The organism is Photobacterium kagoshimensis (assembly GCF_050337045.1).
In the GTDB taxonomy this organism is placed as follows: Bacteria; Pseudomonadota; Gammaproteobacteria; order Enterobacterales; family Vibrionaceae; genus Photobacterium; species Photobacterium kagoshimensis.
The window spans coordinates 115,343-173,013 of record NZ_JAKJSO010000010.1; the positions used below are offsets into that span (position 1 = coordinate 115,343).

Sequence of the window (57,671 nt, forward strand, 5' to 3'; positions counted from 1 at the left end):
GATACCTTTGTTCATTTGGTTGAACCATGGGATACCAGACACCTTCACGACGTTCACAATTTCATAGTCTTTTGCCTGAACGCCTGCCGTAGCTAAAGCAAGTGTAAGGGCTGCAACATTGAACAAAACCTTTTTCATCGTTATCAATCCTTTCTTTTATTATGTGTGTAGAGCATTGGAGATTCGATGAGAGGAATATAGGGGATTAGGCAAGGACAAACTGGAAGAGACTTACAATGTGTGACGGGGGCACATTAAGGTAATGGCGCAGCTACCGTAGCGTTAACACAGTGTTAAAGTGAAAGTCTGACGTAATTTAAACAAACCAAAAACAGAAAAACAAAACAAAGACAGATCATTTAAAACACATAATAATAACAATTATCGACTTAATATTAAGTAAAAACACCTAAGAAGCTTACTCTCTGCTTTAGCATTAATAATAAAGTTCTCAATTATGATTTAGGTCTGATTTCTCCACCTGCGTTACATTTTATCTCAAATAAACGTGAAGCTCCCCCGATAAGTACCGAGGGAGCTTCATAACTTGTGCAAACAGAAATAATATTAACTGTACTTTTATTACATAGGTACAGGACAGAAAAGACGCTTGCGATTAAATTGCTGTTAGTTGCGGCTCATTCACTTGTGATTGCTGCATTTTACGCATCTGCGTTAAATACTTAATCCAGCTTTTTGACGCAGGGCTCGCTTTAATATTGTTGGCACGTTTAGCATGAATAAGCGCTTGTTCAAACGACTCCAGTTTGTAGTAAGCACGTACCCGTGCTAACTCGACATCTGATTTTCGTCCTGACACTTTATCAAGCTCTTTCAATGCCGTTTTATGCTTACCTTCTTGCAATAGCAGCTGTGCCAGCGCCCAACGGTGCTTATTGTTTTTGGCCGCCGCTAAACGCCAATAGCGAATAGATTGATCCCACTCTTTGGCCATTTGCCAATAAGAGGCTTGATCGGCTAACAGCTGAGCATCTGTCGTTGCATTATCGAGTTCAGCTAATAACTTAGCTGCTCGTTCAGGAATACCTTGCTGAGCATAAAGCTGCGCTAAAGTACGAAGATCTTGCTGACTCAGCTCGACACCTTGACGTTTAGCCAACGCTAAAGTAGCTAATGCATCTTTCGAACGGCTCAGACGTAATTGAATCCCTGCCGTTTGTTGCCACCAAACCAACTTATTCGGCTCTAAGATAATCAAGCGCTGTAAAGTTGGTAATGATGGCTTCCATTGTTGCAACTGGAGCTGTGCCCCCAACTTGATTGTTAACGGCTGAACTTCATCTTTACGATGTAGGCTTTCATAGCGCTTAATCGCAGATAATACCGGCTTCCAATCTTCAAGCTGATAGTGAGACTGCGCGATACGTAGCCACAGTTCATCGGCTTTTTGATTCTCAGGGATAGACTTGGTTAACGCGTAGTAATGCGGTAGCGCCTGTTTAAACTCTTCATTCGATAACAAGATATCCGCCAGCATACGTTGGGTGATCCATGCTTGTTCATCTTGTAATAAACCACTGGCGACAGCCTTTTTTAAATTACTAATGGCGAGCTTAGTATTCCCCTGCTGCCAATAAAACACCCCAAGCATGCGCTGAACAAAAGCTTTATCGTAAGCTTTTGACGGTGTTAAAGCCGCTAATAACTCAATCGCTTCTGCCGTTTTTTCGTCCTGCTGCAATTGATGCGCACGCTGAACTTTGCCCGCTGTGTATTGCGACAGTTGTTCACCTGCGACGGCGATATTGCTACTTAAAGCAAGGCCAAGTGCGACCCCTAAAGGTAGCACTAGGGTTTTGGTGAATGTCTTGATCATTTGCTTAATTTGAACTCCAGTCTTACCGTTTGTCCAACTTGCGCAATCGCCTTACCATCAACAACTTTAGGCTGGTACTTCCATTTACGCAGTGCTCGAATCGCTTCTTTTTCAAATAAGCGACGTGGTTTTGCATCTAATATAGCGACATCCGTTGGCCTACCCTGTGGATCTATGGTGAACGACATCACCACAAACCCCTCTGCACCTTGCTTCAAGGCGCGAGCAGGATAACGAGGCTCAACCCGATAGAGCGGCATCGCTTGTTGATTAGCACCAAAATCCGAAAATTCAGGCATACTAATCGCTACACCTGTCGCGGCTACATCTAACGCTAAGGTCGGTGTATTCGGCATAGAGGTCGCAACAGCTTGTGCTTTCGCCATAGGTTTTGCTTCTGGCGGTGGTTCGGGAGTATCAGGCTTTTCTGGTACGGCACGTTGACGACGCTGCGCATCACGTTCTTGCTCTACCATCACCATATCAAACGCCAATACTTCATCTGACTCTGGTTTACCACGGTGGCCGTTATCGACCATCCATGCCATAAAAGTAAATAAACCAAAAGTCACCACAATCGCTAGAGGCAAAGCGATCAATAATCGACGCATTAGCTCTTCTCCGCAGCCAATGCAATGCTCTTAACGCCCGCACCTTTTGCCGCATCCATCACTTTAACGACGGTGCCGTTATAAGCGTGTTCATCAGCTTGAATCACTAATGAGGCTTCCGGTTGTTCAAGCAACAAATGTTCTAACGTTGCTTGCACACGCTCTACATCAATAACACGCTTATCAATATAAATATCGTTGGCTGAAGTAATCGCAACGAAGATACCTGCATCTTTTTTGCTCACAACATTACTCGCTTGTGGGCGATTCACTTCAACACCTGATTCGCGCACAAAAGAACTCGTCACAATAAAGAAAATCAACATGATGAATACAATATCCAGCATCGAAGTCATATCGATTTGCGCTTCTTCACGTGCGGAAGATGGACGACTAAGTCTCATCATCGGCTCCTTAATAATTTTTCTAATTTTTGCTCACGCCATAAGCACGCTTTGGCTAAACGTGCGTGAACAAACATGCCCGCTAACGCAGCGACCATGCCCGCCATCGTCGGTAAGGTCGCTAAAGAAATACCTGATGCCATTAACCGTGGCTGGCTACTGCCTTGCGTTGCCATCACATCAAATACCGAGATCATACCTGTTACGGTGCCAAGTAAGCCCAACATAGGGCAGATAGCCACTAACACTTTTATCAAATTTAGATTCTGGTTAAGGGCAATACGCGCTTCGCTTAGCCAACCATCACGGATAGCATGCGCATACCAAGATGTTTGATCGTCGCGTTGATGCCATTGCGCTAACCACTGCTTTTTCTGAGCAGGATACGTCACAAATAAATACAAGACGCGTTCAATCACCAACAACCAGCACAGAACAACCACGGCGGCCAACCACCATAAAATAAGGCCGCCTTGGTCCATGAAATGTGATAGTGACAACCACCAGGCTTCGAAAACCGTTGAATGCAAGGCTTCTGAAAGACTGAATCCCATTAGGCTGCTTTTCCTACTTTCTCGGCTTGTTCAGCAACGAGGCTGATGCCTTGTTTTTCCAAGATATTACGGATGTTCTCAGCTTGTGTGCTTAACACGTTATGCGCTAACAATAGTGGCATTGCAGAGATCAAACCCAGAACCGTTGTTACCAAGGCCGTTGAAATACCACCAGCCATCACTTTCGGGTCACCGTTGCCAAACTGAGTAATCACTTGGAAGGTTTCGATCATGCCGGTTACTGTCCCCAACAAGCCAAGCATAGGTGCTAATGCCGCTAATAGTTTCAGCATGGATAAGCCTTTCTCTAGGCTTTGCTGCTCATCAACGATGGTCTCAAGTAAGCGTAATTCAAGCGCTTCAACACTTCGATTTTGCTCTTTATCGTAAACAGACAAGACACGACCAAGTGGGTTATTGCCCGGTTGTTCTGGATTTTTCAACTGCGCCCGGATCTGTTGACGAGTCATCATCAATTTACCGCCACGGAACAGAGCAATCACAGCACCAATCGCTAATAAGCCCAAAATAATCTTACCGACGACACCACCGTGTGCGAGACGATCTTTCAAATCAGGTTCATTGGCAAGCTGCGCCAGCATCATGCCGCGTGATGGATCAACCACAACCGACTGCACTTGATTTGCTTGAGTAAAATCAGCCAATACAGGCCCATTATCTGGCTGCTTTAGGTAGGGTTTTGCGGTGTTTTTAGCGCCATCCCAATCGATGTAACCGTGATCGGCAATCATCCCTAGGCTACCCAAACGGTACGCATGAACACTTGATTTGTGCCCTTCCCCGTTAATGTATGGCACGTTGACATCAGCAAGTTCACCACTTGCTTTAATCTGCTCTTCTATACTTAGCCACAAACCTGTTAACTGAGGTAATGATGGCAAAGCTTTCGCATCAACAATGTCGCTGATCACTTGATTATATTGGTGACGATCAGCGGCGGTAACAGAAGCCTCTAACTCACCTTTCAAGTCTTTTGCGGTTTGACGAACCACACCAAATAACTCACCTAAACTGCCTGTTTCTAAACGTAATTGTTCTTCAAGAATGGCAAGTTTATTTTCATTATCACTAAAGGTATCGCTCAGCTGTTCAGTTTCCTTTTGCAGCTGATCACGCTGTGCAATCAGGGCGTTTCGCTGTGCCTTGATGCTTTGTTCTGTGCGCTTAAATCCAGACTCTCGCGCTTGGTCATGTGAACGTTGTACTTTTTGTTCTTGTTGCGTGCTTTGTAATAACTCGGTATTCGCTGTTGCCGTAAGCGGTAAGCTAAATAGGCAAAGTGCTGCAACTAACGCTTTGATTTTCATGTTACTTTGTCTCCACGTTGTGTGATGCTGCACTCAAAGACACTGGCAGGTTAATCAGGCTTGGGGCGACTTGTTTATTGGCAATCGCAAAGGCTTTATCTACACCCGACGCAAACTGTGAATCAAGGGCTTGCCACCCTGCATCTTGATCGTTCCACGTCCAGTAGCGTTTACCGTCTAAACTACGAGCCACTAGCGAGATACGCCCCAGATAAAGCAGTTCAGCTTCAATCGTGTCGTTTGAGGTAAGTGCAAGTTCACCTTGGTACACACCCAGCTTAGTGCCGTAATCCATTTCAATTTGGTAGCTTTCCAAAATGCGACGATACTTTTCAGCATCGCTAATATCGGCTTGTGACATCATCAACTCAAGCTTGGCAATACGTGCTATGCGCTGATCACGCTTGATCGGTTTGTCTTGAGCTATAATAACTTTTAGCCCATCGATCATTTTGTACATTAAAGGAACCACACCTTGACGCGTTTCTTTAATACCCTGAATTTGGTCGGTTAAACTGGCACTTTCTTGCTCTTGGTTCGCCACTAAGCGTGCCATATGATCACGGTAAACCGTCAGGTTTTTCACTTCTTCCTGAAGCTGTTCAATTTCAGCCTGCATCGTCAAAGCTGCTTCTGCACTTTTATCAATTTTGGTCTGACTTACAGCAGAAGCTTTATTGATCTGATTTTCGACAGCACGAGCGCTATCCAAGCTATTGGCTTGTGCACCCATGGCAATACTCAGCGCTAGACATACTAGCGAAGGCTTAAATCCCTTCATTTTCTTACTCTTAAACATAAAATGACGTAATAGAAAAAATAATAAAAACTAAAAATAAAGAATCCCGAACCAAGTCGGGCTTATAAATCACATCGATTCTAATTGAAAACAAATCTCATTTAAACAAGTAAAGGGGAAAGCATTTGCTCTCCCCCCTCATATTCAATTAGTAACGGAATTGAATTGAAGCCATGAAGTTACGGCCTTCACCGATAACCACATTTGTCGCACCAGCGTAACTATTACTTGTTGAACCGCCACCCGCTAGGTAATCAGTATCAAATAAGTTTTCAACATTTAGACGAGCAACAATGTCTAACTTCTCATCATATTTGTAAGTGTGTGCCACACCTAGATCTACGCGTGTGTAGCTGTCTTTTTGGAAAGTATTTGCCGCATCACCAAAACGCTCACCAACGTAAATCACACCTAAGTTCATATCAGTGCCTGTTACGAAGCTATAACGTGACCAAACACTTGCAGAAAACTCAGGAACATCTACAGGACGGTTACCTTGGTAAGTTTCATGTTTCGTATACTCAGCATCTAAGTACATAGCACTTGCGCTTACAGAGAAGTCTTCAGTTACATAACCTTGCGCTGCTAACTCTGCACCACGGTGAACTCGTTCGCCGTCTTGTGTTTTTTTCCATTTATCACTGCTTAATTGCACATCTAACGGTGAGTTTACTTCCGTGATATCAAATACAGCACCGCTCACGAACAAGCTATTATCAAGTAGTTCCCACTTAGTACCTAGCTCGTACTGCTTACCTTTAACAGGCTTGAGTTGCTCACCATCGTTAACATATTGACGCTTGCTTGAATTAGAAACCTGACCTTTTGGCTCAAAGCTTTCAGAGTAGTTCACATAAATTGAACCATTCTCAACTGGCTGATAAATAATTGCCGCTTTAGGAGAAACCGCTGTTTCTTTAATGCCGTTACCACGTTGTTCGTCAAAACGAACACCAGCTAATGCTTTCCACTGATCGGTAATAGTTACCATATCTTGAACGTAGATACCGTAAGAATCAGTATGTGAATGTGATTTCTTAACTTTCTTACTCGTATTGATTTCTGGCGTTGGTACTGGATTACCCGGCTCAACATATACTTTCGTGAAACTAGCTTGATTACGCTTATAGTCGTAACCTAGCCAGTTAGCACCAAGAAGTAGCTGGTGATCCATACCCAGTACATTCGCTTCACCAGTGAAGTCTACGTAAGCTGTTTGGAATACCCAGTGATCTTTACGATCGCTACCACCATGGCCAATAGTGCCGTTAGTCGCGTACTTGGAGAAATCGGGGAAACTTTCTACATCGTTACGTTTAAAATCTTGGTAGTTATAGCCCGTTTTTAACGCCCAGTTTGTAGAAAGCTGTGCATTTACATCAAAGCCATAGTTTTCTACGTCATTTTCAATTTTCGACCATTGCGCATCCCAAATACGCTCATCGCCGCCAATAACTTTACCGTCAACAACATAAGCACCTGAATCAACGTTACCGTGATCTTTTGTCTTATCAGCATGCACAGAAACAGTAATATCGTTGTTAACGTCATAGTCAACAAACACACCACCAACGACACGCTCGGTCGAATGTGTAGAGCCATCACTGTATGAACGCCAAGATTCTTTCGTCTGCTTAGAAAGAACAGTACGTGCACGTAGCGTTTCGTCTTCGTTTAACGCCCCACTCACATCAAGTACGGTGCGAGAGTCATTATTCGAGCCAATATCTTGACTCAAGTTTACTTGCGTTTCATATGTCGGCTTCTTCGAAACCATGTTAATCAGGCCACCTGGTGCTGATTTACCGTAAAGCAAACCTGCAGGGCCTTTTAATACTTCTACGCGCTCAAGTAATTCTACAGGTTGGCGGTAATGAGACCAATGCTGCTTGCCATCACGTAAGAAGCCCGATGAGCTACCAACTTCAAAGCCACGCAGAGAAAAACGCTCACGGTTACGACTATCGCCACCTGCACTAACACTCGCATCGTTTTTAAGGACTTCACCTAGCGTACTGGCACGCTGTTCATCAATGATTTGCTCATCAATAATGGTAACTTGCCCTGCGGTTTCAAGCTGAGTTGCCTCAATTTTCATTGCGGTCGTATTGGTATCTGCTTTGTAGCCGTGGTCACGACCAGTAACAACCATGTGCTCATCGACTTGTGTTGTTTCTGCATAAGCGGTAGGCACTGTTAGAACAGCACCAATAAGTAAAGCCAGCTGACTTTTCGAAAACATAATCCGTTATCTCCAATAAATGTGTAAATGAGTTATTTTTGTTTTATAGGGTCTAGAACTCATTGTTGCCTTGCGGCCACTGCAAAATTTAGCGAAATATTAGTGATAACCATTATTATTTGCAGTTAAATTTACATTCTTTGCATTCGTAAGGTTTTGTAAACTGACAATACGTCTTACTGGCATTTTTATACTTGTAACGCATGCGTATTCTTTGAGGTGAACTTGCTGTATTTAGATGTATAATGTAGGGGATTCTATTGATAATTCGGTATAAAAAGTGACCCAACTGACTCTCGAAGCTGCTCATAAAGAGCTAGCAGCTTTAAACCTAAAGCCTGAAAATATGCGTTTTGTAACTGTAAACGCGATGGATGAAGAACTACTAGAAAGCTGTACGACTACAGAAGACGAAAGTTTTTATAACAGCTATATGAATGTAATCTTCACGAAAGGCGATCGTTACGTATTAGGTTACCGCTGCGAAAATGAAGGTGAGGTTGTTGATCACGCGATTATTAAGCGAGGTGATGAGTACTTTGATCCTACACTACAAATCAAAGGCGACTTTAAACCTTACCGCTATGCCATTCTGACTGAATTTAAAGTATTTGATGTTATGCGCCATGCTAAATCCAATAAAGATTTCCCGCCTGATGTCGATTACCTTCGTGCACGCGCAAAGCATTACAAAAATGTGATTATTGCAGATAAATAATTAAATCGTCGCAAGCAAATTGAAATAAATTAGAAACGGCCCTAATGGGCCGTTTTTATTTAAGTAACAAATACACTTGCTTGCTTTATTTATACCTAGCTAACTCAGTTGAAAATCATTATTAATACATAGATAAACAAGTAAACGCGTATTTCTTATTGCTGTCTGCCGCCACTAAATTTCCGTCTCTGACTACAAAGAAATCATTCAACTCTTTAGTTACAAATTCTTGTGCGACAAGCTCTTCGGGCCAGTTATAGCTATCATCCTTTCCATAACGCTCGTAGATATACGCGCTAGCAATACCGGGTTCACCAAATTTCAATCGACAATATTTATCCGCATCTTGAGGGGTCATTTTCAAGCCAATTAAGTCACTATTCGCTAAAGGTGACGCTTCTGCACTGCGAAATTTCTCTTTCATTTCTACAGGCAAGGTTCTAAATTCCGCCCAAGTTTCAGGACGATGAAGATGATATACACGATCTATGTTAACTGATTTATTGATATTCATTGTAGCGTGATAACCACTTTCGCCTTTCACTGTTATAGATCGGGTTAGTTTATTGTTTACTGGTAACTCACGACATACGTCATCACTGTTCAATATTTCATCATCAAAAGAGACACATAAACGTATCGCTCTTAAGTTAATAAAGCTAGGCAGCGTTGGGGCGATTACAAATCGAGAAATAGTATTCGGCTCTGTACTTATAGCAAGCGGAAATACGGCACTTTTATTGGTTGATAGCCAATATGACTGACGAAATTCAGGGTAACCGGTAAGAGTTGCCGTTATTTCACCACCTTCTTTGAACTCCCCTTCAGCATCTAACCACGCTATATGCTCAGTCCTACAACTAGCATGCCCTCGAGTATGGCTGTTTATTGGTGTCACACAAAAACGAACTTTATTACCCTTTCCTAGATCACTATCCTGTAATCTGTAGCTCTGCTCGTTACTTACCTGTTTTTCTTGATCATTATTAACAATGGTCCATGAATATTCACTTTGAGTTTCTGGATTATTGTTACTTTCAAAGTATCGGTAAGCACCCATTAGAGTATTGCCTTCAAAACGGTGACCCGATATAACAACATTAAGCGCGTGAGGGGTATCATTCGGTAACGGTTTAACCATCACTTCTTCTGTACACGTCACGTTTCCTGCTTTAGGCCACCCCGTTAATGAATAAGGGGTAACACAACCTTTCAACTGTTTATTGGCCATTGCGGTCTCAATATATAAGGACTGTGTTTTCGCTACAGGCTGACCATCTAAAAACCATGAAAATGACGTACTATCGAGATCTTCTTTATCATTATCAAAGTCGAGAAACTCATAATTTAAAAATACATTTTTCCCTAATTCAATCTGCTCTAGTAACGGATCGATTATCGCAACCGGCTCAGACCCTGCTGCGCCTTGTATCATATTTGTCTCTTCTGAACATGATATTAATATATTCGTTATTGAATCTATAATACAAACAGAAATATGCTTACCTTCATCATCCACTGTCAGCCAATAAGAAGCTTGATTTTCATTAGGGATAATTTGGCCGTCACGCAACCAACGATAGGTAAACTCTTCATTTGGCGCTTCACCATCTTTATCAACAACAAAAGTTAATAATTCAGAGCCAACAATTTCAGGGGAATAAGCATTTGATAAAATCCTTACTACATGGTTTGTCTCATCAAAATATACAGGTGATATTAATACATACTTTGAGCATACCTTTTCCCCTGCTTTTCTATCCGTTCGGTTGAAGGGAATAACACAAAAGCGAATTCGAGTACCAGCAAGGCTATTGTCTTTAGGAATTCGGTATTTAAATCCACGGTGGATACTCATTCCGGCTTCAGTTTCCCAGTAGCCAATCGAGGCATCAAGCCCTGGTGGAACACTCGTAGAGTTAAACTTGTACTGACCAATCGCTTCTTGACCCGATTGAATCTGATCGCCTTGCTCAATACCACTCAGTGCAACATTGGTCGCTTTCGGAGGCTTAGATACTTTTTGCTGCTCTGAATTACCATCACCACTGCCACATGCCGTAATAAATACAGTCAGCAACAAAATATAAACATATCTATGCATATAATAATTTCTTTCTATTTCTATATTCCTAACAGCACAAAGGGCGAATTAACGCCCTTCTATTAAGAAACAATTATTTATCTACCAGCAACGATGAGTAGCGGTAAGCTCAGTGATAGCTATTTTACGCTGTGGATTTCATTTATCAATACCTCGAAAACCATAGATTCACGGCAATTATACAACTCTGCATATTGGTGCATTTCGCTAATTTTCATCACGGCATTCGATTCAATATAAGAATATAAATACGGCTTATCTATGGTTATCTGGTTGTGATACTGGGAATTGTAGCGTTATGCGTAACCCACCGTTTTGGCCATTTTCTGCGGTTACCCCCCCTCCCATTACAGCCATAGACTCTTTAACTATCGCGAGCCCTAAACCCGTCCCACCCGACAGCTTATCTCGAGCATCTTCTATCCGCGCGAACGGATCAAAAATGCGTTTTAGATGCAGTGGAGGGATCCCTCGGCCATTATCCGTTACCTCAAGCTTTACAACATTACCCACTTCGTGAGCAGAAACATGAATGATGGCATCTTGCCCTGCATATTTGATGGCGTTACCCACTAGATTTTTTATAGCCCGTGAAGCCAGGCGATTATCTGCCATTACAAGTGGCAACGTTTTACTGACCTGACTACTAATCGTTTGCCCCGCCAATTTGCTGAACTGCGCTTCCATTACATGTAACGAACATAATGCTTCTAGCTGAACAGGGACAAGTTGAGGATCGTAACTCGCATTCTCTAACCGACTGAATTCTAGAATTTCACTTACAAGATCATTCATTTCATCAGACTCTCTCTCTAGTCGGTCGGCCATCACTTGTTGGTCGTCGGATAAATGACGACGAAGTAGATGCAAAGCCAGACCATGGCGCGCTAACGGTGTCTTGAGCTCGTGGGACACATCACGGATCAAGCGTTTTTGCTTTTCCGCTAGCTCATGGATACGATGCGTCATATGATCAAAGTCTTTCGCCAGTTCACTAAACTCCTTCACACTTTCACCAACTTCATTTGCAACCCGAACAGAAAAATCACCCTCTGATAAGCGACGACTCGCTTCTTGTAGCTGAGTAAGAGGTCGCTGTAAATAACGAGCCAACAGCCCAGAAAAGACAGTTAAAATGAGAACCGCTATAACGATTTGACTGAGTGCGAAATAGTATCGAAATGTATGTGCTGGATGTTTTTCATGTGGAAATTGAATAACAAGCTGATTTCCCTTGCTTAAAGGAACTGCAATAATAGGCTGATTGACCCTGTCATCTAAAATGCTATCTAGGCTACGAATAAAGTTCAGTTTAAACTTAAAGTGTGGATGCATTTCACGGCCACTGAGCACGTTTTGCTGTCTATCGAGAACAAACAAATAATAGTCCTGCCCTCTCTCCCAATCAGCTAACTCATCCATATCGCCTTCCGCAATCATCACTTCAGCCTGAAGTGAAAGTGCTAGCATTTCGCTTTGAACACGACTTGGCACATGCAGGATCGTTTTGATCAAAGCATGTTCTGCGATGTTTTGCAGACCTAAGATTAAAAGCAAAATAACTGCAAAATATGAAAATAGTTTATAAGCTAGCGAGCCTTGGCTGTTAAGTCTGAACAAGGTTCTTGGGGAGAGTCGAGCGAGTTGAATACTTTGCATGGTTCCTCAACGCAAAAAGGCTACGCGCTGCGCAGCCTAGTAAATCTAATATAAATAAACACAAGGTTATAGATGTATTACCACAATTTACGACGCCATGGCTAAAAAGCTGTAACCCTTACCACGTATGGTTTTAATATGTTGCTTGGATAAGCCAGATTGCACCATTTTACGGCGAATATTGCTGATGTGCATATCAAGGTTACGGTCAAATGGACTCAGGTCTTTCTTTAAGACTTCCTTTTGAAGCTCAGCTTTTGATACCACCACTTCATGGTGCTTAATCAAATATTCCAGTAATTCAGACTCTGTGCCTGTTAGGGGTAAACGCGCAATTTGCTGCGATAAGTTTTGTTCGCTGCAATGCTGAGACTGGCGTTGTCGTTCTAATCCAACACGTCGTAGGATCGCCGTCATTCGTGCAAGTAACTCAGGAACACGAAATGGTTTAGGCATGTAGTGATCTGCCCCAGCTTGCAATCCATCCATCATGGATGTCTCATCTGCGAGTGCCGTTAACATTAGAATCGGTGTTGCAAAGCGTTGACAAATACGTCGCGCAACTTGCATACCATCAATGTTAGGTAACATGACGTCGAGTAATACAAGATCAACGGGATAGTCTTGCATATATGTCAGCGCAGTTTCACCACAATGCCGACATTCAACATCATAGCCTTCACCCACCAACACATCCGCTAACAATTCGCATAGCTGCACATCATCATCAATGACTAAAACACGAGACACGTTAATTACACCTTAATAAAAACTATTCGTATTTTAATTAACCTTTCGACGTGCTGCAATGATTAGTGTCAATTTTTCCATTTCGATACGATTTCGGCATATATATAACAAAAGAGGCACTTTTGCTTAGCAACAAAAATGCCTCTTGGTTACTTTAAATACAGAAAATACTTACTGACACACAAGGGCTGACTTTGCATTTTTCTGTGGTTCATACCACGAGACTAAACCTTGCTGAATTGTCTGCGCTGCTTGTTTTGGGGTCAGAGTACCATTGAGCACCCCAACGCTGGTTTGCCACAATTGACCTTCAAGTTCTGGTTTGCCACGCGATAAAATTTGTGCTGAATTTCGAATTGTGGAATCACACTCATCACGCCACGCCATCATCTCTGCAGCGATAGGGTTTTTCACATCGATAAAATGATTAGATAATGAGAAAAAACCGGGCAGCGAATTGGTTATTAACTCAGCGAATTCTGCAGTCGTCATCCAATGTAAGAAAGCATTTGCTGCAGGATCATTCTTCGCTTTACTATTAAGTCCCATCCCCAAATCGGTATGATCACTGAAATAGCATTCCCCTTTCGCTTGCTCTACTGGCGGACGGAAAACACCCAGCTCGATACTGCTATCAAAGGTTGAAATATCCCAGGACCCGGCAGGGAAAATAGCGGCTTTGCCCGATTTGAATAGTGCAATTGAGTCGTTATAGCCACGTTGTTGATAACCTTGACCTAAATAAGGTTGCCACGATGCTAATTGCTCGAACGTTTGTTGATAAGCTTTATCCGAGAAACGCTCCGTGCCACTAATGAGTGCTAAACGTCCATCTTCCCCTTTCCAATAGTTTGGACCCACGTTTTGGAAGCCCATGGTGGCTGCTTCCCATTTGTCTTTAGTGCCGATAGCTAAAGGGACGTAGTTACCATTTTGTTTTACGCGCTCAAGCACTCGAGCAAACTGTGCAGTTGTTGTTGGCGCATTAATACCTAGTTCTTTAAATACGGTTTTGTTATAGAAAAAGCCATGAATCACCGATGCCATAGGCAAGCAAAAGGTTTGTGCACCTGAATCTGTCTGCCATGGGCCTAATGCAAAACTTGGGAAATTCTCCATCCCTGCAATTTCAGTAATATCGCTAAAATACCCTTGTTTGAATAACGACAAAGAGGCGTCAAATGGGCGGCATGCGATTAAGTCCCCTGCCGTACCCTCTGCCAAATCCTTGGCAAGTTGGCCATTGAAAGTAGAAGGATCCGTTGGCGCGCGGTACTTTACCTTAATATTTGGGTAATGCTTGTTAAATGCCGGGATAATGGTGTTTGCCCACACTGCATCATCATTACGCCAAGAGTCAATCACAACACTGCCTTGAATAGAAGTATTGGCGGCCACAGCAACAGATGTATTACATGCCGCGAATGTCACCATACCTAAGGTAAGGCACCAAGCAGTCATGGTACGCGGTGAACGACGAACAGTTTGCTTATTACGAATATTCATCTTCTTCTATACCTTAAAGCGTTCAATCAAAGTTTGCTGTTGCGATGCCAGCATTGACAGCGCTTCACTACTATCGGCAGATTCTCGCGCCTCAGCTTCAGCGTTGTAAGCAACATGCGCAATGCCATTGATGTGTTCAGCAACTTGTTGGCTTACCGAGATCTGCTCTTCTGTCGCAAGTGCTACCTGCTCTGCCATCTCATTAATTTGCATCATACGTTCAGCAATACTTTGCAATGTCTGATCCGTTAATCGACTTTGTTCAACGCACTCATCGGTCTGCTGCTGACTACGTGCCATAACAGAAACAACTTCAGCCGCACTTTGTTGTAAGTTTTGGATCATATGTTGAATTTCCTCAGTCGATTGCTGAGTACGATTCGCTAATGCACGAACTTCATCGGCAACAACTGCAAAGCCACGTCCTTGTTCACCCGCGCGTGCCGCTTCAATGGCAGCGTTGAGCGCCAGTAAATTAGTTTGTTCTGCAATACCTCGGATCACATCTAAAATGCTACCAATATTATTGCTGAACCCCTCTAAATTACGTGTGATACCCGCTGCTTCAGTGATGTCGTTGGCAAGGCGCTCAGTGATCAAACGGTTTTGAGCCACTTGATTACGCCCCGCCAGTGTTGCTGAATTGGCTTCGTTAACTTCAACAACGGTTAGATCTGAAGAACGTGAAATTTCTTTTGCACTGACCTCTAATTCTGAAATCGCGGCGGCAACTTGATCGGTTCGTGCTTTTTGATCTTCAACACGCCCCATCGCCTGCTCGCTAATAGTGGCGGTTTTGTTGGCTTCGTCCACCAAACGGGCTGAACCTTGGTTAATCTGCTTTAAAATATCCGCCATGCTTTGAGAAAGTTGGTCGATAGATTGCGATAATGCGCCAAATTCGCAAGAAGATTGATAGTTCGTTCGTTGGGTCATATCGCCAGCAGTCATTTTCCTTAACACTGCATTAATCGATTTTAACGGCGTATGGATACTTTTCGCAGTTGATATTGCCACGATCAAAGCAACTGCAGCTGAAATACAGCCAGCTAACACAACCATCAATACAGCATTTGAAACTGCCTCATCGGCAGCTTGACGACTGAGGATGGCGAATTGACGCGCGTAATCCACATAATCTTCGAGTGCATTTTGGGTCGTCACAACATGTGCGAGCGCTTGCTGATTTTGAACCAAAATACCCTGCTGTAGCCTTTGCTGCTCCGCCATTATTGCCAGTAAACCATTACTGCCTAATGTCAGGTCGTGAACTTTTTTCAAGTTACGGCTGTATCGTGCTTTTACATCTGACTCAACATTAATACGGGCTAATCGCTGATTCGCAATTTCGATATCTTTTGCAAATACTTTTCCTAACGCGACTAAATCCGTATCTGCGTTTGCGCGACGTAAATTTTTCAAGTCGCGACCAATGCCACTGGTGATCAACTCAGCACGGTTATGCATAGAGCGTTTTACGCTTGCACGTTGAAGTAATAAATTGGCCGCCCATTGGTAAGTATCTTCTAACCGCAAGAATTTTTCATTGAGCTCAGCGCGCTGTGCATTTACAGCAATCAATTGATGGTGCTGCGACAAAACAGTTTCTGCTGATAAGAAAAAACTATCAGAGGCGATTAATACGGGACGTAAAGCATCGCGTGCTTGCTCGCTATTCGCTTGTGAAATTACATGCTTTTTTGCTTGTTCAAATTTCTCTTTGGCAAGCTCAAACGCCTGCTTTTTTGCTGGTAATGTTGTTACATCATCCGTTGTTCTGTATTCCACCAGCATGAGCTGACTTTCCAGAAGATCAGCCAAAAGCTGACTAGACGAAATAACCATAGGAGTCGAGTTTTCTGTTACATCAAGTAGACGGCTATGAATACGATTGGTGTTGCTATAACTAATGCCGCCAACAATGGCGATCAAAATAAACATCAATGCGAAACCAGCAATAGTCCTTTGTACTATCGAGAGAGACATAATTCACTTCTTATATTATGTGTAATGGCGTGGAATTTACTGATCAAACAATCAATATCCATCAGTCTGCAATATACTTATTTCACGGTTCAAATTAAAAACAATAAAATCAATTTTATTAATTAGATCACAGATTTATAAAAACAAGCAAAACGAGTAAGATAATCAGAACCGGCAAGAGTGAAGATCACGCTATACAGTATGAGAGACAAACAGTGAGGATATTGGCGCCTAGTTCTATATGAAATAGACGCCAATTGGCTACGAGGTATAACCGTGAATTAATGAGTCGGTAGGTTTAGCTAGCAATTTGCGTTGTCGTGATGTTGAATAAGCTGCTTATGTAACTGATCTTTCAGTTTTAAACGCTGAAGTTTCAAGTTGTGCATGTCGTTATCATCAATCGGGCTACCTGACACTTCCAGCTGACGAATATCGTAATCTAATTCATGATACTGCTGAAGGTCTGCCTTAAAGCTTGGGTCATCATGATTAAGTTGAACAATATCTAATTTGAGTTCAGGAAAATCTAAGATAAAAGCATGGTTTTCATTTAGCATTCGCGTTCCCTCTTCTGTCAGATTACTCATCAGTATAGAAGTAATTTATTGAAAGAAATGAGGTTTACCACGCAAACTAACTAAGTTTAAGGCTATCACCTTACTATCGTCACCCTCCCTTATCACCAGCGTATTAAGCTGGCACTTTGCATTCAATTTAACCATCAAAGGCGGAATGAAAAGCCACATTTCCCGTTGGTAATTCAACATCCGTGGTGCTTAACGTTCTCATCAAAAAATACTCAGCAGGTACACCAGCAAGTGTCAGGTTAGAATGAGCTTTAAAACCAAAACGACCGTAATACTCTGGTTCACCAAGCAAAACAATGCCTTCAGCTCCACGCGTTTTCATCATCTCAACGCCAATATTTATCAGCTGGCTGCCAATGCCTTCACCTTGTCGATTGGGGCACACAGACACTGGGCCTAACCCAAACCACGCAGAAGTGATACCAGCCACTGTAACGGGAGAAAAAGCGATATGCCCAATAATGCCTGATGCATCTTCCGCAACTAATGAGAGAGTTAAAGCCCCGTCATTACGGAGTCCGGTAATGATTAAATGCTCTGTCGGCTTCGCACCTGGAGCATGGTGGGGATGACCTTCAAATGCGCGATAAGTAAGGGTTTCTATTGCATTATTGTCTGACGTTTCTTGCGCTCTAATTTTCATTACAAACCTTTCGTCTAATCACTAATATAGCCCGCTTTATGGCCTAAGTATTAAATATACTGTTGATGATTTATGACGTCACCAACACTCAAGAAGGCGTGTACTGTAAAGTGTAAACTTGTAGACAGGTCAAACAGAAATTTCAACATTTACGTTTTGATTTTTTACTTCTGTGGCTGTGATTTGGGTTAACGCTTCGATTGGATCAAAGCACTGGCGTTAAGCATGGCATCTTTAGTACTCACATCAATAATGGCGATATTCTTAAATCGTTCAGGCTCTTTTATCGCCACATCATGGGCAAAGATCACCAGCTTCGCGCGTGAGATGTCTTTGTCAGTGATCCGATTGTTAACCCCATTTGCGCCTTGCGTTTCAACTTTGATTTTAACCCCCATGGAGTAAGCCGCTTTTTCTAATGATTTGGCCGCTAAAAAAGTATGTGCAACACCCGATGGACAAGCTGTCACCGCGAGAATATCCGCCTCGCCTTCACCTTCAACAGAGGTATAGTTATTAACTAGAGAATCATGATTGTCGTCTTCGACCACATTTTTTTTCAACGCAATAACAATAAATGCTGTGGTTAATGCCCCCACTAACGTACCTACAATATAACCAAACTTACCATCGACAACAGGCAATACAATCCAACCACCCCACGGGGCATGATTAAGAACATGAAACATAAAACCCGTGATATTACCCACAATGCCACCCGCGACAATCGCAGGTAGAACACGCGCAGGATCGGCGGCGGCAAAAGGGATTGCCCCTTCGCTGATCCCTATCATTCCCATGATGCCTGCCGCTTTACCCGCTTCACGTTCGTCACGCTTAAATTTTTTCGGCGACAAAAAGGTCGCAAGTGCTAACCCCAAAGGTGGTGTACAAATGGCGATACCGACACCGCCCATGAGCCAAGGTTGTGTGTTTACCTGAGTTTGCGCAAATAAGGTCGCGACTTTGTTGATAGGCCCCCCCATATCAAAGGCTGTCATACCGCCTAAAATAGTACCAAGTAAGATCTTACCCGACCCCGCCATGCCAGTAAGCCATGTATTTAGCGTAATCATCGCACCTGCTATTGGTGCCCCGATCATCCACATCACAGCACCGCAAGTGGCGAAAGTACCTACCAAAGGATAAATGAATATACTGCCCAGTGAGCTCATACTATCTGGCAAAGTTATCTTCTTGAGCTGACGTACGACAAAGCCAGCAAAGAAACCAACAACGATTGCGCCTAAAAAACCTGTATCGTACTGATTCACGGCCACCCAAGAACCAATCATGCCTGGCGCTAAACCGGGTTTATCCGCAATAGAGTACGCAATGTAACCACCAAGCACGGCAGTAAATAACGTCAGGCCCGCAATACCCATCTGCGCAATGTCGGCTAAGATCCCACTTTCAGGCACACCACCATGTCCCGATATCATCACTGACAGTGATAGCAATACCCCGCCAGCGACAATAAAAGGAATCATATGAGAGGTGCCAAACAACAAGTGTTCTTTTATATGTGCGAGACGCTGTTTGAAAGGACTTAATGGTTCAGAAGTAACTCGCGGAGGTTGGAGCAGCGGGATGGGTTCGACATCCGTTAAGAGTTCGCGAGCAGCGTCAATTGACTCAACGGCTTTGAGCTTGGCAATGAAGCTATCTTCAATCAACTTACTAGAAAGTTGCGCTAATACTTCAATATGGTGATGGTCATTACCTTCGGGGGAAGCTAGCATGAAAAAGACATCTGACAATTCACCGTCTTCTGCACCGTAATCAATACCACTACGGCTAATACCAACGGCAACCGCTGGCTTTGCCACCGCATCACTCTTTGCGTGAGGAATAGCGATACCTTCATCAAAACCGGTATTGCCTATCTCTTCCCGCTTCCATACGTCAGCCAAAAATTGATCTTTATCGGCAAGCTTACCTGCTGAATCAAGTAGATTAACCAGCTCTTGCAGCACACCCTCTTTGGTTTGCGCCTTAAGTTCTAAGCAAATAATCTCTGGTTCAATCAGGTCTGTAATGTCCATTGTTATCCCTAAACTACCCTTATATGCTCAGTCAAAATAATGGTTACCTTAGCCTGTCTTCACGCTTTGTTGCACGTCCAAGCTGAGTTCTGCTCGGCTTAGGTTAGCGATCCGCCCCTGTGGGTTATATAGGACTAAAGAAGCATTAACTGGATAAATGTAACATGGTATTCAAATTGTGATGCACGTCTTTCATTTAATCGTTTCAAAATAATGTATTCCGCATTTGCTATGCTAATATCCGCAAAAATGGACGTGAGAACACTTATGAAAATTGTTGCTGTCACAGCCTGCCCAACAGGTATTGCGCATACTTATATGGCAGCAGATGCACTCATGAAGGCTGCACCTAAATACAATGTTCACATCAAAGTTGAGACGCAAGGCGCAATGGGGATTGAAAATCAGCTAACTCCACATGATATCGCTCAAGCAGATAAGGTATTGATTGTGTCTGACATCGAAGTCGAACATGCGGCGCGTTTCGAGGCGATGAATACCGTTCGTATTCCTATTGAAGATGTCCTGCTCAACGTAGATAAAGTCTTCCTCGTTCACTGCCGTGACTAACCACTCGATATAGCTAATGAACGAATACCAAATTACTTTTTTTGTCGATGATGCCAACGCCAGTGCTCATGTTGCTAAGCCGCTGCGTCACCTGTCGAAAAAGTTTAAAAGTACCCTTCGCATTATCAACATTACTCGTAACCGCACAGCTACGTTATCTCAATCTGTGGCGATGCTACAAGCAGGCTTAGTCAGTGGTGATCTCTGCCAGATCACCGCTGTTGGTATCGATGCAGAACTCGCCTGCTTTGTGATTAAAGACATTATTACAGAGCACTTTACGCTAATAGGCGCGCACATTAACTATGAATTTTCGAGCCAATTAACTGCTCGATTACCACAAATTTGCCCTCCCAGCGAAATTCAATGGCACTATGCCAAAGCGCACACCAAGTTAACTAAATTTGAATGCTTAAAGGGGTTAGCACACCTCATTTATCCTAAAGATCCCGACGAACTGATTCTGGCTTTTATCAAACGAGAAGAACGCTCATCGACATGTGTAGCACCAGGAATTGGGCTGCCCCACGTCATGTTTGCCGATATTGATCATATTTCTGTTGCAGTGATATCCAGCGACACCCCGATTAACTGGGAATCAAAAATGGGTGACGTGCAACTTGCTATAGCACTGGTGATGCCACAAAAGCCAACACGTGAACAGATTGTCTCTGCGACCAACCTGACGCGTAACTTGTTGTGTGATCAGCTGCCTGAGCGTTTGCTACAGACAAAAAGCTGTATAGATCTGCAAGCCTTGCTAATGTACTCCATGTCGCGCCTACTACCTTAAATCGAACCACGGTAGTCTGTTGGCGTACGTCCCGTCTTATTTTTAAATACTCGACAAAAGTAGTTTACATCTTTAAAACCGCAGCGTAGTGACACTTCATTGAGCTTGAAATTGTACTTTTTAAGCATGAACTTAGCGCGATCAATCCGTACCCAAGTAATATAGTCCGCCAAGGTCATATGTCCTTGCTGACGAAACAAACGAGATAAGTGATTAGCCGAAATACTAAAGCGCGTGGCGATACTGTCGCGAGTAATAGGCCGGTGGAAATTTTCCTGAATATAGATACAAATGCCCTGATACAGGTCTTGTACCCGACTGTGCGATTTCTCGACAGGGGCATCAAGCATGGTTTTACTGTATTGCAGTAAGGCTTGTAATAAGAGCTCATCCATTGGCTTTTTATTACTTTCGCGCGCCAATGAACTCAGTGCTTCAAGAATATTGTCAATAGCAAAGCCCGAGCGTGTTTGGATACTGTGCTTTTGAATATCATAAAAGCTGGCTTCACCTTTTCGTTTACTCACCAAACTCAATCCTAACTGGCGACGACCAAACAACATACTCAGCACTGAGCAATTGGTATCCCAGTCAGGTTTATTCCAACAGTTGGGCGGCACAAAAATCGCATCACCCGTTTTGGCCGTGATTGTAGTGATCGTGCGCTCATGGCTTTCCAATTCATTAATATACTCACCGTCCAACACTAGCTCTAACCGTGGAAAGTTAACCTGATAACTAAACTGTGGCGGCGTGTGGAAATCACCTGCAAACCAGATATTGTGAAACGGCTCTCGTTCGTTAAGCACCGAAGAAATCAAATCATGAAATACCATTTTCAAACTCTCAAAACGCATTTGTAATGCTATGCGGTATAGATATACCTCTTGTCTTTATTATTAGCTATTGAGCAAAATCACAATTTTTATTCAAGGTTACAAAAATCCAGCTAAAGACGTAAATATCTAGTAAGTACGTCGCTGAAAAAACTGGCTCAACATGTCACAAAACCTTGCTACCACTGGTATAGAGCAGTTCAAGCCCTCTTAGTTTTCTTGAAAAAACCGCACGGTTAACGATCAAAATCACACTCTTATTTGGTGGCTACAATCCTCTAGTAAATGTGTTTTTTCTGCACTACAGACTCCTACCACTAACTTTCAAAATACCCCTAGCACAACAATAAAAGTATTAGGGGTTAAACATGATCACCAATTTAATCAACCAAGAATTGATTACGCTGGATCTTCAAGCCACTTCAAAAGAAGCGGTATTTAAAGAGCTCATTGACGTTCTTTTTTCACAAGGTCGCATTTCCGACAAAGCGCAATTTTTAGCTGATATTAAAGCGCGTGAAGCACAAGGTAATACCGGTTTTGAAGAAGGTGTCGCCCTTCCCCATGCCAAGAGTTCCGCCGTTATTGCACCTGCCGTGGTTATTGGGGTGAGCAAAACAGGGATTGAATACGGCGCAGAAGATGGGCTGCCATCAAAACTGTTTTTTATGATTGCTTCACCTGATGGCGGTGATAATCATCACATTGAAGTGCTGGCTGAATTGTCGTCAAAACTGATTGAAGACGGTTTTATCGACCGCTTCATCAATGCCACTTCTAACAAAGAGGCTTTACAACTACTACTAGAAAAACCACAGCCTGTCGAAACCCCAACCTCAATTCAAAAACAAGGCTTTGTGATTGGGGTAACAGGTTGCCCTGCTGGTGTTGCTCATACCTACCTAGCAGCAGAAGCCTTAGAAAAAGGGGCCAAGGTTTTAGGTTACGACATCAAAGTTGAAACCAACGGCTCAATCGGGGTTAAGAACAGCCCAACATCAGAAGAGATTGAACGTGCCGATGCCATTATTGTAGCTTGTGACAAACAAGTCGATTTAACCCGATTTGCAGGCAAACGCTTAATCCAAACCAATGTAAAAGCCCCGATACGTGATGCTCAAGGTTTAATTACCCAAGCACTTACCGCACCTGCTTATGAAGCCGAATCGACAACATCTGCTTCCGATAAAACCTCAATCTCCAGTAAAGCCTCTGAAGCACGTTCCGATCTTTACCGCTACTTAATGAACGGTGTCTCGCACATGATCCCATTTGTTGTAACGGGTGGTTTGTTGATCGCACTGGCGTTAGCCATTGGCGGCGAGCCATCAGAAGCTGGCATGGCGATTCCAGCTGGCAGTATGTGGAATCAGATCTTAGATGTCGGTGTCGTGGCATTCACTCTAATGATCCCAATCCTTGCAGGTTACATCGCCTATGCGATTGCGGATCGCCCTGCGCTTGCTCCAGGTTTGATTGGTGGCTGGATTGCTAACAATGGTTCTTTCTACGGTGCTGAGGCGGGCACAGGCTTTATCGGCGCTATCGTCGCGGGTCTGTTAGTCGGCTACTTCGTGAAGTTTATTGTTTCCATTAACTACCACAAGTTTATCCAACCCCTTGTTCCTATCATGATTGCGCCGATTACAGGCTCACTCTTCATTGCAGGTTTGTTCATCTTTGTTATTGGCGCCCCTATCGCGGATTTAATGACAGGTCTTACTGCGCTACTCACAAGCATGAGTACAGGCAACGTAGTGTTACTTGGCATTGTACTTGGTGGTATGGCTGGCTTTGATATGGGTGGTCCATTCAACAAAGTCGCCTTCTTGTTCTCTGTGGGCATGATTGCCAGCGGCCAAACCCAATTCATGGGCGCAATGGCATGTGCCATTCCTGTTGCACCGCTTGGTATGGCGCTAGCTACAGCGCTAGGCCGTAAGTTCGAACTGTTTGAATCATCAGAAATTGAAGCAGGTAAAGCGGCGGGCGCCATGGGCTTAGTGGGTATTTCTGAAGGTGCGATTCCATTCGCAGCACAAGACCCTCTTTCAGTTATTCCCGCGAACGTCCTTGGTTCTATGACTGCTGCTGTAATGGCGTTCTCATTCGGCATCACTAATAGCGTGGCACACGGTGGACCTGTCGTTGCCTTGCTTGGTGCGATGAACCATCCACTGCTGGCCCTGATTTGTATGGCTGCTGGCGCAATCGTAACAGCACTGACTTGTGTCGCATTGAAAAAAATGCGCAAAGCAAAGCTCATCGCAGTTACCGCCTAGAACCTTACTCCAAGTAACTCATCAATGGCTTGAGCTGATGTGCTCAAGCCAATTTCATATTTCTCTGAATTTTCATGGTGATTCTGATGTCTGATCTTCTCGCCACTGCGGCTGCTTCCACACAAGCTATAAACCCAGCAACAATGACACCTGCAACAGCGCAACTTGCCCAACAACAGCAAATGATGATGCAACTCGCGCTCATTCCTACACTAATGCGTAAATTCTACCCAATGACGAATGTGATTCAACACTACGCATGGGGCAGTACATCATCCATTAATCAGCTTTTTGATATAAAAAACCCAAGCGCAGAACCCCAAGCCGAAGTATGGATGGGGGCACACCCTAATGGTTGCTCGACAGTCGGCTATGGTGAGCACGCGACCAAGCTTTCAACGCTGATCGATTGTAACCACACGTTGTTTTTAAGTGAGCAGGTCGCTAACCGTTTTGGTGAACTGCCCTATCTGTTTAAAATTCTAGCCGCAGAAAAAGCCTTATCTATCCAAGTACACCCTAACAAAGCACAAGCTGAACGAGGCTTTGCTGTAGAGCAACAACAAGGTATTCCACTGGATGCGGCTAATCGCAATTATAAAGATCCGAATCATAAACCCGAATTGGTTTACGCCTTAACCCCATATCAAGCAATGAATGGCTTTAGATCAATCGATCAGATAATTGCCAACTTTAATCAGCTTGCGATCCCCGAGATCAAAGCATGGTTAGATGAATTCAAAGCCAATCTAACCCCTCAAGGGCTCGCGACTTTCTTTGCTGCTTTGCTGTCGATGACAGGCCAACAAAAAAATCAGGCGCTTGCCAAACTGAGTCACTATGCCAATGAATATGCCAAGAAATATGCCAATCAATCAGATGACCCACTGTTTACTTTGATTACAGATCTTGAACATCAGTATCCTGGCGATGTCGGCTTATTTGCACCATTACTACTTAATGTGATTACGCTGCAACCTGGGCAAGCCATGTTCTTAGATGCCGAAACCCCTCACGCTTATATTAAAGGGACAGGGCTCGAGATTATGGCGAACTCAGATAACGTATTACGAGCAGGTCTGACGCCTAAATTCATGGATATCGACGAGCTGGTCGCCTGTACCCGCTTTGATGAAAAACCCTTTGATAGCTTATTGCTGCAACCCAATAAATCGGATGATATTTGGGACTACCCTATCCCTGTTGATGATTTCAAGTTTTCCATTATTCAACATTCGCACCAAAGGATAATGTACACACATAGTGCTGAGATTTTACTGCCACTCGACCAAAGTATGACGCTCACCCACCAAGACGGTGAATCTTGTGTGATTGAAAAAGGCCAATCCGTGTTTATTCCTGCTTATGCACAAAGCTACCAAATTGAATGTGCAGGTCGTATCGCCCGCGCTTATAGCTAAACATGGTTTATAGGTCTAATTACGACTAAAAATAGCCACTCCCTAACAACGCCTCGCTTGTGCGAGGCTTTTTTATTGAAGCGTTTAATTCAAGTCATTACTTAATTAAATGAGTAAGCCGAATTAATGTGATCTAGTCGAAGTAATATTAATGACGTTAGTCACACTTAAAATAGGGTGATACAAAAGTATAGTTGATGGTCTTTTTTTACTATTTCTGATTTTCTTATATTCCATTAATTTAACTGTATTACTTCAACACCTCTCGAGTTCAAAAATGATCACCAAACTAACTAACGTTAATCTTATTAAAAAAGAATTATCAGCAAACACTAAAAAAGAAGTATTTGCCGAGCTTGCTCAAATGCTGCTTGATGATAACCGGATCAGTAGCAAAGAAAGCTTTTTAGATGACGTTGAAACTCGCGAAGCCGTCAGCGTCACATCAACCGATGGCATTGCTTACCCACACTCAAAAAGCAAAGCAGTAATCGAGCCTGCAATCGCAGTCGGTGTAAAGGCTGGCGGCATTGATTACGGCGATGAAGACGGTATCAAAGCGAGCGTGTTCTTTATGATTGCATCACCTGATAACGGTGCTGACCACCATATTTACGTTCTTCAAGAATTATTCGGAAAATTCAGTGAAGAGTTTATTGAAGATATCCATAACGCAAAAGATGAACAGCAAATTCTAACTATTTTAATTAATTCATAAGGCGCAATAATCATGAGTACAATAACAGCTCAAGCTCCTAGTAATAATAGTGATTTTAAAAAGACATTAAGTATCCTAAAAGGTCACCTTTTATTTGGCACATCTCACATGCTACCTTTTATTGTAGCGGGTGGTGTTTTACTTGCACTCGCAGTAATGGCCTCAGGTAAAGGTGCGGTTCCAGCTGATGGTTTATTGGCCGACATTTCTAATATTGGCATTAAAGGTTTAGTTTTATTCCCAATTATTTTGGGTGGCTTCATTGGCTACTCAATTGCCGATAAACCTGCGCTTGCGCCTGCCATGATTTCTTCAGGTATTATGGCTGATATGGGCGGTGGCTTCCTTGGTTGTATCGTGGCAGGTTTTATCGCTGGTGGTGTTGTATTCCAACTGAAGAAAATCCCACTGTCAGCCAATATGACCGCGCTAGGTGCGTACTTTATTTACCCTCTGCTTGGCACGCTGATTTCTGCTGGTGTTGTTCTTTGGGGCATCGGTGAGCCAATCAAACTCTTTATGGCATCGATGAACGAATTCCTAGCATCTATGGCTGGCGCATCAAAAATCGTTCTAGGTACTATTTTAGGTGGCATGACGGCCTTTGATATGGGTGGTCCAATTAACAAAGTCGCAACCCTATTTGCTCAAACGCAAGTCGATACTCAACCTTGGCTAATGGGTGGTGTGGGCATTGCAATCTGTACTCCACCACTGGGTATGGCGCTTGCTACCTTCATGTTCAAAAAGAAATTTACCAAACAAGAGCAAGAAGCTGGTAAAGCCGCAGCAATCATGGGCTCTATCGGTATCTCTGAAGGTGCAATCCCATTCGCAGCGAACGACCCAATGCGTGTGCTGCCATCTATTGTCGCGGGTGGTATCGTAGGTTGTGTGTTTGGCTTCCTAACCGATGTACTACTACACGCGCCTTGGGGCGGCTTAATCACAGCGCCTGTTTCTAGCAACATTCCAATGTATGTTGTCGGTATCGCACTCGGTTCATTAACAACTGCACTTATCGTTGGCTTCTGGAAGCCCGTTGCGCAAGAAGAAGCGGAAGATGAACTGGCTCAAAACACAGCACCAGTACAAGTAGCACCAGTTGCAGGTGAAGGCGAATACAATGTTGTTGCAGTCACCTGTTGTCCTTCTGGCGTAGCACACACCTTCATGGCGGCAAAAGCACTGGAAAAAGCAGGCGCAGCAGCTGGCATCAAGATCAAGGTTGAAACTCAAGGTCAGAATGGTATTCAAAACCGCATTACTGACTTAGATGTTGCTAACGCAAGGCTTGTTATCTTAGCGCACGACATCCAAGTTAAAGACGCACACCGCTTTGCAAACGCTAACGTCTTCGAATGTTCAACCAAAGAAGCAATGAAACAAGCAGCAACACTGATCCAAGGATAATACGGCTTTACGCTAGTAATTACTTACAAAGTCATTTACTCGCAAAACTTGTTCAAACGATACCCTGAGTGTATAAAACTAAGTGTGGAGAATAAGATTCCCCCATATTCTCTCAAAAAAGGCGCTGAGTAATCAGCGCCTTTTCATATCTGCCATTCACACTTACCGGGGGGAATATAATCAAAACGCCCCTTGCCATCATAACAACAAAGCATATTTTTGACCCTAGTCATAACCCTATCGCATCAGGCATTTACAATCCCTTTTCGTTATTTACAGTTCAAACATTAAGGGAATTTATGCGTTCTAATAGAAAATTGATCGGCTTATGCTTAATTTCATCAATCGGGTTAAATGGCTGCGGAAGTGATAGCGATAACTCTGAGAGTAGCAATCAATCTGAACCCAGTAATCTTTACCCGCACATTAAGGTTCAAACTGATCGCTCTGCGATGAATGCAACCAGCCATTGTTTTAATGAGAACGCAAAATTTCGTACCGACCATTTCATTATTGGTAAAAAAGGTAATATCAGTGATGATAAGTTACAAGAAATCGCTCGAGTTGCACAAAATACGTTCAATGTAGACTTAGCGAATTACAGCTGGAATACATGGGCAGATATTAACGTTGATTACACCCATCCATTAGAAGTTTGTGTCATTGCCACTGAAGGCTCAAATGGTGCAGGTAACGAGTTAGGTTTTGTTATTGGCCCTAATCGTTCAGGTGAAAACTTAGATAACCTGATCAAGCACGAACTCAAACACACTTATCAAGCACGCTTGATCGGCCCCACTGGTCTAAATGATTCTCACACTTGGTTCGCTGAAGCTGTCGCAACCGCACTTTCGACTAATGAGACCGCTAGCGATAGCCAACTCAATGCGTTTATTACACAAACAGGTATGACACCAACTCAAGTCACTCATGATGGGTTGCAACAGGCCGTCAATTTAAAACTCACTGACGCAAGCAGTGAATATGGCGCATACAATATGGTACTGCGTTACCTCAATACGCAAGGGGCTCGCACACAAGATTTTTGGCAGGTTTTTAAGGTCATAAATCAAATTGAACAAAGCTGTAAAACTGCTCACCAAAAAGCAATTGACAATGGTGAAATGGTGAACCCTATCGATCCACAATCGACCTCATGCAGTGGCAAAAGCGATACTTACCAATCAGGTGCAACAAAATGGCGCGGACACATTATTTCAGGCTCTATAGACGATCATATTGCACCAAACACAGAGCCCGGTATCTCTAAATTCCAAGCGGCATTTGATTATGTCATGCAACCTTATAGCGTTACTTACGATAGTATTGATGATAATACAGCGTTTCGAAATACTGTAATTAACGGTATGTAATCTCTCATCCATTCTAATATAAAAAACAGAATCAAACTTCCTCACGTATTGCTTATACACAGCAAAACGTGAGGGAATAATTAAGATCATGGTTTAATTTACTCATTAATAGCATGAACGAAGTAAGTGCTGACTATTTTATTCACCTTGGGGTATAAAAATAAGTGATACTCATCAAATTAAAATCAGATAAAAGACGATAAGCTTATAAATAATAAAAACGGGCATCTCACCACTGTTCAATAATCACTCACACCCATGATGCGGCATCAGTTTTTCGCCAAAGAATATAAACTTAGCTGCACATTAAATGCGTAATTTCACTTTTCATTTTTTAATAAGTTTAAATAATACAGATCAATAAAAGGCGCAATTGTCACTTTTATTAATAATCAATCATTTACACATACCCTTGCCGAATACATTATTGCGCCTTTATCTCTACAGAGGGTAATAGGATCTCAGTCCTTGATAGAACATAATGTGGAAAACAATTAATAATAAAAGCATCGGCTTCCAATTAAAGCTGGTGATTAGCGTATTACTTATAATCGCTTTTTCTTCCGTAGCTGCGATTGTTTATCGTAATTCTGCAGATATCTTGCTAGAAGAAACACTACAAGAGCAACAATCTAAACTGGAAGCCATGGCTGAAAGTATTGCGGGACAATTTAATATTTATTTAGAAAGTGCCAAAGAACTGGAAAGTGCATTTCGTCTCGGTTATATGCACGGTCTTAAAATTGAAAACAATACCGTCAACTTTGCTGGACAGTCCGTACAAAATGTCACTCTGAATGGTAAATCAATGATCAACGATACTGAAGTCGTTGACCGTTTTACTCAAAATACAACCGCTATCGCAACCCTCTTTGTAGCATCAGGTAACGATTTTGTACGCGTAGCGACATCACTAAAAAACAATAGCGGACAACGCGCTCTTGGCAGTAAGTTAGGGCTAAACCACCCTGGCTATAACAAGCTGATGAACGGCCAACCTTACTATGCCAAGGTTGTGTTATTTGGCCACGATTACCTTACCTATTACTCTCCAATTAAAGATACAAATGGACAGGTTGTTGCTATTTCCTTTATTGGACTTTCTATTGAAGAAGCTTCCAAAGCCGTATTTTCGAGCGTGAGTAATGTTCGTTGGGGTGATACTGGCTACACCATAGTGATTGATAATGACAAAAGTAACCTAGGTGTATATCTGTACCACCCAGAGAAAAAGCAGAAAGGTGAATCGATTCTTAATGTTGCCGACTACAACGGTAACAAACCTTTTGCTCAACTCTTCGAATCCACAAGTGGCTTAATCAAGTATCCATTTGAATATAATGGCGTTGTCGGTGAAAAATACCTTGTTTATACCGAAGTTCCAGGCTGGAATTGGAAGCTACTCGGTGGCACATTCATTCAAGAAGTAACCAAAGGTAGTCAGCAATTACTGACTATTATTGTTATTGTCGCACTTGTTGCTGGCATCATTACCTTTGTTATTTTGGGGCTTTATCTAAACAGAATGACTACACCTCTAACCACGCTCGCAGGCTATATGGATCGCTTAGGCCAAGGTGAAATCACCCTGTCTATGGAGCAAGGTAATATCCACTCTGGCAATGAAATCGAACGCCTTACAGGTGGCGTCCATAATATGGCCGCCAAATTAAATGAACTGGTTGGCTCAATTCGCAATACCAGCGAATCAGTTCAAGGCCAAGCAACCAGTGTTTCTGACGATGCGCAACGCAGTCTAAGTCAATCCGATATTCAGCAAGAACAAGTAGAGCAAGTTGTTACCGCTATCGAAGAGATGGCGTCATCTGCGAAATCAGTGGCTGAACAAGTTGAATCCATTGCTGAAAGCGTCCGTTCTGCTAATGAGGATAGCGCTTCGGGTTCAGAGTTAGTTTCACAAGTTAGCGTTGAAGTCGCAGAGTTAAATGATCAGTTAAGACAGTCGGCAGACGCTATTGATAGAGTTAGTCATGAGAGCGATAACATTCAGTCAGTGACTCGCATGATCGATGAAATTGCTGAACAAACAAACTTATTAGCATTGAATGCAGCAATTGAAGCAGCACGAGCAGGCGAGCAAGGTCGAGGTTTTGCCGTGGTCGCCGATGAGGTTCGGACACTGGCGCATCGCACACAAGAATCAGTGAAAGAAGTGGTGGGTATTATTGAACAACTACGCGGCTGTACGAGCAGTGCCGTCACCATGATGTCGGAGAGCCAGAAGAAAGGGAAGCTAGTCACAGAGCAAGCAACCCAAGCCGGTTTAGCGTTAGAAGGGATTACGACTCAGGTGACGTCTATTGCAGCCCAATCAGAAGTCATAGCTGCTACTTCAGAAGAGCAAGCGCAGGTCTCACAAGAAATTGCCACCAATGCAACGGAGATCAGTAACCTGAACCGTCAAGGGCGCGATATTGCCGCTCAAACATCGCAAAGTGCTAATAACCTGCAAGGGTTGTCGAAGGAACTTCAACAACAAGTTGACTACTTCCACTAGCATCAGCGTGCTTTAGCACAAAGAAAGCATCAAAGACAAAAAACAAGGAGAGGCGTTTACCTCTCCTTTTGTCTCTCGCTTGTTTATATAAATTTGGCATCCGCTCTGTTAGCTTGATCCAGCAAGGCTGGATAGCGCATCGAAAAAGTATTATAAGAACTTCTCGATAAGCACTTCGTCAACATACTCACCGCGAACTTTGGCATGCTGCTTTGCCGTCCCTATCACTTCAAAGCCTTGACTAAGGTAGGCAGCCAAAGCACGCTCATTATCACGACGAACGTAAGCAAAAAGCTTTCTGTATCCCTTCTCTTTTGCCACTTCAAATGTCGCTTGGAACATCGACTTAGCAATACCTTGGCGATGAAAATCACTGCTCACAAACGTACCAATAATACCAACATGATCAAAGGCACGTGTATAATCTGCAAACGGCTCTACAGGTTGAAACCCTGCAATCACACCACTTTCAACATGCTCTGCAACCGTAAAAATACCGCGTTCTGGAAAGCTATGGATAAACGCTTTTTCTTCTTCGGCAGTAAAGGTGGTGTCTAATACAGTATATAAGCCCTCCTCAACAATCGGGTTGAGCACCTGGGTGATACCTTCAGCATCATCTAAACATACGTTTCTTATAGTAAAAGTCATTTTTAAGCGTCTTTATTACTTTCATTTTTATTATCAGAACAGCATCTTACGAAACTTTGTCGCTGAAATCATTACGATTAATAAGAGGGACGTAGACAAAAGACCTTAACTACTAATTTGAGTCAATCAGTGATCACATGCAGCTGAAGTTAACATCACAGCAGTAAAATCAAAAAAGCCTTCCTACCGAGCGTAAAGGTAGAAAGACTTTATAAGTAGCATATAAATCTAGTGTGCGGCTTAATTTAAGCCCTTACTTTTGAACCATGATTTCTAAAATCTGAACATCGGTTTGTGTCATTGCGCCATTGGCTAATGCGGATAAATTACGAATCGTCGCATCCACATCATTATCAACGATGCCTTCCTCGCCTGTGACACGAATACCATCAAGGGCCATCATTGCCGCTTTAATAGCAGCACTGGCTGAAGACGATACTTTCATTGCACAACTGGTTTTCGCACCATCGCAGATAATACCGGTAATATCACCAATCATATTACAGATAGCTGCACTAATATGTGCAAACTGACCACCAAGCAACCATGTCATACCCGCCACTGCGCCCATGGATGCCGTTGTCGCCCCACACAGTGCCGACAATTTGTTTTGATGGCTCTTAATATAAATCGCCATTAAGTGTGACAGCATCAATGCGCGGATCATGGTTTCGCGATCAGCCTTTAAGTGCTCTGCGACAACAACAACAGGCATAGTCGCCGCAATACCTTGGTTACCCGAACCAGAGTTGCTCATCGCAGGCTTCATCGCACCATCCATGCGCGCATCGGAAGCTGCAGCCGTACGGCGCATAATGTCAGTCAGCAAATCTTTACTTAGCAAACCACGATCGATGTTACGCTGAAAAGTTGCACCAATTTGCAGGCCGTATTTACCCGTCAGCCCTTCTAGCGATAAAGCGTCATTAAGTTGATAAGCTTGCTCGATGAATGCAATGTCCTCTAGCGGTGCAGTCGTTGCAAACTCATAAACATCAAGTGCTGTGGCATCGGTAAATGGTGAAGTATCTTGCTGTGTTTTGTCACTCGATTGAGCGGGTTCAGCGGTGTAAATAATGGTATTGTTTTGTTGAATCTCAATAACTTGGGTATGTGCATCTGCAATCGTGACAGAAACCGATTGTTCATTAACAAATAACGTAACTTGCGCATAAAGAATATGAGCTACCGCCGCAACACCCACAGAAACACGCTGATCATCAAGTAGTACTTTTGCTTTAGCAACATCATCCAGAGTGATTGATTTCAGCACTTCAAGACCTGCATCAGGATCACCCGCTAGTGCGCCAACAGCTGCAGCAATCGGTAGCCCTACCATGCCCGTACCTGGAACACCGACACCCATACCATTTTTCATTAGGTTAGGTGAAACCAAAACTTCAATCCGTAATTGCGCATTACGTGCTTCATTTTGAAGCGGGTCTAAATCGGCAAGGCGACGCATCGCAATGGCTGCCCCTAACGCAACAGAAACAGGTTCAGTACAACCGAGAGCAGGGACCACTTCTTTCTTAACGATATTAGTAAAACCATTCCACAAATGCTTGTTCACGTTATTCACCACTAGAGTATGCGAAAGGCAGTACTCACTGCCTAAGTGCTTATTTGAAAAGGCATTCATGCCCTTAGTTATTATGTGGATAAATATAACGCTAACTTCATAAAAAAGGTTTTCTTTATGAGATATAAAACAACCTCTTTATGGTAAATATTTCTTCAAAAAATGGATTAAAGAGAAATAAATTCTAAATATGACAGGCATCACAAAACAACAGCCTACTAAGTTAAGTCAAAAAGCTACATGTTAGTTGCAAACTTAGCATAATAAGTTAGTTGAAATGTTAGTATTAACACCAACGCCTTACTTGCTGGCAGTAGTCAGAAAAAGCATCCCCAAATTTCAACTTAAGCGCCTCTTCTTCAGGCTCAATTTGAAAATGATTCATGTAGCTAATAAAAATGATGATCATCACGACTGACGATAGCGCACCTAAATAAAACCATGCGGCAGTCAAAAAAAACACCAGCCCTAAATACATAGGATTACGTGAATACTGGTAAATGCCACCAGTCACTAAACTTGATGCGTTGTTGGGTTTGTGTGGGTTGACGGTTGTACGCACACGAGAAAATGAAAGCACGCCAGATAATCCCAATAATGCACCAAGCAAGCACAATACAAGCACTACCGCTTGCTGCCCCCAAAAAGAGAATGTCCATATTGGCCAATGTTGCGCCAATAAATACATGCAACCAAAGGTCATCATCATTAATAACGGTGGCGGTAACTTTAAATACATACTCTTTTTCTACCCAAATCGGATTTAACTGAAAAACACAACTGACAAACTTCACAAAAATGCTTAAAATTGCCCACTAATCAAATGATAGGTGAATACATGAAAATTTGTGCTGTTGAGTTACGTAGCAATGAAGCTATTATCTGCATGTTAAACAAAAATAGTGGCATGATTGATATCCCTGATTGCCGAACTCAAAAGTTCATCATCAAGGATTCATTGGATAACCAAGAAATGCGTGACTTCCAATTCGCATTTAAAAAACTACTAGACGACTACCAAGTTGACCAAGTTGTTATCCGTACCCGTGAAACACGCGGTAAGTTTGCAGGTAGCGCGATTGGCTTTAAGCTTGAATCAGCAATCCAACTTATCGATGGCCTTGATGTTCAGTTCATTAGCACTGCAGAGATCAAACAATCGCTAAAGCGTAACCCACTTGCGATTGATTTCCGTAGCACTGGCCTACGTCAATTCCAAGAAGCTGCATTCACAACAGCTTTTGCACAATTGAGCTAATTGCTGGCAAAGATCAAACGACAGAGTTAGCTGGTCACTTCACCAACGAACTCTGTATGTGAGATACAAATAAAGCGAAGCACTGTTCTTACAGGCTTCGCTTTATTTTTGCCTAAGCCATAACTTTACCTAACTCATAATATGAAACAGATAATGTTATAAACTGCCGTATCAATATTAACGACCGTAAGTCGACACTATGTACTGCTCAAAGTCATGGCACATCACACCATCAGACTGACTGTTATCCGCTAGCTTCGTCGCACCATCCACGATAGAAATCGTGGCATTTAATGGCGAAATATCAACGCGGCGACGATCAGCTAACGCAGCAATTTTTTGTTTTTCAAGCGCCCATGCTTGTTCTTTCGATAAGTTACACTCATCAGCCAGGTACTTGGCATTAAACCCTTCACCCGTTAAGCGCATAATGGTGCCATTATGATTAACACTGTTACCAGCATGCCAGTAGTGTTCAGCCAGTAATGGGCCGATTTCTGGGTTATCCGTTAGGTAACCGAATTTCTCGGTGAAGTAAGCACGAGTTTGAAATACTGCCATATGCGCTAACAAGTAGCCTTGGTATGAACATGCTGCTTCATCTGACAATAGGTGCGGGATAGCCAATAACGGACGTGGACTGCACGCAAGTCCTAAAATCTTACGCTCCATGTCACGGGCAAGCTGTGTAACATTTTTCGGTGTTAATTGCTCTTCAGACAATTGATACAGCGCACGCTCAAAATACGGCACAACCAAAATGCTGCGCTCAATATAAGATCGGAACGGCTGGCGGCTATCCACCAAGGCTTTAATAACCTCATCAGGTACTGGCTGGCCTTCTGCATCCAATGCATATTGTTTAAGCCAATCGGCATCTTCAAGCAAGCTGTCACAGAACATAGATTGTGTTTCTGCATACGCCATAGATGTAGGGGCAAACTCTTGTGAAAAACACGGTGAGTTCATTTTAACGTTGGCAAAGTGCGCAGCATGCCCCCCTTCATGGAATAAGGTATTGATGCCATCGTAACCGCTACCCACTTGATCAGGCTTAGCGTTACTGGTGAAGTTTACTTTGGCTGGGATCCAGCTTTCCTGGTCATAAAATGAAGGTACAGGACCATGGCAGAAACCATTTTGATACTTACCCTTACGATCCAGTAAATCTAACGTAAGCTCAGCGCCTGAGTAATCAATATTCAAGCGCCCAAAAGATTCCACCCAGCGACGCAGTGATTGTGAAAAAGGAACATAAGCATCCAAGTCTCGCATTGCATCACCCGAGAAGGAATACACGAAGTTGTGACCCTGTAACGCGTATTCACCTAGGTTTTTCGCTAATTCATCTAAGCTCGATTGGTTACTTGCACGTGTTCGAGTTTCAAAATCGTCAAGGATCACAAACAGCTCTTTAGCCGTCATTTGTTCCGTTTTTACTACCGAGAAATCAAAGAAGTTGTCATAACCCAGTGAGCGTGCAAATTTGTTACGCAGCTTCACCAAATCTAAGAAGCCATTGGTTAGTAGCCATTGTTCCAAATCCAGTAAGGCCTGATGCGATGATTGACGGACACCTTCATCACCACTGTTGCGAATATTCGCCCCTAACACAGGTAATGACCCTTCTGCTTGCTGACCATTTTCATCGACATAACTCATAGCATGATTTTGTTTTTTCTCAAACAAATCAGCTTCAAACTTAATGATGTCAGCTTTTAAGACTTGCGCTTGCTGTGACTCAAGCGCATGCGATTCAAAGGTTGCCAACCACCCTTTCAACCCCGTGATTGTTTGTTCACGTTCTTTGCTATCAGTAATCGCATCTGCAGCAGCTAATTGTGCTTTTACTTCAGCAATTTTTCCTGCGTCACTGATAAAGTTTGTCCATGCCGTTTGGGCTTTTGCCGATCCATCATGATCATCACTGGTTCCCATGTAGGTTTCCCAAAAAAAATCTTCTTTCTCACGGTGAACGGTTAGATATGCTTGGTTTAATGTATTGAGGTAGGCTGTTGCGGTCATGCTCGTCCCTTATTATGACTATCTAGGCTAGTACGACATAAGCCTAGCAAATAAATCCCTTATAATTCACTGTTTTTTTAGCACAGTAAGCAAGATAACGCTTTCTATTCTTGATGATATTGCCACATAGCATCGCATTTTTTGAATCGGCAGTACTTACGCCCAAATAAAAAGAGGCTCGTTGCACTAACGAGCCTCTATAAGCAGGGATGTCTATTTAGAGATATTTACTTTTTATAGCGTTTTTAAGAAACCTTCAATTTTGTCTTTATGCATGTCATACATCACGCACTGTAATCGTTGAAAGGGATAGCTCGGCACTAACAATTTGGTGCGTATCAGCGTCAACGGCAAGGTGGAGCTTACGCCATAAACGTCGCTTTTCAGCGCCATGTTTCTTAGCATTCCATTCGCCATCACCAAAGACTTTTAGCCCTATTGCATCAATGGCTAGATGACGAATTTCACCTCTGGCAAGTTTTTAATTGAAACATCAACATCCTGGGCTCTTCGACTGAGACGTGTGTAATTAGGGCAACGCAGTGAAATTTTCATTAACGATAATATTGAGTTAATGAAGCCTTCCGTTGCACGCCGTGATAGGCTGAATAATCGATTGATTATCAATGCTGTCGTGATGGATAGGTCGGAATATTGATTACCACGCCCACCGTGGTGAGATAAGCATTCCCATGACGAAATTACTTACTCATCGGCCATATAGCGAATGATGCTACGTGAGCGATCAGAGCATCGCTTTCGGAAAGAGTTCAACTAATTTACGTAACAAAGCCTATTAAAGATGGAATTTAAAAACTATTGCAAAATGTAGAGAGCGTTTTATGGTTGGAGTTACTTGAAACAAAATATGATATGGGTCGCAAGTCTATTTTTATTTGAACAAGTTGGCATGAGTTTTATTTACAATAAATTATAGATTAATAAATTTAGTTAGGTTCTTAGTTTATGAATAATAGAAAATCAGATAGCAGGATTAAACTTCTAATTGAACAAGCGAATATTTTAGGCTTGAGGCATATTAAATATGGAACATATAGAAGTCAGTTTATTAACGAAATTTCTAGCCTTGCTAGCATATGTGAAAAGTGATTTTGAGCAAGGAAGGAAAACCGAGTTACAAGCAATTAAAGAAATTGATGAAGAAAAAAACAATCTATTTGAACAAGGGGTACAAATTGCTATAAGAGGTGTTGGTGTTATTGCAGGGGCTATGCAGATTGGAGCTGGTGTTTGTTATAAGTCTGCGGGAGTATTGTGTGCCTCTGTTGGAGCTCCTCTTTTAGCTCATGGTGTTAATAATGTATATGAGAATAGTGTAGGTGGGGATGAAGAAGGGATTGTCAGAAAAGGATATCGAAGGGCTTCAAAGCTGCTAGGTTACGGTAACCGAGAAGCAGATATTACTTATGGAGTGGTAGATCTGGGTTTATCTGGTTATGGTCTAATAAATACTTTGAAAGTCGTACCAAATGCATCTGTTTCTAATGTTAAAAAGTTTAAACTTTTTAGGTACTCTTCGTACGATTATATCAAAGGGTATAGAACAATGAGCAAACCTGCGCTAATGACAGAAATATCTGCAGACACTGTTACAGTTAAAAATCTTTATGAGAAGAAATAATGTCTTATTTATTCGTGGGCTTCGTATTGTTATTATCATACATTTACTCTCGTTATATTGAAAGTATAGGTCTACCAACATTTCATTTGATCATTTATTTGTTTTTGTTTGGTGTTTGTTGGGGGGCGAATTTATGGCAGGTTTTTCAGGAAGGTACTCTTTTATTTGATTATTTTGGAATTAATATGATTTTTAACGAGTATGAGAGAGTTGGAGCACTTATTATACTAATGATTCATGGTTTTTTAATTCCTCACAATAATAACCCGCAAAAACTTGATTGAATATATACCAATATCAAAAAATAAGTAATATTAAATACGCTAGGCAAAAGTTATCACTAAGGACTCTCCTTTCCATCAAAACTGTAGAACTTACCTGTATCGTTCGGGGTGAGTTTCTCTAAGAGTTCAAGTAGGCATTGTGCTAAGTATGTGGCGGGAGCGTATTGGCATTCAGATTATGTTGGAAGAACTCAGTATCAAACTCTTTAACTGACTTCTCTGGAGTTTTACCAGCTTAAAATAGACCTCCTGCAGTGTTAATTAAAATATCTAGGTTTGTGATACTTTCATCTAATTCTTACATCAGAATTAGATGAAATATCGGCTTTAAACCACACTAAATTATCGTGCTGTATTTGTGGTTGAGTGGAGCGATAGATTGCGTACAGCGTGGCCTCGATTATTAGATAGGCTTTGTTGCGCAATAGTGATTTCACGCAAAATTAACCGTCAAATCAGAGTAAAAGTCTAATTGAATTTTAAGCTTTAACGGGATCCTAGACTTCAGAGACCTTTTTGTTGCTTAAAGAATAGCGATTGCAGTGGATAATTCTTTTATGAAAGTCATACAGTATGCACAACTTGATGTATTGACTCACACGAAGAAAGGGCTATCATTTGCTACTCAATTCATTTCCAATAAAGGAGGTACATACTATGTTGATAAATACACGTATTCCGCTACGTACCTTCTTTACACCTATCGCCTACCTTCAGCGCCCGCTGATCGCTTAGCTAAGGCAGTAAATATTCACTATTTACTGCCGCCAAAGACACACACAATCAGCCGACTATGAACTCATCCGTAATCACTTAATGTGTCACGGCACCTGATTGTGTGCAGTCCATTTGCGGCCTATTCTTCAAAGCAAGCAAATACAAGGCAATACAATGACAGTTAAGCATTGGTCAAAAATGGAAATGCTCCATGAGACAGTACAAAACAAAAATATCACTTTAAAAGGCACGCACAGTTACTATAGCGGTGCATACGATAACGGCTTTGAACAATCCGTCGTACGCTACCTCCATGGTGATGAAGTCAGTAAACACTGGGAGCCACGCTGGGAGATAGATAAACTCTTTATTGGTGACTACGTGTGTATTGGCGCTGAAGCCGTCATTCTTATGGGTGGTAACCATACCCACCGTGCAGATTGGTTCTCGCTGTATCCTTTTATGGATAAAATTGAAGATGCCTATCAGTCTAAAGGGGACACTATATTAGAAGATGGCTGCTGGATTGGTATGCGCGCCATGATAATGCCAGGTGTTACTGTCGGTGAAGGGGCCATTGTTGCAGCAAACAGCGTAGTCACTAAGGATATCCCGCCTTATTCCATTGTAGGCGGTAGCCCAGCAAAACTAATTCGTACACGCTTTTCAGAAGATGTTATCGCACGATTATTGGCTTTAAAGATTTATGATTGGCCTGAAGCCAAGTTCGAGGCATTAAAAGACATCATCTGTAGCGATAATATCGATGCATTAGAGCAAGCTCACCGTGCCTTTGAGCATAATATTTAAATCATAATGTCGCTTTGAAAGGCAAAATATTATGCTAACAAGAAGCCAGTAAGGGATTATCCTTACTGGCTATATCACACTTATAATCAAAATAATAAAGCGCGTTGACCATTATTTGCTCTATTACTGACTAAGTTTGACGGCTTGCTTTCTGCGACTAAAGCCGATGCCAGCTAAGCCTAGCCCTAATAGCGCAATACTTGCAGGCTCTGGCACTTTGTATACAAAGTTATCTGCATTATATGTTTCAGCGACGCCACCTTGAGAACCCGATGTAAGCACAATAGAGGTAATTGCCATATCAGATGTGAAACCAAAAAATTGCCCATTAAATGAGTCAGGTATTTCAGCAGCCAATACAGTGCCACCTGCATTAATACTAATGCCTAAACCCTCTCCGCCAGGCCTTAAATCCCAATTGGCACCAAAAGCAAAAATGTCAGAATCAAAAGTGATTGTCGTGCTATTGCTTGAAGTTAGTCGATCATTTAAACGACTACTCGCAAAACCAAAACCAGTATGTCCACCGCCTTGAGTAGTAATAATAAAGTCTTCACTGCCGTCATTAGCAAAACCAGTAAAATCTTCTTCAGAGAAAGAACCAACAGCTGCTTCCCAGTCTGCTCGTAAATCTCCAGCACCGACACCATCAAAGATATCAATAATTGCTGCTTGTGCGCCTGTTGCTGCCATACTTCCCGCAACAATTGCTGCGCCGAGTAATGTCTTGTTAAAGTCCATATCAACCTCTCTATATTGTGCTTGGAGAATCTCGTTCGGTTCTAATCAACCAAGTTATTGTCGAACACATTAGATAATGCAAATAGCAGGCCCATTTTTAAGACTGGTTTAACGCATTAATTTAAAAGGAATAAATGGATTTTTATCAAAAGACGTTTTGCAGAGGTGTAAAAAATTCTGACGAATTTATTGGTCGTAATGAATGCGTTAAGCAAACAATAGCCTTACTTCCCACAATAAGGGAAGTAAGGGTGATAATCGGGTTCAGTGAAGGTTACTGCGCAATATCCAATTGATTAGCGGTCACGCCATTAGTACGGAACCAACCCGCAATACTAAAACGCGGCTTATTGGTTGGCAGCACTTCATGCGGAAACTGCTCAGATAGAAACACAAACAGACGGCCTGATTTTGGCGGCAAAGTCGTAATAATGTTGCCATCTAAATCATAAACCACTAACTCGCCTGCATCTTCTTCGCTCCAGGTGTCGTTCATGTAAAAAACAGTCGTTAAACGACGGTTCTCGTTACCATGAAAACAGTCAAGGTGCTTTTTATAGAAATCGCCTTTTTCGTACTTAGCAAAGTGCGCTTCGTATTCAAATAAACCAAGATAGAAATGTTGATTCGCTGCACGGCGGATAGATTCCATACGAGATAGGAAATCATCCACAGCCGCGCCTTGGCTTTCCGCTAACCAGTGGATCTTATCACTGCGAATAGAAGCCTCACGCATCACTTCATCGTTTCGACCAATACACGCTTTCTTCCACTCATCAGGCATGCATGCTTTTAATTCTTCGACTTGTTCAGTTGAAAGAAAGTCATCCCAAATGTAGTAACCGTTTGTATCTAGCGCTTCAATTAACTTGTTCATCAACATTTCATTGCGAATTATTCAGGGATGCGCGTTATATAACCATCACCCTGTCGCAACAATTCAATTTCCTTATCGTGATGATAAAGCGCATTATTCCACTATTCGAATCAATGGATTAGTACTCAAAATTACACAATAATCATTTGAGGATTTTATGCTATTGATAATAGATTTCGCTTTTGAGCCTTTTTACCTCCATTTTCGAGTAGAATACCCCCGCTTATTTTTACTCTATACGGATTCATCATTTTGCATACTCTTTCTCAGCTAAAATCTGGCGAATTAATTGGTACGAAACGCCTCAAACTTGCCGAAGGCCTAACCACTTTTCCTCTCGAAATTCTTACCTTAGCTGATACATTAGAAGTGCTAGATTTATCAGATAATGCGCTAAGTTCATTGCCAGACGAACTTTCAAAACTGACCAAACTCAAGATCATTTTTGCGTCGAATAACCAGTTCGATACGCTACCCGCGGTACTGGGACAATGCCCTGAGCTTGAAATGATTGGCTTTAAATCTAACCACATAAATCAAGTACCAGAAGCGTCTTTACCACCTAAGCTACGCTGGTTGATCCTAACGGATAACCGTATCGAAGTGATGCCAGATTCATTAGGTGACCGCCCTCGCTTACAAAAGTTGGCATTGGCAGGTAACTGTTTGACGGCTTTGCCACAAAGCATGGCGAAGTTAGAGAACCTTGAGTTGTTACGTATTTCGGCTAATAACCTTCAGCAATGTCCAGAGCAGCTTTTCCAGCTGCCAAAGCTGGCGTGGTTTGCGTTTGCTGGTAACCCTTTTTGCCTGTCTACATTGAAAGTAAAAACGGTTCCATCAGTATCATCTAAGCAATTTGAACTGGCAGAAATACTTGGGCAAGGCGCCTCAGGCGTTATTTCGAAAGCAAGCTGGAACGGTAACCATGCAGGCTTTCCTGCGGATATTGCAGTAAAAGTATTTAAAGGTGAAGTCACCAGTGATGGCTACCCTGAAGACGAGCTACAAGCATGCTTAAAAGTCGGCAACCATCCTAACTTGGTACAGTCACTTGCCCAAGTGAGTGAAGAAGGCTATCTGGCCCTGATCATGAATTTGATCCCATCGCACTACAGTAACCTAGGTTTGCCCCCTAGCTTAGAGACTTGTACGCGCGATACATTCCCGACAGATTTTGCTCTGCCTATCGCGGATATAGCGAAGATTGTTAAGCAAATGGAAGATGTGTTTGCCCACTTGCATGATAACCAAGTGTGTCACGGTGATTTGTATGCACACAACACCTTGTTTGATGCTGATGCGAACATCATTTTTGGTGATTTTGGTGCGGCGTCTATGTATCACATGCTAACGCCACAACAGCAACAACAAATACGTACCATAGAACAACGTGCGCTCCACCACTTTATTGACGACTTACTAAGTGTGTGTGCAGAGGCAGATAAAGAGTCGAAAACTTACCAAGATTTACTCGACCGTATCTAGTCTCTAGCTAGCTAAGCCGAAAACAAAAATGGCGGGCTCATTCGTTGAGCCCGCCATTTTTAGCTATAAGCACGAAAATTCAATAGAAGTGCTCAAACAAATTCTATCTATTAACGACGCTTATCATTGTCACGTGTAGGCTTTCGCTTGTTCTTTGGCACGTAGTTTAGAATCGAGATTGGTAGCTCTTTACGCGGCTCAAACCCTTCTTCCACCTTACGTGTTAATAGGTGACCTAAGCGGCTTTCAATCATACATAGGTTTTTAAAATCGTCTCTAGACACAAGTGAAATCGCTTCCCCCGATGCGCCCGCACGACCTGTACGACCAATACGGTGAACATACTCATCCGCTGGGAACGGTAAATCATAGTTAATAACACGATCAAGATCGTCAATATCGATACCACGCGCAGCAACACCCGTTGAAACAAGTAGCTTCAGTTCGCCTGACTTGAATTTTTCAAGTACTTGCTCACGTGCAGCTTGGCTACGACCACTGTGAATCGCTTCTGCTACAATGCCACGCTTTTCAAGCTGAGAAACCAATTTCGCCGCACCGTGCTTAGTTTCGATAAAGATCAGCGCTTGTTCCCACTGATTCTCTTTAATCAAATGGCTCAGCAATGATGACTTCATGTCTTTATCAACAGGAATTAACCATTGATCAATCTTAGGTGCAGTATCCGCATCAGCCTGTACAGAAATTTCGATTGGATTTTCGATTGCGGTTTTAGCTAACGCGCGTACTTGCTTAGATAAAGTCGCAGAGAACAATAAGTTCTGACGGTCTTCTGGTAAGCGTTCCATGATTTTATTGATGTCTTCAATAAAGCCCATGTCCAACATGCGGTCGGCTTCATCAAGCACCAAAACTTCAAGCGCATCAAAATGCAGCGCACGTTGGGTGTACATATCCAGCAAACGACCTGGGGTCGCTACTAAAATATCAACGCCGTCAATTAAGCGTTGCTTCTGATCTGCGTAATCAACACCACCGTACATAGCCAGTGATGTGTGCTGAGAGTACTTACTATATTGTGCAATATTCTTCTCTACCTGAATCGCAAGCTCTCGCGTAGGCGTTAAGATAAGCGCACGAATACGTTTTGCACGTACCATCACTTCATCATCAAGCATTGTTAGCAATGGCAGTGCAAAGCTGGCCGTTTTACCCGTACCTGTTTGTGCGCCAGCAATTAAGTTGCGCCCTTTCAGAATAGCGGGAATGGCCTTCTCTTGAATAGGTGTTGGACTGGTATAGCCCAATTCAGTGACGGCTTTTAGGATTGATTCGTGTAATCCAAGCTTAGAGAATGACATGTAGGATCTCGGTAGAAAATAGTAATTAACAGCTATGATAAAAACATGGCTGAAAGCATAGCCGCGTAGTTTAGCAGAATCTGCCGCTAAGATGCACCGCATCTCTTTTCTTGTACGATCAAAAGGACACACTATGGCAAAGGTATATACACCACCCAACGTTTGGGAAATGGATGATAACAATGGTGGCGCATGGGCAAGCATCAACCGCCCTGATTCTGGCGCAAGACACGAACAAGCGTTACCTGTTGGTTCGCACCCATTACAGATCTACTCGATGGGCACACCAAACGGACAAAAAGTGACTATCATGCTTGAGGAGTTATTAGCACTTGGTATTAAAGAAGCAGAATATGACGCCCACCTTATTCGTATTGGTGACGGCGATCAGTTTTCATCTGGTTTTGTGGGTGTAAACCCAAATTCAAAAATCCCCGCATTAGTCGATTACTCCGAGGAAGTGTCCGTTAACGTGTTTGAATCTGGCGCGATATTGCTTTATCTCGCTGACAAGTTTGGTCACTTCTTACCTAAGGATCTCGCAACACGTACTACCGCCATGAATTGGCTATTTTGGTTGCAAGGCTCAGCCCCTTACTTAGGCGGAGGCTTTGGTCATTTCTATGCCTATGCCCCAGAAAAATTTGAATACCCAATCAACCGCTTCACCATGGAAGCAAAACGCCAGTTAGATGTGCTGGATAAACAATTAGCCAACAATACTTACTTGGCAGGCGATGAATATTCGATTGCGGATATTGCCACTTGGCCATGGTATGGCAATTTGGTGCTAGGCAAACTGTATGATGCCGCAGAGTTTCTTGATGTTGCCAGCTATAAGAATGTTGTGCGATGGGCGCATCAGATTGCAGGAAGAAAAGCAGTACAGCGCGGTCGGTTAGTTAATCGGACTTGGGGAGAGGAATGGGAACAAGTGCCTGAGCGTCATAGCGCAGAAGATATTGATAAAGTAATGGCAAAGCAAAACTAATACAGATTTTGTTAGCTTTCACGCCTTAACATTACGCGATATGAAATACAGAAGCACCCAGCTAGGCTAGGTGCTTTTCTTATCGTGCGTAGGATTGTTTATTTTCTCTCGAACAACTTGATTCGATGATGTTACTTAGTATTAGTTTGCTGTAGCCAGTGCGAATGTTTCACGTTTATTGGCAACCGAAATCAACATCAAGCCAAATACAGGAACAATAATTGCCGCGTAAGGGATCATGCCTGCGCCCAAGTTGCTATCTAGCACCATACCACCAAGGAAGCCACCGAACGCATTCGCTAAGTTAAATGCTGAAATATTTGCAGTCGCTGCCAGCTCTTGACCTTCACCACCGTGGTTCATTACTCGTAATTGCATGGCGGGTACGTTTGCAAAAGAAGCGATACCAAAAACAAATGCTGCTGCAACGAATAACAACTGATTACCTGCAGTTAAACCGACAAGCACCAAAGAGACAATCATTGCAAATGCCCAGAACATAGATGCTTTATGAAGGTTTTTATCAGAAGAATGTCCACCTACAGTGTTACCTACAATTAGGCCTAGACCAACAATAACCAAAATCCATGTTACAGCCTCTTCACCGTAGCCTGTAATGTGGGTGGCAATGGGTGCAATATAACCGTAAAGCGTCATGAAGCCAGACCATGCAAACACCGTGATCGCCAAGCTCATCAACAACATTGGGTTTTTAAATGCCATTAGCTGCGCTTTTACATCTTTTGCTTCACCATGCCCCGTTGATTTAACCACGCCCAGAATGAATACCATCGCGACCAAGCCTAAAGCGGCAACAGTAATAAAAGTGTTGTGCCAACCAAATTGTAAGCCAATCCAAGTACCACCAGGAACACCCAGTACATTCGCCAATGTTAAACCTGCAAACATCTGACCAACCGCTCGGCCTGCCATTTTCTCAGACACTAAGTTTGTCGCAACAACAGCACCAATACCGTAGAAAGGACCTTGAACTAAGCCGGTTATCACTCGGCTTATCATTAAAATTGTGTAGTTGGGTGCAAAGGCTGACATCGCGTTACCAAGAATAAACAGCACCATCAAGCTGGCAAGCACCGCTTTTTTATTAAATCGCGCGAGATATATCGTTAGAATCGGTCCACCAAAAACAATGGCTAATGCGTACGCACTGATGAGGTAACCAGCTTGCCCCTCTGTAATTGATAGTGATGATGCAATTTGCGGAAGCAGGCCTGCAATCACAAACTCCGCAGTACCAATCGCGAATGCAGCCAGTGTTAAAATCCATACCTGTAATGGCATTTTTTCTTTTTTCATAATCATCTCAATTCTTTTTCTGATGAGTCTTGGAAAGTATGTAACCAGTATATTCATCAAATTAAATTTGATAATTGAGTAAAATTTAAATTCATTATTCACCATAGGCGAACAATGAATATCAAGAGAACTAAAAGAAGGGCTTATAGCTTTATAAACAGCAGAAACGAAAAAGCCGCTGAATCTCTTCAACGGCTTTGTACACAAGGTGCTTTAACTGTGTTGAGCTACTTTACTGTAGCGGTGTGATACGAATGTCTGCAATTTTCGCTTCATTTTTCACACCATCAACGCCACCAGCGTATATATATGTTTCATTCGATTTGAGGTAACTCATATTAAAATGATCCTTAATCGTGAACTGGTATACCTTGCCCTGCTCTAAATTGACTTCAACTGGGGTTGAATAACGCATCCCTTTGTTCTCACCAATGTGCCCCATCTGTATATAACCCTGACCAATCACCTTCGTCGAATCATCAAACACTTCAATCTTCTTCACCGTGTTTGTGATACCAGTATTTAGCTGACCAAGGTTATTGTTATACCAAGCGGCGATTTGATAAGTCCCTGTCTTAGGAACAGCAAAGCTAGTCAGGCTGTTTACAGGTCCACTATTTTGATCAACCGTTACCACGGAGACACCTTGCTTAAGTGTGTGGTAATCACCTTCAAGTTTGACGCGAATTTCATCACCCACGCACACAGGCTGGCTTGGGTTTGAACGGAAACCTTGGTCATTAACACTTTCGGCGATGTAGCAGGCAAACCCTTGTGGGGTATCAGTATATTGCTGTGCTGTGACACCTTTTTGAATAAGCTGCCCGTTGCGGTACAAGTTAACCTTGTATTTACTCTGAATATCAACCGCAACGCCTTTAGCACCACCATTATCAAGCGCTTTCGCCGTTAATGTTGGCTCTTTCGGTGAGTACACTTTGCTATCATCACTCGCGTAAGGCTCCACGCCCGCAATGACCTTGATCGTGTCATCATTTCCAACCAACGCACCTAGAGTGACATGGTAGTTACCGTTTTTATCGGTTTGTACATGATCAACTGGGTAATAACCAGACATGTCATCACTTGCTGGTGGTAAGTCGATAGTGACTGAGACTGTTTTTCCTTTGAAGCTAAAATTTTCGAGTGTGATTTGCTGAGAATGCGCAAATAAACTATTGCGGATCCATCCGGTAATAAACGGGTTAACCTCTAGTTGCCCTGTTTCGGTATGAATACCGAAGATCGTTTCCACCACCATGTTGAGGTAGCCACCAACCGACCAAAGTTGGCGCTGTGAATTAATCACAGGGCCATCAAGGCTGGCGTCTGCACCATGGTCGCTATGAATAATAAAGGACTTACCTGATAGCCATTCGAGGTTTTCCATGTTAGACAGGTTCGTGGCTGTTCCGCGCACCAAAGATTGCACCGCATTATTCGCTGCGGCCACGTTCAATGTTTGCTTCGCGGCGCGCAAGCTATAAGCCGTCACAAACGGCCAAATCGCCCGATTATGATAAACAGGTACATCGGGCTGCTGAGGGAAGTACACGGGCACCCCAAATTCACTGTGTGGGTAATTGGCCATGATCTTCTTGGCTTGCTCATCACTCGCAATGCCACTGATGATCGCTAATGATTCACCCAGCATGTCATATTTATCTACTGCGATATCTTGGCCGTTATCAAACAGGTAGCTAACGTACATGCCACGCTGCGCATTCCAGAACTTATCATTGATCGCTAATTTTAACTGCTTAGCCCATTCGCCATATTTAACCGCATTTTTTGAATCAAACTGCTCAGCCAGTTTCGCCGCTAAGCACATCGCGCGGTAGTGAGTAACGTTAGTCGACAGCGCTTTACTGCTACCAATCGCATTCACATCTTGCGGTGTCCACGTTGAGTATGTTTGATCGCGCCAATCAAGGAAGGATTGCTCACCAGTGTACAAGCCAGATTGCAGATCAAAGGCGGCTAGGCGATCAGCTTCCAGTGTATTACTGATCGCATTATAAGCACGCTCTGCAAATTGGTCGTACGCTGCACCGTCTAACGCTGACAGTAATCGCTCAGCACCCAGTGCCCACGTCGTACGGTCGGTACTGATCGGCCAACTCCCCCCCGTACCTGTATCTTGCACAATTTGCTCGCCGTCGTATTGCTTTCCAGTATTGGCACGAAAGCCAGACAATTTGAAATTAAGCCCATTCTCAACCCGTGTCGGGTTCATCAATGCTAACGAGAGATCAGCGGCATAGGCTAAATCACGGGTCCACACATAGTGCCACTTGGCACCGGTTTCAAACACTTCCGCTTTAATTGGCTTATTGTAGTTATAGTTGCCGTCTTTAATTTCAGACACAGACAACTGACTCAGCTCTTTCAAGCTCATCGCAAACAGTGCATCAAAGGCAAGATCACCCGATACTACTCGCGGGCCAGCCTGTTCATTCACAATTAAGCCTTGATCCAAGGCATCACGTAACTCTGTCGTTGTTGAAATACCAAATTCACGCTGTTTGGCTTGTGGATCTTTAACAGAAAACACCACGGTATCTTGGGTGCCATCAAAGTTGGAAAATTGCTTTGCTTCTTTATTTTGATGGCCGTTGTGAACCATAGCAGGATCTATAATGGCCTCTGAGTAATATTTCTCGGCTTCAGCTTGAGTCGCCTTGGTTACCGTCATTGTTGCACGGCTTTCATTGGCAAAACTGACAGAAAACTTGTAATAGCCCTTTTCTTTAAAAGTAATGACTGAGTTACAGTCATCGTTCATGCAGTTTTCATTTGTGTCTGGTTTCGGATCGTAGTCCTGCGCTACGTCAAACTCAGTGGGTTCAGTAAAATGGGTGTATTCTAGCTGCCAACCAGGGTCGGCAATCTTAAACTGGTTACTACCGCGCGCCACTCTCAGTACCGTTTCGTACTCGTTATCACCTAAATAATTCAGCTTGGCATGCGCTGCCGTACCCCAATCACCATTTAAACCACGCAGATACAAGTCTTCGCTGATGATGGGTTTATCTTCAGGTTTCGGCGCAACAGTCGGCATATTTACACTCTCTTGTGAGTCAGAGTTAAAATTACACCCGGCAAGCCCAATACATGATGCGACAGCAAGCGCGATAATACTCGGTTTCATCTTCATCCCTTCCATTCGTTATTTGTGCGTCAGTGTAAAAAACTCACTCTCACAGGAAAAATAGGTGGGATGCGCCAGGTCATAGATAAAAGCTATATCTCGACGAACAGCCGTGATCTAGATCCATGAAATATGTTTATTCTGACTTGAGCATGATTTCAAATTTGTGATTTACAAGTATATTTGTGCAAAATGGCTCGCATTTTTAAGGAATATGACATGGATAAATCTCTGCAACAGTTTTTACTTGTCGCACGTTGTAAAAGTATTAGCGCCGCAGCAAGAATGGCAGGACTGAGCCAACCAACAGTCACCAGCAATCTAAAGAAGCTTGAAGAAAGCCTTGATGTCGTTCTGTTTGAACGAACATCTAAAGGCATGATACTGACCAAATATGGGCGTATTCTTTATCGTCACAGCAACGCGATGCAACATGAATATAACCTTATGGTACAAAGCATAGGTGAAAGGAAGAAGTATCAAGTTGGCAAAATTAAAATCGGCACTGGCGATGCATGGTGGCCACTGTTTGTAAAACAGGCGCTGGATGAACATCTCTCGCAATCACCTTTAGCGTCGACCCATGTTGAATTTGGTAATCACCTGTGTTTAATGGACTCGCTGATCAACGAAGATATCGAATTTTTCATTGGCCATGAAATCGTGGGGTTATCTGAAAAATGTGATGTGACTTTTATCCCTCTTTTTCAAACGACCGATACTTATTTTGTCTCACCTGATCACCCGCTTTTAGGCAAAACGGTAACAGAAGAGATGCTGCACGAATACCCAGCCCTCTCGGTCACTTATGATGCAAAAAAATTCAGTCATATCGTCGACAACCCCACCCCAAAACAATACGAGCGTGATCGTCAGCAACTTGATGAACGCGCCACTTATGAGCTTGATTCTTTACTTGCGAGCATTGATGTTCTTAAAAATAGTGTGGCGATCATGCCTTATACCAAGGCGCTACAAACGTACCTTGAATCTTTCGGGCTACAATGCCTAACCATGGAAAAAAATCCTAATTCAGGCACTGTGGGTATTTACCATCACCGAAGAGAGACATCAGAATCTCACTTGGTACTCATGGAAAGGATCACTCAACTCGCCGCGAAACTATAACCGTATATTTGTGTAAGCAAGCAATGTGGTGATTATTAGCCGATCGCCAGTGATGGCAGTATAATTAACATCAATCGCCATCGGTTTGCCGCTTAGACTGCGCCGCGTCATTTAGGGGTCACTTACCCATATTCATTCAAAATATCACGGCGCTAATATCAGTAGAAAATCTATTTGTTGCCTAATGTAACGATAGCAGAATAATAAAACATCGAAGATTAACTAGCCTGATAACCTATAACACAATTTCTGCCCGCTTGCTTTGCTCGATACAATGCAACATCCGCATTTTTAAGACACTGAGCAATATCAAGGCCATGCCTATATTCGGCAAAGCCAATAGAAACTGTGAATTTTGGAATCCCCTCTAAGTCAATACTCTCAACCTTATAGCGTAAACGGTCTAGAATAGAATGTATGTCTGATGAGGATGTTCTTTTACCCCGAAGAATAACCAAGAACTCTTCGCCTCCCCATCTAAATGCTACATCAGACTCCCTGATACCGCTCTTAATACAATCAGAAAAGGCTCTAATGGCTTTATCTCCGATATCATGCCCGTAGTTATCGTTTATCTTTTTAAAGTTATCAAGATCAAAAAAGCAAAATGCCTTTGTTCTATTGTCTACCTTATGCTCCTTAAAAGTATCCCTCCTTCTTAATCCAGATAGAGCATCTATCTTAAGCCCATATAAGTAACTTACTATCAATGACTTAATAAGGATTATAAATATAGATGCAGGCGCGAGTAAGATAAGCAAATCAATCACTCTATTTAATTCAAAATCTAAGAGAATTGCGTTCATCTTTGGGTCATAACTCTTAAATTTGAGAAGGTAATTACCTCTATCAATTTTTTCTTTGCGTATATCCGTTAACCCCACCCCTAAGAGTAAATCATTTACAAAAATAGGGTACGATAACGTAAAAACTAAATCATAAGGTGGAAAAGCATTTTCATATATATCACTAATACAGTACTCACTCTCCTTTTTTTTTCTTGCACATTGGTACCAGGGTCGACTCTTACTATCAAAATTGGATGTTACAAGTTCAGAATTAGAGATATTAGTACCATTTTCATATGCAACATTTAACTCTCTAAACTCCTTTATCATATACAATGTTTTTACTAAATCACCGCTCCCTTTTAGTTCAGAGTGAATAATTATTTGTTTGTTTAATTCAGAATACTCTTTTGCTCTGTTTATTTCGAAGTGTACTTTATCGTGAATTTTTTTATGCTCATAGAATAGTAATACAACTAAAGACGCACACATGATAACAGTTGAACTGAATATCACATTAACAATATACTTTTTATGTAATGTATTTATAATAATGCCCTCCTTACATCTTGGATACATTATCACGATCAGCCTAAATGGCAGTTCGACAATGTAGTTGAATAATATTTAACAGCCATTATTAATACGTTGAATTTCAATTGAAACTCAACATCCAAAATGACAAATCATTACCACCTTATTGAACAAAAGGATTATATATAATATTTAACATTACCTTGAATATAAAATATCATTTTAATATAAAGTATACTGAATAATAGGCATATACAATAGAAAGAAGTTAAATATACACTAACCGTGACTAATAACAGTTTAGGTTTACTTCAATTTATAAAATAAATATGAAAATCAATTATTATCGAAATAACTGCTAACATTAACAGTATGACATACCGTGCTTACCAAGTAAGACTTAGCCCTGCCTTATTCGATATCATAACATCAGGCGATCATTACAACCTATAGTCGTTCTAGCTCTACGCTAATTTATGGGTAGAAAACATCCCAATAGTTATTGACTAACCAGAATAGCCAGCTGATAGTTTCAATCTTCGCTTTTCACCTGTAAAGTACGCGGCATCGAGCATTCTTGCTAGGCTTGAACTAGCAATATAAGTAACAATACAGAGTGTAACCATGAATATCGAAAATGATGTAATCGAAACCCTAGACCAACTAGAAAGCTTTCTTATTTCAATAGAAAATGGCGGTCTTGGCCTAACAAATGTTGCAGGTATTGCAATGGCTACCAACAATACCGACGGCCGTCCATTCGTTGCTGTTCTTGATGACAAACATCAGTTACTACTGGGTCGTTGGGTTTCTCAAGACGTTTATGAAAACGGTAAAGAGATGGTGCGCACTGGTCCAAAGCGTAACAAGCACTAATTACGGCTTAGACATGATGCCATCCTTCATCGGGTGGCGTTTTTTATTGGCCGAACAATGTCATCGTAAACCGTTTAAATAAAAATCCGCCCTCTTAACCCAAAGACAAAGACATTACTTTCTGTCGAAAGTATGGGGTTATTGATCCACTGTATATCCGGTGTCAGCTGAATAAACTCTCCAAACTGCATATTATAAAAAACCTCAATAACCGATTGACTATCATTCGTTCCCCACGCCTCTTTATTTGCTTGGCTCCAATTCACTGCAACACCAAGGTTATTCGTTGGCGCGCCTAATCCAAAGTAACCAAGCCCTGCCGAGACAGAAACATCATATAACGCAGCATCACCTTCAAATGAAAATCCACCACGCAAAAACGGCATCAGCTGCGGCGTAACAAAGTAACTCAACGAATAATTCAGCCCTTGGCTTGCAAACGCGCTGTGCCTGGTACTGCCATCGTCATTAAAGGTCGGGTCGATGTGCCAATACGTCAGGTGAATATTATCTGTATATATTTGTTCTTGCGAAGCAGTCCAACCCACCTCTAACGTTGTAAAAAGATCGTGTTTATTAAACAACGTCTCAAAACCTTTAAATACTTCATCTATGTCTGAACGACCATTGGCATCCGCCAAACCTGCCACAATATAAAAATTTGGGGTGATCATATGAGCTGCAGATAGCGCCAACAGTCCATCATCTGGTAGCCCCATTGCGCCAGACCCCGTTTGAAATGCAAGATTGGAAAAAGCTGTCCATGGACTAGCTAAAGCATAAGTATCAACGTAATCCGTCACATCTTGGAAGCCAATAATGAATGAGGTTTTACCGTCATTGAGGCGCTGCTTCCAATGAAGATTCGTGAGGCGCGTACCTTGATCATTAAATGCGGGCTGAATAAGACCAATGTAGCCCAAACCTTCTTCACCACTCAAACCCGATATAAAACTAAAATCTTTAGGAGGGTGATCTGAATAGGCATGACGATGTTCGACTTTCCACACCACACTCCCGACATTACTAATATTAGGTTCAATAATATCCCATTGGCCATAAAAGCGAGCGACACCAGCACTGGTATTAACACGATTACCGTCGCTGCCATTGGCAGAAATAAACCCGATAGCATTATAATCAGCCCCTAGGCTCACACCTCTTTGCGAGAGATCATCACGCCACGAACGTTTATCAGTTGATTGTTCTGAAAGTGTATTATCAACAGAGTCTGGGCCGCCAAAATTAGCCCCTGCTACCGAGGCAGAGAACAGTGAAGTAAGCAGTAATCCACTAAGATTTATACTCGAGTATTGCATAACTAGCCCTATCAAATCGCGCTAATATTCAGGCATTATTCACGACGGTTAGATTGCTCATCATTCCTAATTAAAGCTATTGGTAATCAATTACTTTAGATGCATTCAAACTGTATCCCATCGTGATATTACTGGTTCCATCTACGATATAGACATCTTCCGATTCAACAGATGAAGCAATGACGCCTTCAACCCAAACTGGATATTGAACGTTTATCATCTTGTAACCTTCAGGAAAAGATATACGGACAATCTGATTTGCTGGCGGTGGCGGCATATGAATACAAGCTCCAGCCACAGGAACGAGTAAAAAGTCAGTCACCACCATAGCATCCGAAAACTCAATGGGGACAAGAAAACCGGGAATGCGTACATGTTTACCATCGAAGGCCGTAGTGATCGTTTCAGCCGCTTTTTTTTGCGCTTGTATGTACAGCCTTCGTAATTCAAGCAGTTCATCTGCATCAACACCTTTTGCGTTTAACTGCTTTTTAATTAGTGTTATTCGGTCCAAAGCTTGCGGATCATCAGACTTCATCAAAGTAAAAATCTGTTGAATCTGGCGCCTATTTTCATCGCTGAGTTCAGGAAGTATCACCGGATTAGGATCGACTTCAGGCCTTAATGTTTGCCAATCAAGCGTGATTGGATCGTTAGCAAAACACCCTAACGATATAAAAAGAAATAAAAAAGGAATAAGTCTTTTCAACATTCAGCCCCTTTCATCAAAAACTCAAATGGCAGTAATTAACACAATAAAAACTAAAGGGTATTTTTGTAAATAACGCCATCTTTCATTATTAACTCAATAGTTTCAGGGCTTGCAGGACGCTTTTCAGCATCAAACCATTTATCACCCGTACCCACGACAGAAAAATCATCTAAGGGATTACCATTAAGCAGCAAGATGTCGGCATACGCGCCAGTTTCAATCACGCCCAACTTAGCTTTCGGGTATGGATTAGTAAAATCACCGGTTAATTTAGATATCTCGCCCCCTACAGATGTCAGGGTTTTCAATGATTCATAAGGGCCGAAGAACGCATTATTTAAATGTTTTTCGTAAGCTATTTGAATGTTACATGCATCTACAGAGCCAACACAGTCAGTCTGAAACCCCCGTTTAACTGGGCACTTCTTCATATTAGGGATGTAGTTTTTAAAGGTTTCACTCGCTGATTTCGCTTTTGCTAAACTCGAAGCTACATTTTTAACGGCAGGAATATCCAAAAGGCCAGGATCAAATGCCGTTAAGTTAGTCGTTATATATGCGCCTTTTTCAGTCATGACTTTCGCAATATCACAGTCAAACGCGAAGCCATGCTCAATCGAGAGCACTCCCGAATCAAGAGCACTAAGAATGGCTTCTTTACGGTAAGAGTGCGCCATCACATAACTACCATAACTCTCAGCAACAGCCACGGCAGCTTTGATTTCTTCAGGAGAACCCGCCAACAGTTGCCAAGGGTCAAATGCTGACACGACTCCGCCAGACTGCATGTATTTCAATTGAGTCGCCCCCATTCGGAAATTATTTCTTCCGTACTTGTTAACGTCAGCAACACTATCAACTTCTTGCGCCATATTCAGGCGTCCAAAATTTGTTTCGCTACCCACAGGAGCCGTGAAGTTTGCAAAATCAGCGTGTCCCCCTCTAGTACCAAGAAAGGCACCCGATGGATAATAACGTGGACCAACAATTTCCCCTGCGTCTATGGCTCTCCTTAAACCGCCGTTTGCCCCACCAGCATCACGTACCGTCGTAAAGCCTTGCATCAAATACATCTCTGCCATTCGAGCACCATGAATAGCAAAATCTTCCCAAGTCATATTTGCTTCCATCGCTGGCAAATTTGGCCCCATGAGCATCAAGTGCGCATGGTTTTCAATAAAGCCTGGCGTGAGGGTTTTTCCCGTACCATCAATAGTCGTCGCGTCATCTCGAACTTTAATGTTTTTGTCAGAAATAGTTTTGATGATATTCCCTTCAACCAATACATAATGATTTTCAAACAACTTATTTTCAATGCCATTAAATATATCGACATTCTTGAATAGTATTTGTGCAACAGGTTTTTCTTCTGCAGCTAAAGCTTTTGATATCATTAAGATAAATAGTGGTGCGAGAATAACAGTCTTCATGTTTAGTCCCTTCTATATAGAATATTTTCACCTTTACCATCATAAAGTTGAAATATAAAGGGTGAAAATCTCATCAAAAGTTAAGACCATGCGTATTACATTGTCAATAAAATATAAAAAATAGAATTCAAGAAATAAGAATAATATATAAAATAAAAACAACAGTATTATATTAACAGCATGAATATGAGCATGTATAACCTTAATATAACGAGGTTAATAGATAAGAAAATATCTATTAACCATATATACAAGCACTTCTTTATATTAAGAATATGAAACTCTTTCCTGACTATGCTCTAACAATGCGTAACGCTTTGTTATTGCC

Annotated in this window: 46 protein-coding genes and 1 pseudogene (1 of these 47 cut by a window edge); 16 read left to right on the plus strand and 31 right to left on the minus strand. The window is 42.4% G+C overall.

The features are described from left to right. The 8 genes from L4C35_RS06195 to L4C35_RS06230 all read right to left on the minus strand — a co-directional run. Positions 1-138, minus strand: the 5' portion of a protein-coding gene (locus L4C35_RS06195; protein WP_428462058.1) for an autoinducer 2 ABC transporter substrate-binding protein. 837 nt of this gene lie to the left of the window's left edge; 138 of the gene's 975 nt are visible here — the first part of the coding sequence; its start codon is at positions 136-138; its stop codon lies off the left edge, out of view. A gap of 478 nt (positions 139-616) precedes the next feature. Next, complete coding sequence (locus L4C35_RS06200) at positions 617-1,837, minus strand: hypothetical protein (protein ID WP_428462059.1); 1,221 nt, start codon at positions 1,835-1,837, stop codon at positions 617-619. Continuing rightward, complete coding sequence (locus L4C35_RS06205) at positions 1,834-2,448, minus strand: energy transducer TonB (protein ID WP_371702960.1); 615 nt, start codon at positions 2,446-2,448, stop codon at positions 1,834-1,836. Before L4C35_RS06205 ends, L4C35_RS06200 begins: the two co-directional genes overlap by 4 nt. Continuing rightward, positions 2,448-2,852: an ExbD/TolR family protein gene (locus tag L4C35_RS06210; RefSeq protein ID WP_048898951.1), complete on the minus strand. Its 405-nt coding sequence runs from the start codon at positions 2,850-2,852 to the stop codon at positions 2,448-2,450. The genes L4C35_RS06205 and L4C35_RS06210 overlap by 1 nt, the downstream gene beginning before the upstream one ends. Then, complete coding sequence (locus L4C35_RS06215; RefSeq protein ID WP_048898950.1) at positions 2,852-3,406, minus strand: MotA/TolQ/ExbB proton channel family protein; 555 nt, start codon at positions 3,404-3,406, stop codon at positions 2,852-2,854. Before L4C35_RS06215 ends, L4C35_RS06210 begins: the two co-directional genes overlap by 1 nt. Then, positions 3,406-4,734 carry a MotA/TolQ/ExbB proton channel family protein gene (locus tag L4C35_RS06220; RefSeq protein WP_428462060.1) on the minus strand — a complete coding sequence of 443 codons (1,329 nt, stop codon included), beginning with the start codon at positions 4,732-4,734 and terminating at the stop codon, positions 3,406-3,408. The genes L4C35_RS06215 and L4C35_RS06220 overlap by 1 nt, the downstream gene beginning before the upstream one ends. A gap of 1 nt (position 4,735) precedes the next feature. Further along, positions 4,736-5,515, minus strand: a complete 780-nt coding sequence (locus L4C35_RS06225; protein ID WP_428462061.1) for a DUF3450 domain-containing protein — start codon at positions 5,513-5,515, stop codon at positions 4,736-4,738. Positions 5,516-5,681: 166 nt separating this feature from the next. After that, positions 5,682-7,775: a TonB-dependent siderophore receptor gene (locus L4C35_RS06230; protein WP_428462062.1), complete on the minus strand. Its 2,094-nt coding sequence runs from the start codon at positions 7,773-7,775 to the stop codon at positions 5,682-5,684. Positions 7,776-8,055: 280 nt separating this feature from the next. Between L4C35_RS06230 and L4C35_RS06235 the strand changes: the two genes are divergently transcribed. Then, positions 8,056-8,493: a hypothetical protein gene (locus L4C35_RS06235; protein ID WP_428462063.1), complete on the plus strand. Its 438-nt coding sequence runs from the start codon at positions 8,056-8,058 to the stop codon at positions 8,491-8,493. A 121-nt stretch (positions 8,494-8,614) separates the two neighbouring features. On the opposite strand, the gene L4C35_RS06240 is transcribed toward L4C35_RS06235, so the two are convergent. The 8 genes from L4C35_RS06240 to L4C35_RS06275 form a co-directional block, all read right to left on the minus strand. Continuing rightward, positions 8,615-10,597: a hypothetical protein gene (locus L4C35_RS06240; RefSeq protein WP_428462064.1), complete on the minus strand. Its 1,983-nt coding sequence runs from the start codon at positions 10,595-10,597 to the stop codon at positions 8,615-8,617. Between the two features lie 255 nt (positions 10,598-10,852). Continuing rightward, positions 10,853-12,256, minus strand: coding sequence for an ATP-binding protein (locus tag L4C35_RS06245; protein ID WP_428462065.1), 1,404 nt, complete (start codon positions 12,254-12,256; stop codon positions 10,853-10,855). 87 nt (positions 12,257-12,343) lie between these two features. Next, on the minus strand, positions 12,344-13,006 hold the full coding sequence (locus tag L4C35_RS06250) for a response regulator transcription factor (protein WP_428462066.1): 663 nt from the start codon (positions 13,004-13,006) through the stop codon (positions 12,344-12,346). A gap of 171 nt (positions 13,007-13,177) precedes the next feature. Then, positions 13,178-14,440, minus strand: a complete 1,263-nt coding sequence (locus L4C35_RS06255; protein ID WP_428462335.1) for an ABC transporter substrate-binding protein — start codon at positions 14,438-14,440, stop codon at positions 13,178-13,180. Positions 14,441-14,518: 78 nt separating this feature from the next. Next, entirely contained in the window at positions 14,519-16,498 is a 1,980-nt protein-coding gene (locus L4C35_RS06260) for a HAMP domain-containing methyl-accepting chemotaxis protein (protein WP_428462067.1), read from the minus strand. 302 nt (positions 16,499-16,800) lie between these two features. Continuing rightward, positions 16,801-17,058, minus strand: coding sequence for an HP1242/YdcH family protein (locus L4C35_RS06265; protein WP_428462068.1), 258 nt, complete (start codon positions 17,056-17,058; stop codon positions 16,801-16,803). 157 nt (positions 17,059-17,215) lie between these two features. Then, entirely contained in the window at positions 17,216-17,731 is a 516-nt protein-coding gene (locus L4C35_RS06270; RefSeq protein WP_428462069.1) for a GNAT family N-acetyltransferase, read from the minus strand. A 188-nt stretch (positions 17,732-17,919) separates the two neighbouring features. Continuing rightward, the gene (locus L4C35_RS06275; protein WP_428462070.1) at positions 17,920-19,776 is read right to left on the minus strand and encodes a fructose-specific PTS transporter subunit EIIC; all 1,857 of its coding nucleotides are present in this window, start codon (positions 19,774-19,776) and stop codon (positions 17,920-17,922) included. A gap of 267 nt (positions 19,777-20,043) precedes the next feature. Here L4C35_RS06275 and L4C35_RS06280 point away from each other — a divergent pair, with 267 nt between their 5' ends. Beyond that, a complete protein-coding gene (locus tag L4C35_RS06280; RefSeq protein WP_428462071.1) occupies positions 20,044-20,346 on the plus strand; it encodes a PTS fructose transporter subunit IIB in 303 nt (100 codons plus the stop codon). Between the two features lie 16 nt (positions 20,347-20,362). Beyond that, the gene (locus L4C35_RS06285; RefSeq protein ID WP_428462072.1) at positions 20,363-21,139 is read left to right on the plus strand and encodes a PTS sugar transporter subunit IIA; all 777 of its coding nucleotides are present in this window, start codon (positions 20,363-20,365) and stop codon (positions 21,137-21,139) included. Here the strand turns inward: L4C35_RS06285 and L4C35_RS06290 are convergent. Next, on the minus strand, positions 21,136-21,975 hold the full coding sequence (locus L4C35_RS06290) for a helix-turn-helix transcriptional regulator (protein WP_428462073.1): 840 nt from the start codon (positions 21,973-21,975) through the stop codon (positions 21,136-21,138). The two genes, L4C35_RS06285 and L4C35_RS06290, sit on opposite strands and share 4 nt — an antisense overlap. Before the next feature lie 368 nt (positions 21,976-22,343). On the opposite strand from L4C35_RS06290, the gene L4C35_RS06295 reads away from it, so the two are divergent. The 6 genes from L4C35_RS06295 (at position 22,344) to L4C35_RS06320 (ending at position 31,700) form a co-directional block, all read left to right on the plus strand. After that, positions 22,344-24,257 (plus strand): PTS fructose transporter subunit IIABC, encoded by a 1,914-nt coding sequence (locus L4C35_RS06295; RefSeq protein WP_428462074.1) that lies wholly within the window; start codon positions 22,344-22,346, stop codon positions 24,255-24,257. Between the two features lie 182 nt (positions 24,258-24,439). Then, the gene (gene manA / locus L4C35_RS06300; RefSeq protein WP_428462336.1) at positions 24,440-25,678 is read left to right on the plus strand and encodes a mannose-6-phosphate isomerase, class I; all 1,239 of its coding nucleotides are present in this window, start codon (positions 24,440-24,442) and stop codon (positions 25,676-25,678) included. A 277-nt stretch (positions 25,679-25,955) separates the two neighbouring features. Next, on the plus strand, positions 25,956-26,396 hold the full coding sequence (locus tag L4C35_RS06305) for a PTS sugar transporter subunit IIA (RefSeq protein ID WP_428462075.1): 441 nt from the start codon (positions 25,956-25,958) through the stop codon (positions 26,394-26,396). A 12-nt stretch (positions 26,397-26,408) separates the two neighbouring features. Then, positions 26,409-27,809 carry a PTS fructose transporter subunit IIBC gene (locus tag L4C35_RS06310; protein WP_428462076.1) on the plus strand — a complete coding sequence of 467 codons (1,401 nt, stop codon included), beginning with the start codon at positions 26,409-26,411 and terminating at the stop codon, positions 27,807-27,809. 299 nt (positions 27,810-28,108) lie between these two features. Next, positions 28,109-29,182 (plus strand): hypothetical protein, encoded by a 1,074-nt coding sequence (locus tag L4C35_RS06315; protein ID WP_428462077.1) that lies wholly within the window; start codon positions 28,109-28,111, stop codon positions 29,180-29,182. A gap of 481 nt (positions 29,183-29,663) precedes the next feature. Continuing rightward, a complete protein-coding gene (locus tag L4C35_RS06320) occupies positions 29,664-31,700 on the plus strand; it encodes a methyl-accepting chemotaxis protein (protein WP_428462078.1) in 2,037 nt (678 codons plus the stop codon). 150 nt (positions 31,701-31,850) lie between these two features. Here L4C35_RS06320 and L4C35_RS06325 read toward each other — a convergent pair whose 3' ends face one another. The 3 genes from L4C35_RS06325 to L4C35_RS06335 form a co-directional block, all read right to left on the minus strand. Beyond that, positions 31,851-32,351, minus strand: a complete 501-nt coding sequence (locus L4C35_RS06325) for a GNAT family N-acetyltransferase (RefSeq protein WP_428462079.1) — start codon at positions 32,349-32,351, stop codon at positions 31,851-31,853. 253 nt (positions 32,352-32,604) lie between these two features. Beyond that, complete coding sequence (locus L4C35_RS06330) at positions 32,605-33,924, minus strand: L-cysteine desulfidase family protein (RefSeq protein WP_428462080.1); 1,320 nt, start codon at positions 33,922-33,924, stop codon at positions 32,605-32,607. 295 nt (positions 33,925-34,219) lie between these two features. Beyond that, positions 34,220-34,672, minus strand: coding sequence for a methyltransferase family protein (locus L4C35_RS06335; protein WP_428462081.1), 453 nt, complete (start codon positions 34,670-34,672; stop codon positions 34,220-34,222). Positions 34,673-34,771: 99 nt separating this feature from the next. Here L4C35_RS06335 and L4C35_RS06340 point away from each other — a divergent pair, with 99 nt between their 5' ends. Then, positions 34,772-35,191 (plus strand): DUF3010 family protein, encoded by a 420-nt coding sequence (locus L4C35_RS06340; protein WP_428462082.1) that lies wholly within the window; start codon positions 34,772-34,774, stop codon positions 35,189-35,191. Positions 35,192-35,368: 177 nt separating this feature from the next. Here L4C35_RS06340 and L4C35_RS06345 read toward each other — a convergent pair whose 3' ends face one another. Together L4C35_RS06345 and L4C35_RS06350 are read right to left on the minus strand one after the other, a co-directional pair. Then, positions 35,369-37,216 (minus strand): M3 family metallopeptidase, encoded by a 1,848-nt coding sequence (locus tag L4C35_RS06345; RefSeq protein WP_428462083.1) that lies wholly within the window; start codon positions 37,214-37,216, stop codon positions 35,369-35,371. Positions 37,217-37,508: 292 nt separating this feature from the next. Next, positions 37,509-37,885, minus strand: a pseudogene (locus tag L4C35_RS06350) (transposase); the annotation flags it as partial. A 376-nt stretch (positions 37,886-38,261) separates the two neighbouring features. Here L4C35_RS06350 and L4C35_RS06355 point away from each other — a divergent pair. Next, a complete protein-coding gene (locus tag L4C35_RS06355) occupies positions 38,262-38,858 on the plus strand; it encodes a DUF4225 domain-containing protein (protein ID WP_428462084.1) in 597 nt (198 codons plus the stop codon). Between the two features lie 1,175 nt (positions 38,859-40,033). Then, positions 40,034-40,669: a CatB-related O-acetyltransferase gene (locus L4C35_RS06360; protein ID WP_428462085.1), complete on the plus strand. Its 636-nt coding sequence runs from the start codon at positions 40,034-40,036 to the stop codon at positions 40,667-40,669. A gap of 123 nt (positions 40,670-40,792) precedes the next feature. Here the strand turns inward: L4C35_RS06360 and L4C35_RS06365 are convergent, their stop codons facing one another. Beyond that, positions 40,793-41,410 carry a PEP-CTERM sorting domain-containing protein gene (locus L4C35_RS06365; RefSeq protein ID WP_428462086.1) on the minus strand — a complete coding sequence of 206 codons (618 nt, stop codon included), beginning with the start codon at positions 41,408-41,410 and terminating at the stop codon, positions 40,793-40,795. Positions 41,411-41,684: 274 nt separating this feature from the next. Continuing rightward, positions 41,685-42,287 carry a 2OG-Fe(II) oxygenase gene (locus L4C35_RS06370; RefSeq protein WP_428462087.1) on the minus strand — a complete coding sequence of 201 codons (603 nt, stop codon included), beginning with the start codon at positions 42,285-42,287 and terminating at the stop codon, positions 41,685-41,687. Positions 42,288-42,539: 252 nt separating this feature from the next. Here L4C35_RS06370 and L4C35_RS06375 point away from each other — a divergent pair, with 252 nt between their 5' ends. Next, positions 42,540-43,775, plus strand: coding sequence for a leucine-rich repeat-containing protein kinase family protein (locus tag L4C35_RS06375; RefSeq protein WP_428462088.1), 1,236 nt, complete (start codon positions 42,540-42,542; stop codon positions 43,773-43,775). Between the two features lie 110 nt (positions 43,776-43,885). On the opposite strand, the gene L4C35_RS06380 is transcribed toward L4C35_RS06375, so the two are convergent. After that, a complete protein-coding gene (locus L4C35_RS06380; RefSeq protein WP_428462089.1) occupies positions 43,886-45,097 on the minus strand; it encodes a DEAD/DEAH box helicase in 1,212 nt (403 codons plus the stop codon). A 133-nt stretch (positions 45,098-45,230) separates the two neighbouring features. Between L4C35_RS06380 and yghU the strand changes: the two genes are divergently transcribed. Further along, entirely contained in the window at positions 45,231-46,088 is an 858-nt protein-coding gene (yghU, locus tag L4C35_RS06385) for a glutathione-dependent disulfide-bond oxidoreductase (protein ID WP_428462090.1), read from the plus strand. Positions 46,089-46,229: 141 nt separating this feature from the next. Here the strand turns inward: yghU and L4C35_RS06390 are convergent, their stop codons facing one another. Together L4C35_RS06390 and L4C35_RS06395 are read right to left on the minus strand one after the other, a co-directional pair. Beyond that, positions 46,230-47,405: an MFS transporter gene (locus tag L4C35_RS06390; RefSeq protein ID WP_428462091.1), complete on the minus strand. Its 1,176-nt coding sequence runs from the start codon at positions 47,403-47,405 to the stop codon at positions 46,230-46,232. Positions 47,406-47,637: 232 nt separating this feature from the next. Next, positions 47,638-50,556, minus strand: coding sequence for an MGH1-like glycoside hydrolase domain-containing protein (locus L4C35_RS06395; protein WP_428462092.1), 2,919 nt, complete (start codon positions 50,554-50,556; stop codon positions 47,638-47,640). A 219-nt stretch (positions 50,557-50,775) separates the two neighbouring features. Here L4C35_RS06395 and L4C35_RS06400 point away from each other — a divergent pair, with 219 nt between their 5' ends. Next, complete coding sequence (locus tag L4C35_RS06400) at positions 50,776-51,684, plus strand: LysR family transcriptional regulator (RefSeq protein ID WP_428462093.1); 909 nt, start codon at positions 50,776-50,778, stop codon at positions 51,682-51,684. A gap of 218 nt (positions 51,685-51,902) precedes the next feature. Here L4C35_RS06400 and L4C35_RS06405 read toward each other — a convergent pair whose 3' ends face one another. Next, entirely contained in the window at positions 51,903-53,051 is a 1,149-nt protein-coding gene (locus L4C35_RS06405; protein ID WP_428462337.1) for a diguanylate cyclase, read from the minus strand. 579 nt (positions 53,052-53,630) lie between these two features. Here L4C35_RS06405 and L4C35_RS06410 point away from each other — a divergent pair. Continuing rightward, on the plus strand, positions 53,631-53,882 hold the full coding sequence (locus L4C35_RS06410) for a hypothetical protein (RefSeq protein ID WP_428462094.1): 252 nt from the start codon (positions 53,631-53,633) through the stop codon (positions 53,880-53,882). Between the two features lie 74 nt (positions 53,883-53,956). On the opposite strand, the gene L4C35_RS06415 is transcribed toward L4C35_RS06410, so the two are convergent. From L4C35_RS06415 to L4C35_RS06425, 3 genes are all read right to left on the minus strand, one after another. Continuing rightward, positions 53,957-55,201, minus strand: a complete 1,245-nt coding sequence (locus L4C35_RS06415) for a carbohydrate porin (protein WP_428462095.1) — start codon at positions 55,199-55,201, stop codon at positions 53,957-53,959. Positions 55,202-55,277: 76 nt separating this feature from the next. Next, positions 55,278-55,913, minus strand: coding sequence for a DUF3299 domain-containing protein (locus L4C35_RS06420; protein ID WP_428462096.1), 636 nt, complete (start codon positions 55,911-55,913; stop codon positions 55,278-55,280). 50 nt (positions 55,914-55,963) lie between these two features. Then, positions 55,964-57,343 (minus strand): metal-dependent hydrolase family protein, encoded by a 1,380-nt coding sequence (locus L4C35_RS06425; protein ID WP_428462097.1) that lies wholly within the window; start codon positions 57,341-57,343, stop codon positions 55,964-55,966. Positions 57,344-57,671: the final 328 nt, after the last annotated feature.

Excerpts from the sequence above, each read along its gene's own strand:
- L4C35_RS06225 (WP_428462061.1), bottom strand. The coding sequence starts at position 5,515 with ATGAAGGGATTTAAGCCTTCGCTAGTATGTCTAGCGCTGAGTATTGCC.
- L4C35_RS06420 (WP_428462096.1), bottom strand. The coding sequence starts at position 55,913 with ATGTTGAAAAGACTTATTCCTTTTTTATTTCTTTTTATATCGTTAGGG.
- L4C35_RS06280 (WP_428462071.1), top strand. The coding sequence starts at position 20,044 with ATGAAAATTGTTGCTGTCACAGCCTGCCCAACAGGTATTGCGCATACT.
- L4C35_RS06380 (WP_428462089.1), bottom strand. The coding sequence starts at position 45,097 with ATGTCATTCTCTAAGCTTGGATTACACGAATCAATCCTAAAAGCCGTC.
- L4C35_RS06365 (WP_428462086.1), bottom strand. The coding sequence starts at position 41,410 with ATGGACTTTAACAAGACATTACTCGGCGCAGCAATTGTTGCGGGAAGT.
- L4C35_RS06265 (WP_428462068.1), bottom strand. The coding sequence starts at position 17,058 with ATGCTAAATGAAAACCATGCTTTTATCTTAGATTTTCCTGAACTCAAA.
- L4C35_RS06335 (WP_428462081.1), bottom strand. The coding sequence starts at position 34,672 with ATGTATTTAAAGTTACCGCCACCGTTATTAATGATGATGACCTTTGGT.
- L4C35_RS06355 (WP_428462084.1), top strand. The coding sequence starts at position 38,262 with ATGGAACATATAGAAGTCAGTTTATTAACGAAATTTCTAGCCTTGCTA.
- L4C35_RS06410 (WP_428462094.1), top strand. The coding sequence starts at position 53,631 with ATGAATATCGAAAATGATGTAATCGAAACCCTAGACCAACTAGAAAGC.
- L4C35_RS06390 (WP_428462091.1), bottom strand. The coding sequence starts at position 47,405 with ATGAAAAAAGAAAAAATGCCATTACAGGTATGGATTTTAACACTGGCT.
- L4C35_RS06425 (WP_428462097.1), bottom strand. The coding sequence starts at position 57,343 with ATGAAGACTGTTATTCTCGCACCACTATTTATCTTAATGATATCAAAA.
- L4C35_RS06220 (WP_428462060.1), bottom strand. The coding sequence starts at position 4,734 with ATGAAAATCAAAGCGTTAGTTGCAGCACTTTGCCTATTTAGCTTACCG.
- L4C35_RS06395 (WP_428462092.1), bottom strand. The coding sequence starts at position 50,556 with ATGAAACCGAGTATTATCGCGCTTGCTGTCGCATCATGTATTGGGCTT.
- L4C35_RS06325 (WP_428462079.1), bottom strand. The coding sequence starts at position 32,351 with ATGACTTTTACTATAAGAAACGTATGTTTAGATGATGCTGAAGGTATC.
- L4C35_RS06230 (WP_428462062.1), bottom strand. The coding sequence starts at position 7,775 with ATGTTTTCGAAAAGTCAGCTGGCTTTACTTATTGGTGCTGTTCTAACA.
- L4C35_RS06405 (WP_428462337.1), bottom strand. The coding sequence starts at position 53,051 with ATGTATCCAAGATGTAAGGAGGGCATTATTATAAATACATTACATAAA.
- L4C35_RS06200 (WP_428462059.1), bottom strand. The coding sequence starts at position 1,837 with ATGATCAAGACATTCACCAAAACCCTAGTGCTACCTTTAGGGGTCGCA.
- L4C35_RS06370 (WP_428462087.1), bottom strand. The coding sequence starts at position 42,287 with ATGAACAAGTTAATTGAAGCGCTAGATACAAACGGTTACTACATTTGG.
- L4C35_RS06340 (WP_428462082.1), top strand. The coding sequence starts at position 34,772 with ATGAAAATTTGTGCTGTTGAGTTACGTAGCAATGAAGCTATTATCTGC.
- L4C35_RS06360 (WP_428462085.1), top strand. The coding sequence starts at position 40,034 with ATGACAGTTAAGCATTGGTCAAAAATGGAAATGCTCCATGAGACAGTA.
- L4C35_RS06315 (WP_428462077.1), top strand. The coding sequence starts at position 28,109 with ATGCGTTCTAATAGAAAATTGATCGGCTTATGCTTAATTTCATCAATC.
- L4C35_RS06270 (WP_428462069.1), bottom strand. The coding sequence starts at position 17,731 with ATGAAAATTAGAGCGCAAGAAACGTCAGACAATAATGCAATAGAAACC.
- L4C35_RS06210 (WP_048898951.1), bottom strand. The coding sequence starts at position 2,852 with ATGAGACTTAGTCGTCCATCTTCCGCACGTGAAGAAGCGCAAATCGAT.
- L4C35_RS06245 (WP_428462065.1), bottom strand. The coding sequence starts at position 12,256 with ATGCAAAGTATTCAACTCGCTCGACTCTCCCCAAGAACCTTGTTCAGA.
- L4C35_RS06345 (WP_428462083.1), bottom strand. The coding sequence starts at position 37,216 with ATGACCGCAACAGCCTACCTCAATACATTAAACCAAGCATATCTAACC.
- L4C35_RS06295 (WP_428462074.1), top strand. The coding sequence starts at position 22,344 with ATGATCACCAATTTAATCAACCAAGAATTGATTACGCTGGATCTTCAA.
- L4C35_RS06290 (WP_428462073.1), bottom strand. The coding sequence starts at position 21,975 with ATGGTATTTCATGATTTGATTTCTTCGGTGCTTAACGAACGAGAGCCG.
- L4C35_RS06205 (WP_371702960.1), bottom strand. The coding sequence starts at position 2,448 with ATGCGTCGATTATTGATCGCTTTGCCTCTAGCGATTGTGGTGACTTTT.
- L4C35_RS06305 (WP_428462075.1), top strand. The coding sequence starts at position 25,956 with ATGATCACCAAACTAACTAACGTTAATCTTATTAAAAAAGAATTATCA.
- L4C35_RS06215 (WP_048898950.1), bottom strand. The coding sequence starts at position 3,406 with ATGGGATTCAGTCTTTCAGAAGCCTTGCATTCAACGGTTTTCGAAGCC.
- L4C35_RS06310 (WP_428462076.1), top strand. The coding sequence starts at position 26,409 with ATGAGTACAATAACAGCTCAAGCTCCTAGTAATAATAGTGATTTTAAA.
- L4C35_RS06275 (WP_428462070.1), bottom strand. The coding sequence starts at position 19,776 with ATGGACATTACAGACCTGATTGAACCAGAGATTATTTGCTTAGAACTT.
- manA (WP_428462336.1), top strand. The coding sequence starts at position 24,440 with ATGATGATGCAACTCGCGCTCATTCCTACACTAATGCGTAAATTCTAC.
- L4C35_RS06240 (WP_428462064.1), bottom strand. The coding sequence starts at position 10,597 with ATGCATAGATATGTTTATATTTTGTTGCTGACTGTATTTATTACGGCA.
- yghU (WP_428462090.1), top strand. The coding sequence starts at position 45,231 with ATGGCAAAGGTATATACACCACCCAACGTTTGGGAAATGGATGATAAC.
- L4C35_RS06285 (WP_428462072.1), top strand. The coding sequence starts at position 20,363 with ATGAACGAATACCAAATTACTTTTTTTGTCGATGATGCCAACGCCAGT.
- L4C35_RS06320 (WP_428462078.1), top strand. The coding sequence starts at position 29,664 with ATGTGGAAAACAATTAATAATAAAAGCATCGGCTTCCAATTAAAGCTG.
- L4C35_RS06415 (WP_428462095.1), bottom strand. The coding sequence starts at position 55,201 with ATGCAATACTCGAGTATAAATCTTAGTGGATTACTGCTTACTTCACTG.
- L4C35_RS06255 (WP_428462335.1), bottom strand. The coding sequence starts at position 14,440 with ATGGTGACATTCGCGGCATGTAATACATCTGTTGCTGTGGCCGCCAAT.
- L4C35_RS06260 (WP_428462067.1), bottom strand. The coding sequence starts at position 16,498 with ATGTCTCTCTCGATAGTACAAAGGACTATTGCTGGTTTCGCATTGATG.
- L4C35_RS06400 (WP_428462093.1), top strand. The coding sequence starts at position 50,776 with ATGGATAAATCTCTGCAACAGTTTTTACTTGTCGCACGTTGTAAAAGT.